General features: G+C 67.2%; 46 protein-coding genes and 3 pseudogenes. 27 read left to right on the top strand and 22 right to left on the bottom strand.

Translation table 11 applies throughout. The features are described 5' to 3' along the window. The first annotated feature begins 71 nt into the window (after positions 1-71). Positions 72-791, top strand: a complete 720-nt coding sequence (locus A9Z05_RS24300) for a response regulator transcription factor (protein ID WP_062885158.1) — start codon at positions 72-74, stop codon at positions 789-791. A gap of 133 nt (positions 792-924) precedes the next feature. On the opposite strand, the gene A9Z05_RS24295 is transcribed toward A9Z05_RS24300, so the two are convergent. From A9Z05_RS24295 to A9Z05_RS24280, 4 genes are all read right to left on the bottom strand, one after another. Continuing rightward, positions 925-1,617, bottom strand: coding sequence for a response regulator (locus tag A9Z05_RS24295; RefSeq protein ID WP_059721047.1), 693 nt, complete (start codon positions 1,615-1,617; stop codon positions 925-927). 233 nt (positions 1,618-1,850) lie between these two features. Then, entirely contained in the window at positions 1,851-5,666 is a 3,816-nt protein-coding gene (locus tag A9Z05_RS24290) for a YadA family autotransporter adhesin (RefSeq protein WP_069620353.1), read from the bottom strand. Between the two features lie 200 nt (positions 5,667-5,866). After that, positions 5,867-8,902 (bottom strand): hybrid sensor histidine kinase/response regulator, encoded by a 3,036-nt coding sequence (locus tag A9Z05_RS24285; RefSeq protein ID WP_256122083.1) that lies wholly within the window; start codon positions 8,900-8,902, stop codon positions 5,867-5,869. A gap of 94 nt (positions 8,903-8,996) precedes the next feature. Next, on the bottom strand, positions 8,997-9,791 hold the full coding sequence (locus A9Z05_RS24280; RefSeq protein ID WP_256122082.1) for a winged helix-turn-helix domain-containing protein: 795 nt from the start codon (positions 9,789-9,791) through the stop codon (positions 8,997-8,999). 411 nt (positions 9,792-10,202) lie between these two features. Here A9Z05_RS24280 and A9Z05_RS24275 point away from each other — a divergent pair, with 411 nt between their 5' ends. From A9Z05_RS24275 to A9Z05_RS24220, 12 genes are all read left to right on the top strand, one after another. After that, positions 10,203-11,651: an ATP-binding protein gene (locus tag A9Z05_RS24275; protein ID WP_069620350.1), complete on the top strand. Its 1,449-nt coding sequence runs from the start codon at positions 10,203-10,205 to the stop codon at positions 11,649-11,651. Next, positions 11,648-12,292 carry a response regulator transcription factor gene (locus A9Z05_RS24270; protein ID WP_069620349.1) on the top strand — a complete coding sequence of 215 codons (645 nt, stop codon included), beginning with the start codon at positions 11,648-11,650 and terminating at the stop codon, positions 12,290-12,292. The genes A9Z05_RS24275 and A9Z05_RS24270 overlap by 4 nt, the downstream gene beginning before the upstream one ends. Before the next feature lie 107 nt (positions 12,293-12,399). Then, positions 12,400-13,116, top strand: a complete 717-nt coding sequence (locus A9Z05_RS24265; protein ID WP_069620348.1) for an outer membrane protein — start codon at positions 12,400-12,402, stop codon at positions 13,114-13,116. A 29-nt stretch (positions 13,117-13,145) separates the two neighbouring features. Continuing rightward, positions 13,146-13,619: a hydroxyisourate hydrolase gene (locus A9Z05_RS24260; protein WP_069620357.1), complete on the top strand. Its 474-nt coding sequence runs from the start codon at positions 13,146-13,148 to the stop codon at positions 13,617-13,619. Positions 13,620-13,650: 31 nt separating this feature from the next. Then, positions 13,651-13,986: a hydroxyisourate hydrolase gene (gene uraH / locus A9Z05_RS24255; RefSeq protein ID WP_069620347.1), complete on the top strand. Its 336-nt coding sequence runs from the start codon at positions 13,651-13,653 to the stop codon at positions 13,984-13,986. 202 nt (positions 13,987-14,188) lie between these two features. After that, the gene (locus tag A9Z05_RS24250; protein ID WP_256122081.1) at positions 14,189-15,229 is read left to right on the top strand and encodes a serine protease; all 1,041 of its coding nucleotides are present in this window, start codon (positions 14,189-14,191) and stop codon (positions 15,227-15,229) included. 102 nt (positions 15,230-15,331) lie between these two features. Beyond that, the gene (locus tag A9Z05_RS24245; protein ID WP_069620346.1) at positions 15,332-15,679 is read left to right on the top strand and encodes a helix-turn-helix transcriptional regulator; all 348 of its coding nucleotides are present in this window, start codon (positions 15,332-15,334) and stop codon (positions 15,677-15,679) included. A gap of 23 nt (positions 15,680-15,702) precedes the next feature. Continuing rightward, the gene (locus A9Z05_RS24240; protein ID WP_069620345.1) at positions 15,703-16,194 is read left to right on the top strand and encodes an arsenate reductase ArsC; all 492 of its coding nucleotides are present in this window, start codon (positions 15,703-15,705) and stop codon (positions 16,192-16,194) included. Positions 16,195-16,258: 64 nt separating this feature from the next. Beyond that, on the top strand, positions 16,259-17,356 hold the full coding sequence (gene arsB / locus A9Z05_RS24235; RefSeq protein WP_069620344.1) for an ACR3 family arsenite efflux transporter: 1,098 nt from the start codon (positions 16,259-16,261) through the stop codon (positions 17,354-17,356). After that, on the top strand, positions 17,353-18,075 hold the full coding sequence (gene arsH, locus A9Z05_RS24230) for an arsenical resistance protein ArsH (protein WP_069620343.1): 723 nt from the start codon (positions 17,353-17,355) through the stop codon (positions 18,073-18,075). Before arsB ends, arsH begins: the two co-directional genes overlap by 4 nt. Before the next feature lie 111 nt (positions 18,076-18,186). Then, entirely contained in the window at positions 18,187-18,639 is a 453-nt protein-coding gene (arsN2, locus tag A9Z05_RS24225; protein ID WP_069620355.1) for an arsenic resistance N-acetyltransferase ArsN2, read from the top strand. A 150-nt stretch (positions 18,640-18,789) separates the two neighbouring features. Beyond that, positions 18,790-19,461: a MarC family protein gene (locus A9Z05_RS24220; RefSeq protein ID WP_069620342.1), complete on the top strand. Its 672-nt coding sequence runs from the start codon at positions 18,790-18,792 to the stop codon at positions 19,459-19,461. Between the two features lie 71 nt (positions 19,462-19,532). Here the strand turns inward: A9Z05_RS24220 and A9Z05_RS24215 are convergent, their stop codons facing one another. From A9Z05_RS24215 to A9Z05_RS37965, 3 genes and pseudogenes are all read right to left on the bottom strand, one after another. Continuing rightward, positions 19,533-20,021, bottom strand: a complete 489-nt coding sequence (locus A9Z05_RS24215; RefSeq protein ID WP_069620341.1) for a heme-binding protein — start codon at positions 20,019-20,021, stop codon at positions 19,533-19,535. A 204-nt stretch (positions 20,022-20,225) separates the two neighbouring features. Further along, positions 20,226-21,092, bottom strand: coding sequence for an ion transporter (locus A9Z05_RS24210; protein ID WP_069620340.1), 867 nt, complete (start codon positions 21,090-21,092; stop codon positions 20,226-20,228). 86 nt (positions 21,093-21,178) lie between these two features. Next, a pseudogene (locus A9Z05_RS37965) lies at positions 21,179-21,289 on the bottom strand (LysR family transcriptional regulator); the annotation flags it as partial. Here A9Z05_RS37965 and A9Z05_RS24205 point away from each other — a divergent pair. Beyond that, positions 21,288-21,998, top strand: a pseudogene (locus A9Z05_RS24205) (porin); the annotation flags it as partial. The pseudogenes A9Z05_RS37965 and A9Z05_RS24205 overlap by 2 nt on opposite strands. A gap of 150 nt (positions 21,999-22,148) precedes the next feature. On the opposite strand, the gene A9Z05_RS24200 reads toward A9Z05_RS24205, so the two are convergent. From A9Z05_RS24200 to A9Z05_RS24190, 3 genes are all read right to left on the bottom strand, one after another. Then, positions 22,149-22,958 (bottom strand): TlpA disulfide reductase family protein, encoded by an 810-nt coding sequence (locus A9Z05_RS24200; protein WP_069620339.1) that lies wholly within the window; start codon positions 22,956-22,958, stop codon positions 22,149-22,151. Positions 22,959-23,536: 578 nt separating this feature from the next. Next, positions 23,537-24,127: a DUF4410 domain-containing protein gene (locus tag A9Z05_RS24195; protein WP_069620338.1), complete on the bottom strand. Its 591-nt coding sequence runs from the start codon at positions 24,125-24,127 to the stop codon at positions 23,537-23,539. 222 nt (positions 24,128-24,349) lie between these two features. Continuing rightward, positions 24,350-25,351, bottom strand: a complete 1,002-nt coding sequence (locus tag A9Z05_RS24190) for a hypothetical protein (protein ID WP_069620337.1) — start codon at positions 25,349-25,351, stop codon at positions 24,350-24,352. A 191-nt stretch (positions 25,352-25,542) separates the two neighbouring features. Between A9Z05_RS24190 and A9Z05_RS24185 the strand changes: the two genes are divergently transcribed. After that, positions 25,543-26,268 (top strand): class I SAM-dependent methyltransferase, encoded by a 726-nt coding sequence (locus A9Z05_RS24185; protein ID WP_069620336.1) that lies wholly within the window; start codon positions 25,543-25,545, stop codon positions 26,266-26,268. A 180-nt stretch (positions 26,269-26,448) separates the two neighbouring features. On the opposite strand, the gene A9Z05_RS24180 is transcribed toward A9Z05_RS24185, so the two are convergent. Next, positions 26,449-27,486 carry an aldo/keto reductase gene (locus A9Z05_RS24180; protein WP_069620335.1) on the bottom strand — a complete coding sequence of 346 codons (1,038 nt, stop codon included), beginning with the start codon at positions 27,484-27,486 and terminating at the stop codon, positions 26,449-26,451. A gap of 127 nt (positions 27,487-27,613) precedes the next feature. On the opposite strand from A9Z05_RS24180, the gene A9Z05_RS24175 reads away from it, so the two are divergent. From A9Z05_RS24175 to A9Z05_RS24155, 5 genes are all read left to right on the top strand, one after another. Then, positions 27,614-28,495: a LysR family transcriptional regulator gene (locus A9Z05_RS24175; RefSeq protein WP_069620334.1), complete on the top strand. Its 882-nt coding sequence runs from the start codon at positions 27,614-27,616 to the stop codon at positions 28,493-28,495. A 178-nt stretch (positions 28,496-28,673) separates the two neighbouring features. Then, the gene (locus A9Z05_RS24170; RefSeq protein WP_050017894.1) at positions 28,674-28,973 is read left to right on the top strand and encodes a helix-turn-helix transcriptional regulator; all 300 of its coding nucleotides are present in this window, start codon (positions 28,674-28,676) and stop codon (positions 28,971-28,973) included. A gap of 20 nt (positions 28,974-28,993) precedes the next feature. Beyond that, positions 28,994-30,346, top strand: a complete 1,353-nt coding sequence (locus tag A9Z05_RS24165; RefSeq protein ID WP_069620333.1) for a pyridoxal-dependent decarboxylase — start codon at positions 28,994-28,996, stop codon at positions 30,344-30,346. 182 nt (positions 30,347-30,528) lie between these two features. Continuing rightward, positions 30,529-30,996 (top strand): cupin domain-containing protein, encoded by a 468-nt coding sequence (locus A9Z05_RS24160; RefSeq protein WP_069620332.1) that lies wholly within the window; start codon positions 30,529-30,531, stop codon positions 30,994-30,996. A gap of 113 nt (positions 30,997-31,109) precedes the next feature. Next, positions 31,110-31,937, top strand: coding sequence for an SDR family NAD(P)-dependent oxidoreductase (locus tag A9Z05_RS24155; RefSeq protein ID WP_069620331.1), 828 nt, complete (start codon positions 31,110-31,112; stop codon positions 31,935-31,937). A 59-nt stretch (positions 31,938-31,996) separates the two neighbouring features. Here the strand turns inward: A9Z05_RS24155 and surE are convergent, their stop codons facing one another. The 3 genes from surE to A9Z05_RS24140 all read right to left on the bottom strand — a co-directional run bounded on the left by surE (position 31,997) and on the right by A9Z05_RS24140 (position 34,002). Continuing rightward, complete coding sequence (gene surE, locus A9Z05_RS24150) at positions 31,997-32,776, bottom strand: 5'/3'-nucleotidase SurE (RefSeq protein WP_069620330.1); 780 nt, start codon at positions 32,774-32,776, stop codon at positions 31,997-31,999. A gap of 190 nt (positions 32,777-32,966) precedes the next feature. Further along, positions 32,967-33,275 (bottom strand): AzlD family protein, encoded by a 309-nt coding sequence (locus A9Z05_RS24145; RefSeq protein WP_069620329.1) that lies wholly within the window; start codon positions 33,273-33,275, stop codon positions 32,967-32,969. Beyond that, positions 33,268-34,002: an AzlC family ABC transporter permease gene (locus tag A9Z05_RS24140; protein WP_069620328.1), complete on the bottom strand. Its 735-nt coding sequence runs from the start codon at positions 34,000-34,002 to the stop codon at positions 33,268-33,270. The genes A9Z05_RS24145 and A9Z05_RS24140 overlap by 8 nt, the downstream gene beginning before the upstream one ends. A gap of 125 nt (positions 34,003-34,127) precedes the next feature. Here A9Z05_RS24140 and A9Z05_RS24135 point away from each other — a divergent pair, with 125 nt between their 5' ends. From A9Z05_RS24135 to A9Z05_RS24125, 3 genes are all read left to right on the top strand, one after another. Then, positions 34,128-34,586 carry an Lrp/AsnC family transcriptional regulator gene (locus A9Z05_RS24135; RefSeq protein WP_006486309.1) on the top strand — a complete coding sequence of 153 codons (459 nt, stop codon included), beginning with the start codon at positions 34,128-34,130 and terminating at the stop codon, positions 34,584-34,586. A gap of 225 nt (positions 34,587-34,811) precedes the next feature. Further along, complete coding sequence (locus tag A9Z05_RS24130; RefSeq protein ID WP_069620327.1) at positions 34,812-35,381, top strand: hypothetical protein; 570 nt, start codon at positions 34,812-34,814, stop codon at positions 35,379-35,381. A 144-nt stretch (positions 35,382-35,525) separates the two neighbouring features. Beyond that, complete coding sequence (locus A9Z05_RS24125) at positions 35,526-36,200, top strand: YebB family permuted papain-like enzyme (RefSeq protein ID WP_069620326.1); 675 nt, start codon at positions 35,526-35,528, stop codon at positions 36,198-36,200. Between the two features lie 66 nt (positions 36,201-36,266). Here the strand turns inward: A9Z05_RS24125 and A9Z05_RS24120 are convergent, their stop codons facing one another. The 5 genes from A9Z05_RS24120 to A9Z05_RS24100 all read right to left on the bottom strand — a co-directional run bounded on the left by A9Z05_RS24120 (position 36,267) and on the right by A9Z05_RS24100 (position 39,143). Next, a complete protein-coding gene (locus tag A9Z05_RS24120; RefSeq protein ID WP_069620325.1) occupies positions 36,267-36,554 on the bottom strand; it encodes a helix-turn-helix transcriptional regulator in 288 nt (95 codons plus the stop codon). Continuing rightward, positions 36,541-36,882: a type II toxin-antitoxin system RelE/ParE family toxin gene (locus A9Z05_RS24115; protein WP_069620324.1), complete on the bottom strand. Its 342-nt coding sequence runs from the start codon at positions 36,880-36,882 to the stop codon at positions 36,541-36,543. Before A9Z05_RS24115 ends, A9Z05_RS24120 begins: the two co-directional genes overlap by 14 nt. Before the next feature lie 213 nt (positions 36,883-37,095). Then, the gene (locus A9Z05_RS24110) at positions 37,096-37,728 is read right to left on the bottom strand and encodes a LysE family translocator (protein WP_069620323.1); all 633 of its coding nucleotides are present in this window, start codon (positions 37,726-37,728) and stop codon (positions 37,096-37,098) included. Positions 37,729-37,870: 142 nt separating this feature from the next. Then, a complete protein-coding gene (locus tag A9Z05_RS24105) occupies positions 37,871-38,698 on the bottom strand; it encodes a hypothetical protein (protein ID WP_069620354.1) in 828 nt (275 codons plus the stop codon). Positions 38,699-38,810: 112 nt separating this feature from the next. Next, positions 38,811-39,143 (bottom strand): DUF2322 family protein, encoded by a 333-nt coding sequence (locus A9Z05_RS24100; RefSeq protein ID WP_069620322.1) that lies wholly within the window; start codon positions 39,141-39,143, stop codon positions 38,811-38,813. A 584-nt stretch (positions 39,144-39,727) separates the two neighbouring features. Between A9Z05_RS24100 and A9Z05_RS24095 the strand changes: the two genes are divergently transcribed. From A9Z05_RS24095 to A9Z05_RS24085, 3 genes are all read left to right on the top strand, one after another. Then, positions 39,728-40,300: a YbhB/YbcL family Raf kinase inhibitor-like protein gene (locus A9Z05_RS24095; RefSeq protein ID WP_069620321.1), complete on the top strand. Its 573-nt coding sequence runs from the start codon at positions 39,728-39,730 to the stop codon at positions 40,298-40,300. A gap of 230 nt (positions 40,301-40,530) precedes the next feature. Beyond that, positions 40,531-40,857, top strand: coding sequence for a thioredoxin family protein (locus A9Z05_RS24090; protein ID WP_069620320.1), 327 nt, complete (start codon positions 40,531-40,533; stop codon positions 40,855-40,857). Between the two features lie 10 nt (positions 40,858-40,867). Then, entirely contained in the window at positions 40,868-41,287 is a 420-nt protein-coding gene (locus tag A9Z05_RS24085; RefSeq protein WP_069620319.1) for a secondary thiamine-phosphate synthase enzyme YjbQ, read from the top strand. A gap of 40 nt (positions 41,288-41,327) precedes the next feature. On the opposite strand, the gene atsR is transcribed toward A9Z05_RS24085, so the two are convergent. From atsR to A9Z05_RS24070, 3 genes are all read right to left on the bottom strand, one after another. Continuing rightward, positions 41,328-43,148 carry a hybrid sensor histidine kinase/response regulator AtsR gene (atsR, locus tag A9Z05_RS24080; protein ID WP_069620318.1) on the bottom strand — a complete coding sequence of 607 codons (1,821 nt, stop codon included), beginning with the start codon at positions 43,146-43,148 and terminating at the stop codon, positions 41,328-41,330. A gap of 1 nt (position 43,149) precedes the next feature. Beyond that, positions 43,150-43,653 (bottom strand): molybdopterin-dependent oxidoreductase, encoded by a 504-nt coding sequence (locus tag A9Z05_RS24075; RefSeq protein ID WP_069620317.1) that lies wholly within the window; start codon positions 43,651-43,653, stop codon positions 43,150-43,152. 75 nt (positions 43,654-43,728) lie between these two features. Beyond that, the gene (locus A9Z05_RS24070; RefSeq protein ID WP_069620316.1) at positions 43,729-44,595 is read right to left on the bottom strand and encodes a helix-turn-helix domain-containing protein; all 867 of its coding nucleotides are present in this window, start codon (positions 44,593-44,595) and stop codon (positions 43,729-43,731) included. 360 nt (positions 44,596-44,955) lie between these two features. On the opposite strand from A9Z05_RS24070, the pseudogene A9Z05_RS24065 reads away from it, so the two are divergent. Beyond that, a pseudogene (locus A9Z05_RS24065) lies at positions 44,956-45,203 on the top strand (sel1 repeat family protein); the annotation flags it as partial.

Below are 45,203 nucleotides of genomic sequence, written 5' to 3'. Positions count from 1 at the left end.
GCGATGCGCGCCGTCGCCGCCCGCCGGGCGGCGAACCGGCCGCGACGATTGCCGCGCAAATCTGGACGACTATGGGAAGCTATCTGATACGCGTGGTACTGGCCGACGACCACCCGGCGATGCTGGTCGGTGTCGAGCACGGCCTGTCGTCGGTGCCGACGATCCGGCTGACCGGCAAGGCCGTCAATTCGACCGAGCTGATCCGGCTCGTCGAGGCCGGCGTGTGTGACGTCGTGGTGTCCGACTATGCGATGCCGGGCAGCGCGCACGGCGACGGCATCACGCTGTTCTCCTATCTCCAGCGCAATCACCCGGCCGTGAAGCTGGTCGTGCTGACCATGCTCGACAACCCGGCCGTGATCGGCGCGCTCACGCGGCTCGGCATCGAGTGCATCGTCAGCAAGTCCGACACGATCGATCACCTGATTCCCGCGATTCATGCGGCCGCGACGGGCGGCACCTATTACTCGCCGTCGGTGGAGAAGGTCGTGCGGACGCTCACGTCGCATTCGAGCGCGCGGGCCGCCGACCAGAAGCGCGAGCTCAGCGACCGCGAACTCGAAGTCGTGCGGCTTTATGCGTCGGGCCTCACGGTCAACGAGATCGCCGACAAACTCAGCCGCAGCAAGAAGACGATCAGCACGCAGAAGGCGCGCGCGATGGAAAAGCTCGGGATCGACAAGGACATCGATCTGTTGCGCTATGCGATCGAGCACGGGATCGTCGCCGCATCGGCCAGCGAAGGGCGGGGCGGTGACGTGAAAGAGGAAGGCGGCGTCGATCCGGCCTGACGGCGCGCGACGAGGCCGGCCGCGCGGGATGGCGGCCATGACGGAAGGTGAGCGCGCCTGCCCGTACCGACGCATCGATGCCCCGGCACCATCAGGTTGCCGGGGCTTTTTGTTTCAGATCGCGGCAGCGGCGTTACGCGCTGGCTTCGTCGCCGCGCACCGGCGGCGCATAGCCGTAGTCGGTCACGAGCCCGCACGCGATCGCATAGCGCACCAGGTCGACGTCGCGCTCGATGCCGAGCTTCTGCATTGCCGAGCTTTTCTGCGTGCTGATCGTTTTCTTGCTGCGATTGAGTTTTTCCGCGATCTCGTTGACCGACAGCCCCGATGCGAAGAGGCGAATCACCTCGACCTCGCGCACCGACAGCGCGGGCGCCCTGCCGCCGACGCTGCCGGTGTTGCGCAGGATCCGGTCCATCGACGGCGACAGGTAGCGGCCGTTCGTATAGGCCGCGTGGATCGCCATCGTCAGGTGATTGGGCATGTCCGACTTGCTGACGATGCACGCGATGCCGATGTCGATCAGCGCGCGCAGCGCCACCGCGTTCTCCATCATCGTCATCACGACGATCTTCAGCCCCGGAAAGCGCTTGAGCAGGGTCGTGAACATCGCGAGGCCGTCGCCGTATTCGGTGCCGGGCATCGCGTAGTCGGACACCAGCACGTCGCACGGATGGGTCGACAGCGCGTCCATCAGCTCCGTCGAGTTGTGCGCCGTCGCGACCACCGCGACGGTGTTCGTGGCCGACAGTTCGTAGCGGGCGCCGATGACGACGGCCGGATGGTCGTCGGCGATCACGATGCGAATGGGGAAGGTTCTGTTCATATTGGTCTCACGTGTCGCGCCGCGCCCGGCGGCGCGCGTGTCTCGCTCGGTTGAAAGAAGGGAATCGGCGCATGCGGGCCGCCGCGGGGCGCGCCCTGAAAGGCCGCGCGTGAGGCGCACGCGCCGACGGCCGGTGGCGACTCCAGGCGGAATCGGCACCGGCCGTCGGCCGAACGGCGGGGGACGGGGCCCCCGCTTCGGGTCGATGCTCCGCGCGACGCGGAGCGATCGGGTCAGAACTCATAGCCGACTTGAGCACGGACACCCACGTCGCCGACCGACGTGATCGACGTCGCGCCGTTCACGAGCCAGTTGCCGCTGCGCGACCGGTAGGTGGCGCCGGCGGCGATCGCCGAGCCGCTCTTGAAGTTCGCGGCGCCGACCGCGACGACGGTCTTGCCCGGCTGCGACGGCGTCATGTTCGGCATCGCCATCGCGGCCGCGATACCGGCGTACGCGTTCTTCGCGACGTCGTTGATCGCGCGGTTCGTGTCGTTGAAACGTGCGTCGACCGATTCCATCGCGCGGTCGAGCTGGCCCTTCGTCGCCGCATCGCTGGCGTTGATGCCGTCCGCGATGTTGACGAGCCGGCGGTTGCCTTCCTCCGTGCCGTTGCCGAACGAAACGGTGTTGGCTTCCGTCGCCACCGAGCCCTGGCCGATCGCGACCGAGCCGCTGCCGGTGGCCGATGCGCCTTGACCCAGCGCCGTGCTGTCCTTGCCCGATGCAACCGCGCCCTGGCCGAGCGCCGTGCCGTTTTCGCCCGACGCGACCGCACCCTGGCCGATGGCCGAACCGTTGTTGCCCGACGCGACCGCGCCCTGGCCGATGGCCGAGCTGTTGCCGCCCGATGCCGTCGAACCCTGGCCGATGGCCGAACCGTTGCTGCCGGACGCGACCGCACCCTGGCCGACGGCCGAGCTGTTCTCGCCCGACGCAAGCGCCTTCTCGCCGATTGCCGAGCTGTTCTCGCCCGATGCCACTGCGCCCTCGCCGACGACGGTCGAGCCGTCGCCCGTGCCCGGGCCGCCCGTGCCGGGGTTCGTTTCGAGTTCGCCGAGACGGTCGGACAGATCGTCGAAGCGGTGCGACAGGTCGCCGAACTGGCCGCTCAGCTCGCCGTACTGCTTCGCGAACTGCTCCTGCAGGTCGAACAGCTGGCTGCCGTTGATCGCGTCCATGCTCGTCGCGCTGATTTCGCCCGCGGCGACGCGCTGCAGCTTCGTGCCGAACGTGCCGGCGAACGTCACCGTGTCGAAGTTCAGGCCCGAGTCGTACGTGACCGCGCCGACTTCCTTGCCCGTGTAGTCGATCAGGCCGGTGGCGCGGAGCTGCGACACCGTCACGACATCGTCGTCGTCCACGCCGTTCGCGACGCCGGACAGCACGCGCGCGCCGCCGGTGCCCGCGAAGTTCACCACCGAGCCGCCGGTGTTCGCGCCGACCGTGATGTCGCCCGTCATCGCGTCCTGCTGGACGAGGCCGAGCGTGCCGCTTTCAAGCTGCTCGGAGAGCTTCTTGAGGCCGCCTTCGTTGGTCGTGACGCGGCCGTCGAGGTTGGTCACGACGTCGCCGACGGAGTTGACGATCTTCGTGCCGCCGCTGCCGTCGCCGACGGTGAAGGACGGTGCGGAGATCGAGCCGTCCGGGTTTACCGTCGCGCCGCCGCCGATCGCCGAGGCGACGCTTTCCGACACGCCGTGCAGTTGCGAACCGTTGACGGCTTCGGTGCTCGTCGCCGACACGTCGCCTGTCGCGACGCCCTTGAGCGTGCGTGCAGTGCCGCCAGTCGCGCTGAAGTCCACGGCGTTGCCGTCGGTGTTCGCGCCGACCGTGATGTCGTCGCCGGGCTTCGCCTGCTGGACGAGACCGAGCGTGCCGCTGCCGATGTCGTCAGCGAGCTTCTTGATGTCGCCTTCGTTGGTCGTGACACGGCCGTCGAGATTGGTGACGACGTCGCCGACCGAGTTGACGATCTTCGTGCCGCCGCTGCCGTCGCCGACGGTGAAGGACGGTGCGGAGATCGAGCCATCCGGGTTCACAGTCGCGCCGCCGCCGATCGCCGAAGCGACGCTGTCCGATACGCCGTGCAGTTGCGAGCCGTTGACGGCTTCGGTGCTCGTCGCCGACACGTCGCCAGCCGCGACGCCCTTGAGCGTGCGTGCAGTGCCGCCGGTCGCGCTGAAGTCCACGGCGGTGCCGTCGGTATTCGCGCCGACGGTGATGTCATCGCCCGGGTTGGCCTGCTGCACGAGGCCGGTGGTCCCGCTTTCGAGCTTGCTCAGCTTGTCGTCGATGTCCCCGATCTGTTTGGTATGGCCGGCGACGGTGCTGACCGTCGACGACAAGCCGGTACTCAGGCCCGAGACGATGCTGTTGGTCGACGAGAGTCCGGTGCTCAGTCCCGCAACGGTGCTGTTGGTCGACGACAAGCCGGTGCTCAGGCTCGAGACCGTGACGTTGGTCGCGGCGATCGCGTTGTTCGTCTTCGTGAACTCGGCCGTCATCTGGCCGAGGTTCACGGCGTCCGTGGGTTGCGTACCGTCAGCCACGTTGGTGATCTGCCTACGCAGCGCCGACGAGCCGACCGATACGCTGTTGTCGCGGTCCGTGGTCGCGCCGGCGCCGAGCGCCACCGAATCGGTATGGGACGCCTTTGCGTTGACACCCAGTGCAACGCCGTGCGAGCCGCTTGCGTTCGCAGCATTGCCGATCGCGACGGCGGCGCCGCCTGCGCTGCTGGCCTGGAAGCCGAGGGCCGTGCTGTTGTTGCCGCTGGCGAGTGCGCTGTTGCCGACGGCCGTTGCGTAAGATCCCGAGGCGCTGGTGTTCGTGCCGATCGCAAGCGCGGCCGTGCCGGCTTGCGCGGCGACCGTGCTGTTGCTCGTGTCGATCTTGACGTACGTATCGTCGACCTTCGTCGACAATTCCTTCTTCATCTGGCCGACGTTCACGGCATCGTTGTCTTCCGTGCCCGCGGCGACGTTGACGATCTGGCGCGTGAATTTGTTGCCGTCGATATTGGGAACACCGGCACCTACGGATACGGTGTTGTCCCGATCCGCAACCGTGCCGAAGCCCAATGCGACGGCGTTGTTGGCGCCGGCGCTGGACGTGGTGCCGATCGCGACCGAGCCTGTCCCTGTCGACACCGCGGCACGGCCGGTGCCGGTGGCGCTGCCGATTGCAACGCTATAGTTCCCTGTCGCCGTCGAATTGCTGCCGAGCGCCATGCTGGCTAAGCCGGTCGACGAGGCCGATACGCCCAGCGCATTCGAATAATTGTTCGATGCGAAAGCGTTGGACCCGATGGCGGCCGAGTTCGAATTCGCCACACGCGCGTTCATTCCGAGCGCGACGGCATTGTTTGCCCCGCTGGCGACGGCCGCTGCCTGGCCGATAGCCGTCGACCCCGTGCCGCCCGACGTCGCAGTGGCGCCGATCGCCACTGCGCCGGTGTTCGTCGCGGACGCAGCGTGTCCGAGCGCCAGCGCATCTTCGACCGTTGCCGATGCCTGATATCCGATTGCGGTCGTGTACCGCCCGGCGGTTTGCGCGAAACTGCCGATGGCGATCTGCCGGTCGCTGGCGTCGTTGTTCTTGGCACTTGCGCCCAGTGCGATCGAGTGCAGGCCGTTGGCCGTCGTGGCCGAACCCACGGCGACCGAACTCGATCCGCCGGACGTCACGGTTTGTCCGATGGCGACTGCATTGCTGCCCGATGCGACGGCAGCGGTACCGGTGCTATTGACCTTCACATACGTCGTATCATCCGCCGCCATCGTCCCGATCAGGCCCATCGTCCCGACCGCGCCGTCGCTGGCCGCCTTGCACACGCCCGCCGCATCGACCGTTCCGCTCGACCCGTCTTCCGTCGTGCACGTTTCCGCCGCAGCCGCGCCACCGATCGCCGCACCACCGAGTGCGATCGCGATCACCGCTTGCCGTGCCGCGCGCGCCGAGCCCTTCGAATGCGACTTCGCCGTTTCGGCCGCTGCCGTCCACGTGTTGGTCACGGCATTCCAGACGCTGCGATAAGTCTTGTTCATGTCCCTACTCCTTTCAGTTTGTCAGTTCACAAACCGATGGTAGGGATCGGCCTCGTCCTAATCAGTCGTCCCTGGCTGATTCGAGATAGCGACCGTGTAGGCCCAGTCCTACGCGCGTGACGACGCACCGCGGGCCTGCGCCGCGGAACGAAAGGCGATGGAGGGAGGAGGCCGGCGCGCGAGGGCCGGCCGTGCGGGATTCAGGTAGCCGGCGCCTGCGTCGCGCGCCGCTGCAGTGCTTCGCGCGCGAGCGCGTCCGCGTCGGCGAGCCGCGCCTCGAACGACGTCAGGTCGCCGCCGTGCACGATGGCCTGCAGTTCGCCGATTGCATCGGCCACCGCATGTTCGTGAATCGTCGCGAACGCGCCGCGCAGCGAATGCAGTTCGTGACGCAGCGCGGCGATATCGTTGCGCGATGCCGCGTCGTGCATCGCCGCCACCGATTGCGCTCGACTCGCTTCGAGCAGCGCATGCACGTCCGGCGGCAGCGGACCTTGCGCGAGATCGACGAGCGTGCGTGCGGCGGGCGCCTGTGCGGCGGCCGTCTGCGCGTAACGCCGCACGGTGCGGTCGATCGTATCGAGCAGCACCGGCTTCACGAGCACCGCGACGATGCCCGCTTCCGCGCAGCGCGCATGCTCGGCCGCGCTCGCATGCGCGGTGACGGCGACGATCGGCAGCCCCGGATACTGCGCACGCAGCACGTGCGCGAGCGTATAGCCGTCCATCCCCGGCATGTTCAGATCGGTCATCACGAGGTCGTAGCGCGTATCCGCGCAGCGTCGCAGCGCCGCCGCGCCTTCGTCGGCGGCATCGGCCGCATAGCCGAGCGTGACGAGTTGTCCTTGCAGCAGCGTGCGGTTGACCGGATGATCGTCGACGACGAGCACGCGCGCGGTGACCGGCGGCAGCGCCGCATCGCCTGCTTGCGCGTCGTCGTGCTCGGCCGCCTGCGCCTCGGTGGCCGCGCGCAGCGGCAGCGTGACGACGAACGTGCTGCCCTTGCCGGGTTCGCTCTTCACGTCGACCGTGCCGTGCATCATCTGCGTGAGCTGCTTCGTCAGCGCGAGGCCGAGCCCGGTGCCGCCGTAGCGGCGCGTGATCGATGTGTCGGCCTGCGTAAACGGCCGGAACAGTGCCGCGCGCTGCGCGTCGGTCATGCCGATGCCCGTGTCGCTGACGCCGATCGTGACCGGCGATTCGGGGTTCGTGTCGTCGCGCAGGTAGACCTCGAGCGTGATTTCTCCGTGGTTCGTGAACTTGATCGCGTTGCCGACGAGGTTCGCGGCGATCTGCCGGATGCGCGTCGGGTCGCCGACGTAGCGCGACGCGAGCGCATCGTCGACGAACACGTCGAACTGCAACCCTTTCGCGGCCGCGAGCGGCTCGAACATCGCGCCGGTCTGCCGGATCGTCTCTGCGAGATCGAACGGGATCGCCTCGATCGTCATCTGGCCGGCTTCGATCTTCGACAGGTCGAGGATGTCGTTGATCAGATCGAGCAGCACCGACGACGCGCCCTCGACCGTATGCAGCCGCTCGCGCTGCGAATCGGCGAGCGGTTCGCGGCCGATCAGTTCGAGGTTGCCGAGGATCGCATTGAGCGGCGTGCGGATCTCGTGGCTCATCGTGGCGAGGAACGCCGATTTCGCGTCGTTCGCGGCGTCGGCGGCGCGCGCCGCTTCGTCGAGCCGGCGCTCGATGTTCTTCTGCGACGTGATGTCGGAGAAGTTGCACAGCACGACGTCCCTGTCGCGAAAGCGCGTGCGCACGAGATTGACGAGCAGGTCGACGGCCTCGCCGTCGGCGGTGGGCAGCGTCATGTGCAGATCGGGTTGCCGCGCGGCGGCGGCGGGCGAACGGTCGAAGCGGGCGAGCAGCCGCGCCGGCAACGACGGCTCGCCGGCCCGCCGCGCATCGTAGTCGCGCATCGTGTCGTTCTGCAGCAGCACCGCGCCGTCGGCGAGCGACAGCAGCGCGATGCCGGACGGCGCCGCTTCGACGATCGTCCGGTTCAGGTTCTCGCTGTCGATCACGCGGCGCGTGCGCGCGTCGTCGGGCTTCAGCACACGGCGGTCGAAGCGCACGAGCAGCCACCAGACGAGCGCGATCACGGCCAGCATGACCGCGACGTACCAGCCGGCACGCAGGCCGATCGTCGCGAGCAGCGAGCGCAGCGTAAATGCCTGCACGAGCGTCCAGTCGGTTTCGGGAATCGGCTGGCTGAGCGAAAACAGCCCGTCGCCGAACGCCGTGCGCGGGCCGCCGCGGCGCGCGGCCTCGCGTGTATGCGCGGCGAGGCGTTCGATCGCGGCGCGCGTGGCGTCGTCGTCGGCCGCGGTGCCCGCGCGCAGTAACGTTCGGCCGCGAGCATCGACGACGATCGCCGCGTCGGTCGTCTCGCCTGCGGACAAACGCGTGCGCAGCACGTCGACGGGCAGCGTCGACAGGAAAACGGCGCGCGGCGATTGCGCGTCGTAGACGGCGCCGGCGATCCGGAACACGTCGCGCCGCTGCACGGGGTCGTAGACGGGCGGATGCCATTCGTATTGCCCGGGCGGCGGCGTGCCGATGCCGGCGGCGACTTTCGCGACGAGCGTCGCTGCATTGGTCGCGGGCGACGCGGTGAGCGGATCGGGCGGCACCGGTTCGGGAATCACGACCGCGAAGCTGCGGTCGGGGCGATACGCGTAGCCGGCGATCGCGCGATCGGCGTCGTGCTTCGCGACGTACGCGCCGACGCGATAGCTCATGTCGCTCGCCATCGCCAGATCGTGCGCGTAGCTGTCGGCCGGGTGCGCGGACGACAGGTCGGCCAGCACGAGCGTCGGCGGGAAGGCCGGGCTGCCCTGGATGATCAACCGGCCGCGACCGGCCGCGAGGGCGGCGGCACGGGCGGGATCGGTGGCACGCGAGTTCCACACGGCTTCGTCGTGCGTGACGAGCGTGTCCATGCCCGTCGTGCGCATCTTGAATTCGATCTGGACCAGGAACTGGCGTACCGCGAAGGTCGTATAGCGCGCCTGGATCGCCTCGCGCGCCATCGTATACAGCATCAGGCCGCTCGCGAGCAGGATCGCGACGGTCACGGCGGCGCCGCCGGCATACAGCAGCGCGCGTTGGCGACGGCCGACGCGGGTCGGCGCGGCGGACGGGTGCGCGGCGGCGGAGCGGGAATGATCGGGTGCGGCGCGGTGGTCCATCGGGAGCGGGGCGGTCGGCCAGGGTGCCCCCATGATAATGGAGTCCGATCAGCGCGCAATGGGGCCTGTCAGGGTTGCCGGGTGCCGGCGGGCCGATCGGCGGGCGGCGATCGCGCCACGGGGCCGGCTATCGGCGCGGCGCCGCTTCGTCGTCGTCGGGCGGCGTGCCCGGCTCGCACGTGACGAGCCGATACCCGAACCCGTACATCGTCATCATCTTCACGCCGTGCCGGCCGTCGAGTTCGAGTCGGTCGCGCAGATACGCGACGTGCGTGTCGAGCCGCCGGCTGGAGGCTGCGACGAGCGACCCCCACACGAGCTGGCTCACGTGCGCGCGGTCGAGTGCGCGGCCCATGTTCAGGAAGAACGCGGTCGCGATCTGGAAATGCTTCTCGGTCAGCACGTGCTCGCGGCCGGCCACGTTCACGCTGCGCGTGGCCGTGTCGAATTCGAACGCACCGATGCGCCAGTGGCGATGATGGGTCGCGCGATGATGCGACCAGCGCAGCCACGTCGCGATGCTCGCGATCAGCGTGTCCGGCGGCACGGCGTACGGATGATGCTCGTTCGCGCCGGCGATGAAACACGCGGAGCGCGCGAGCTCCGCGTCGCGCTGGCTGATCGACACGATCGCGACGGTGCCGGCGAAACGCGCGCGCAGTGCATGGATCGCGTCCGTCGTGCGCCGGCAGGCCGTTTCGCATTGCACGACGAACAGGTCGAACGCGCGCGTGTCGCAGGCCGCGAGCAGGTCGGGCAGATATTCGAAGCGCGACGGCCGGTAGCCGGCGCGGCGCAGGATGTCGTCGATGCGCAGGCGGTCGTAGCCGTAGCCGGCGCGACGCAGCCGGTCGTCGAACGTGCCGCGGCTCGGATGGTCGATCGTCAGGATCGCGATGGCGGTGGAAGGGGCGTCGGTCACGATGCGGACGGGTGAAGCCGGTGCGGCGCGGGTGCGGCAGGCGTACGCGGTCGGATGAAAAGAGGCGGGATCATGGCCGGACAGGTTCCGGGCAGTTAGCGGCGTGACGCCGTCCAAAAAAAGTCCCGCCGGGGAGGCGGGAAAAGTATCGACTATGGAGCCTGTACTCCAGGAGGCAACGGAGAACAAGCAAGCCGATTCTGGTCGGTTCGGAGTCTGAAGAAAATCAGCCCAGTCTGAAATTGCAGGCGGTGCAATCGATGTTGCCGCGGTTTGGGACTGGGCTGACAGCCGGCATAACCGGATTCGGACCACGGGCTGCGTCGATTTGCCGACAATGACGACCACCGGCGCAGGGTGCGGCAATCGTCTCGTGCAGTGCCCGGCCCGTTTTCCGGCTTGCCATCGAACATGAAACCGTCTTTCCGAATCGCCGCGCTGGCCGCCTGGCTCGCGCTGAGCCTCGCCGGCACTGCGTTCCTCATCTCGCGCGCCGTGTCCGACGCGTACGGCCGCTTCTTCCAGGATTCGAGCATCACGATCCGCCTGCTCGCGCAGAAGGCCGCGCAGCACGAGGCGATCCTCGCGACGCTCGGCGCGTCGTCGCTGGCCGCGCCGCCCGCGCACATGCTCGACAACCTGCGCGAACGGATGCCGCAGCTCGACGGGCTTGCGTACTGGCGGCCCGGCGCGGGCTGGCAGACCGACGGCGGACCGGCCCCCGACGCGCTGCCGCAGCAACGGCCCGGCAAGCCGTTCAGGCTCGCATTCGACGGCCCGGCCGCGTACTGGCTCATAGCCGGGACCGGCTGGGCCGTGCGCGTCGATCCGCGCCGGATGCTGCAGCCGGGCGACTGGTCGACGGCGATTTCATCGGCGGCGCTGGAATTGCGCGACCGCCGCGTCGAGTTGCTGCAGCGCGTGAGCGGCGACGCGACGCCGTTGTGGACGATGCATCTCGAGAAACACCTGCCCGCGCAGCCGCAGGCGTTCGTACTGCGCACCACGCGCACGCTGACGGCCGTCGATTTGCCGTGGCTGCCGATCGGGCTGTGGAACGCGGTGGCGGCGCTGCTCGCGGCAGGCGCGCTCGGCGCATGGCGGCTGCGCGAGGCGCGGCGCCGCGAGGATGCGCGGGCGCGCCTCGATCGCTTCGGTCGGCTCGATACCTTCGGCGAAATGGCGGCCGGCCTCGCGCACGAGCTGAACCAGCCGCTGACCGCGATTGTCAGCCACACGCGTGCGGCCGAACGCATGCTCGATCGGCCGACCGAGCGCGACAGCGTGCGCCGTGCGCTGCAGACGAGCGTCGCGCAGGCGAAGCGCGCGGCGGCGATCCTGGAGCGCATGCGCGAAGCGGTGACGACCGCGCATGGCGGCGAGCGCCGCGCGCTCGATCCCGACGCGATCATGCAGACGCTGCTGTTCCTGTACCGCGACGAATGCGCGCGCGAGCACATCGCGCTCGGCTGGCACAACGCGGCGGCGCGCGAGCGGCCGTTCGCGGAGCCGATCGCGGTCGAGCAGATCCTGCACAACCTGATCCAGAACGCGCGCGACGCGCTGGCCGGCGCCGGCGTTGGCACGGGTGCATCGCGTGGCGAGATTCGCGTCAGCGGCGCGCGCGTCGGCAAGCACTACCGCTTCAGCGTGACCGACAACGGCCCGGGCGTGCCGGAAGAGACGCTGCCGCGCCTGTTCGAACCGTTCTTCACGACCCGTGCGCGCGGACTCGGCCTCGGGCTACCGCTGTGCGACACGCTCGCGCAGCGCCAGGACGGCACGCTCACGGTGCGCAACCTGCCATCGGGCGGCGTCGAAGCCGCGTTGCTGCTGCCGCTGGCCGCGGAGGCCGCATGAGCGATTCGCTTCAACCGTCTGCAATCCGCGACGCCTCCGTCGTCGCGATCGTCGACGACGACGAAGCCGTGCGCGACGGCCTCGCGTTGCTGCTGCGCACGGTCGGCGTGCCGACGCGCTGCTATCCGGACGCATCGGCCTTCCTCGCCGATGCCGACGACGCGGCGCTCGGCTGCGTGCTGCTCGACATCCGGATGCCGGGCATGAGCGGCCTCGATGCGCTCGACCAACTGCGCGCGCGGCGCGACCTGCCGGTGATCGTGATGACGGGTCACGGCAACGTCGACGCGTGCCGGCGCGCGTTCAAGCGCGGGGCGCTCGATTTCCTGCGCAAGCCGGTGGACGACGACGAGCTGATCGACACGGTGCAGCAGGCGCTGCGCCGGCAGGCCGCGCGGCGTGGCCAGGACGACGCCGATCAGACCCGCACGGCGCGCCTCGCGACGCTGAGCGCGCGAGAACGCGAGGTGCTGGAAGGGATCGTGCGCGGCGGCAGCAACAAGGAGATCGCCCGCGAACTCGGGCTGTCGCCGCGCACCGTCGAGACCTATCGCGCGAACGTGTTCGACAAGCTGCAGGCCGCGTCGCTGGTCGAACTCGTGCGCGATTACGCGGCGCTCGCGGGCGGCGCGCCTCCGTAGCGCTACGGAGGCGCAACCCGTAGCCGAACGGGTTCAACGATCGCGGCGCGATTCCTACGATGACGGCTTCTCCGACTCGTCATTCATCGTCAAGGATTCGATACACCATGATCAAGCGCTTTGCCCTGCCGTCCACGCTCGCCCTGCTGTTCTCGGGCGCCGCTTTCGCCGATACCGTCGCCGCGCCGGAGACGAAGAAGACCGCCGACGCGAGCGACGCCGGCTACTACGCGACGGGCCGCGTCATCGGCGCGTTCGACAACGCTGTGAACATGGAGCTGACGAGCCCGCGCGTCGCGAGCCGCGTCGGCGGCCCGGAGACGGGTTCGAACGTCACCGGCTCGCTCGGCCTCGGCTACCAGTTCGGCAATGGCTGGCGCGCGGAAGGCGAATACGTGTTCAAGCGCACCAACAACTTCACCAGCTACTGGGCGCCGTTCGACGCGAACGCGAACGAATTCCACGTGTCGGCGCAGCGCCTGATGCTGAACGGCTACAAGGACTTCGATCTCGGCCGCGGCTTCTCCGTGTACGGCACGCTGGGTATCGGTGTCGCGATCGTGTCGGCCGACGGCTGGCAGACCAACGATACGCGCCGCTTCGCGTCGAAGACGCAGACCAACCTCGCATACTCGGCCGGCGCGGGCGTGAGCTATGCGATCAACAAGCGTTTCTCGATCGATCTCGGGTATCGCTATGTCGACATGGGCAACGTCGAGACGGGCTTCAACACGTTCGCGAACCGCATCAACGCACGTGACGAACAGCTGAAGTCGAAGCTGTCGTCGAACGAAGTGTTCATTGGCCTGCGCGGCCGGTTCTGATGGAAGTCGCGCCCGCGGAGACGCATCGCATGAAGAACGTGATCGATACGGGGCGACGCAGGCTCGTGCTGGCGACGACCGCGCTGGCCGCCGTGCGCGCATGGGCAGCCGACGGGGCATCCGCGCCGGGCGTCGCGCCCGGTGTGCGGCGCGACGCATCGCCCGATCTGACCGTGCGCATCGTCGACATGCTGAACGGCGTCGCGGCCGAAGGCATGCGCGTCGAGCTGTCGCGCGTCGACGGCGCGCAAGACGTGCCGATGCGTCGTGCGACCGTCGATGCGCGTGGCGGTACCGGCACGCCGCTGCTGGCCGGCGACGCGTATCGCGCGGGCACGTACACGCTGACGCTGCATGTCGGCGAGTACTTTCGTGCACGTGACGTGCCGTCGCCGTTCCTGACGGTCGTGCCGGTCCGCTTTCGAGTCGCGCGCGACGACGAGCGGCTGCATGTCGCAGTGCAGTTCGGCCGCTGGAACTACACGTATTACCGCGGCACGTGATACGGCCGCACCTGCGCAAAAGGAGCACGACATGACGGGCATCAGCACGCATCTGCTGGACGTCGCCACCGGCAGGCCGATCACCGGCGTGCGGATCGAACTCTTCGACCTGGGCGAGCAGCCGCCGGTGCTCGTCGCGCGTGCGGTCAGCAACGCGGAAGGGCGTAACGACGCGCCGATGCTGGACGGCGATCTCGCGCGCCGCGGCGCGTTCGAACTGCGGTTTCATCTCGGCGAGTATTTCCGCGTGGCGGATGCGCTGACGGATGTCGTGCCCGTGCGTTTCACCGTGACCGATCCGGCGCGGCACCATCACGTGCCGGTGGCGTGTTCGCCGTGGTACGTGTCGGTGTATCGCGGCAGTTGAGCGTTCGACGGACGGTGCGAGGGCGCGATGCGTTGTACGCGCGGGGAGGGCGCCGTCCGTTCGGGCGACCCCGGCGCGACGGTAGGACCAGGCTGACCGTCGCATCGGACCGAAGGTGACGCAGTCCGATTTACCGGAACCGGGGCGACGGCGATACTCGGAGCCATTCGTTCAACTACGGGAGCACGGATTGCCGCGGCGGATGTCGGATGTCGCGCAATGCGTCGTCGACATCATGAGCATGCAGGACATCACCGGGCATTACGCGATTCCGCTCGCGCATCCGTTCTCGGATGTGCCGCCGCCGTACGGCCGCCGACGCCGGCCGTTCGTGGCGAGCCGGCGGGCGCGGCAACACGTGTTCGATATCTACGGCGCGCCGCGCGTGCCGGCACCCGCGGCGAACGGTGGCAACGTCGTCGGCGCTGCGCGGCCCGTCAAGGTCGTGCGCGCCGAGGATTTCGGTTCGGACAACCGTGCATGGGTGCGCCCGCATCCGCTGCGCCGTCGCTGGCGTCTGACGTTGATGACGTGTGCGCTGGTCGGCGCCGCGTGCATCGTCGCGACGCATCTGGTCGACGAACGCCAGCATGCGGCGGAGCATGACGCGGGTTATTCGACTGCGATCGCGGCAGCGCCGACGGCGGCCGTCGCGGCGACGGAAGTCGCGCGGGCCACGGGCCACGCGGCGGAAGTCGCGATCGTGCGGGCGGATCGTGCGGCGCCGACGGATGCGCAGATGAAGGCCGCCGCGACGGTGGTGGCGGAAACCGCGTCCGCGGAGGCACGCGCGTTGCACGTCGCGGGTAGCGGGTCGGCGGCTGAACCGGTCGCGGTGGCGATGGCTGTCGCGTCGAATGCTGTCGTCGCGGAAGCCGCGGTGCCGCGTGCCGATCGCGGATCGTCGGCGCGCAAGCCGGTTGCGGTGGCTGCGGCGCGGCCGGCGGCGAAATCCGCAGGGGCGCCGCGTGGCAAGGCGGCGCGTCAGGCTGGCGCGAACGCGCCTGCCGTCCAACATGCGGCGATTGCGGCACGCGGCGCGATGCCGCATGCGCAACCGGCTGCCCGAGCGACCGATACGTCGGCGGCCACGCCGGTATCGAGTTCGGCCCAGGCCGTCGGCATGACGGCCGCCGAGTTTACGCAATGGCTCGCCGCGACGCGCGACACGTCGCGGCCGGCAGCGGCCGGCACCGATCTGACGGTTGAATTGCCGAGTCACACGCGGTTGGTCGGGCGCTGACCGGCGCGCGTCGCGCGGCCGGTATCGACCGACGGAACGGCCCGGCGACGCCGTGTATCGGCGTCGCTTTCCTGATTTCCATATTTCGACTATTATAGAATTATGGAAATCAACGAAACCATTGCCGCCCTCGCGGCGCTCGCGCATGAATCCCGCCTCGCGGTCTTTCGCGCGCTCGTGCAGGCCGGGCCACAAGGTATGCCGGCCGGCCGGATCGCCACGCTGCTCGACGTGCCGCCGTCCTCGCTGTCCTTTCATCTGAAAGAACTCGCGCACGCGCAGCTCGTGACGAGCCGCCAGGACGGCCGCTTCGTGTTCTATTGCGCGAACTTCGACACGATGAACGGGCTGCTCGGCTATCTCACGGAGAATTGTTGCGGCGGCAATCCATGCTCGCCGGTGTCCGGCTGCTCGCCTTCCGGGAAGATCGATCGTCCCCGTCAATCCTGACGCGCGTTCGCGCGCCTTCGCCCATGACCACGAACGTCCTGATCCTCTGTACCCACAACTCGGCGCGCAGCGTGCTGGCCGAGGGCATGCTCAATCACTGGGCCGCGACGCTCGGCAAGGATGTGCGTGCATACAGTGCCGGCAGCGCGCCGAGCGGCCGTCTGAATCCATTCGCGCTGGAAGCGCTGACGAATGCCGGTGTCGACGTCGGCGGCTATCGCAGCAAAAGCTGGGACGAGTTCGTCGGCGACGGTGCGCCGGAAATGCGCGTCGTCATCACGGTGTGCGATAGCGCGGCGTCGGAGACGTGCCCGTACTGGCCCGGCACCCCGGTCAACGTGCATTGGGGCTACGTCGATCCGTCGAACGTGACGGGCGACGACGGCAAGCGTCTTGCCTTCGAACTGACGCGGCAGGCGATCGGCTACCGGATGCTGCAGTTGCTGGCGCTGCCGCTCGATCGCATGAGCAACACCGAACTCCAGGTGGCGCTGACCGCTATCTCGCAAAATTGATCGCTTGCGTTGCCATTCGAAGCATCGAGCGGCCAGCCGCCCCTTCAACACCGACGCCCACGCCATGAACAACGTCAACGTCGCCCCGCCGCGCAAGGTTCTCGCGAAGTCGTCCATCAACGTCTTCGAACGCTACCTGACTGTATGGGTGGCGCTGTGCATCGTCGCGGGCATTGTCTTCGGCCAGGCGCTGCCCGGCCTGTTTCAGGCGATTGGCCGGATGACGTACGCGCAGGTCAATCTGCCGGTCGGGTTGCTGATCTGGGTGATGATCGTGCCGATGCTGGTCAAGGTCGACTTCGGCGCGCTGCACGAGGTGCGCCGGCATGTGAAAGGCATCGGCGTCACGCTCGTCGTGAACTGGCTCGTCAAGCCGTTCTCGATGGCGTTCCTCGGCTGGCTGTTCATCCGCCACTTGTTTGCACCGCTGCTGCCGGCGGAGCAGCTCGACAGCTATGTCGCCGGGCTGATCCTGCTGGCTGCCGCGCCGTGCACGGCGATGGTGTTCGTCTGGAGCCGGCTGACAGGGGGCGATCCGCTCTTCACGTTGTCGCAGGTCGCGCTGAACGACGGCATCATGGTGATCGCGTTCGCGCCGCTGGTCGGCCTGCTGCTGGGGATGTCGGCGATCACGGTACCGTGGGCGACGCTGCTCACGTCGGTCGTGCTCTACATCGTCGTTCCGGTCATCTTCGCGCAAATCATGCGCAGGCGGCTGCTCGCGAACGGCCAGGCTGCGTTCGATGCCGCGATGACGAAGATCGGCCCGTGGTCGATCGCCGCGCTGCTGGCCACGCTCGTGTTGCTGTTCGCGTTCCAGGGCGAAGCGATCCTGAAGCAGCCGCTGGTGATCGCGCTGCTCGCGGTGCCGATCCTGATCCAGGTGTTCTTCAATTCGGCGCTTGCGTACTGGCTCAATCGCGCGGTCGGCGAAAGGCACGACATCGCATGCCCGTCGGCACTGATCGGCGCATCCAATTTTTTCGAACTGGCGGTCGCGGCCGCGATCAGCCTGTTCGGTTTTCATTCCGGCGCAGCGCTGGCCACCGTCGTCGGCGTGCTGATCGAGGTGCCGGTGATGTTGCTGGTCGTGCGCATCGTCAACCGGTCGAAGGGCTGGTACGAATGCCGGGTTCGAGATCACGAGAGAACCGCCCCATGACCGACTCCCTGAACGACCTGCCGCAACTCGACGCCACGCTGTTTCGCGTGCCGGACGTCGCGCAACTGCGGCCTGCGGCGCCATCCACGCATCCGCTGCGGTTCCTGCTGCTGTACGGCTCGCTGCGCGAGCGTTCGTTCAGCCGTCTGCTGGTCGAGGAAGCTGCGCGCCTGCTCACGGCGATGGGCGCCGAGGTGCGCATGTTCAATCCGGGCGGATTGCCGCTGCCCGACGACGCGCCGGAGAGCCACCCGAAAGTGGTCGAGCTGCGCGAGCTTGTGATGTGGTCGGAAGGCATGGTGTGGTGTTCGCCCGAACGTCACGGTGCAATGACCGGGATCATGAAAGCGCAGATCGACTGGATTCCGCTGTCAGTCGGCGCCGTGAGGCCGACGCAGGGCAAGACGCTCGCGGTGATGCAGGTGAGCGGCGGCTCGCAATCGTTCAACGCGGTGAACCAGATGCGTGTGCTCGGGCGCTGGATGCGCATGCTGACCATCCCCAACCAGTCGTCGGTGGCGAAGGCCTTCATGGAATTCGACGAAGCGGGGCGGATGAAGCCGTCCGCGTATTTCGATCGCGTCGTGGACGTGACGGAAGAACTTGTGAAGTTTACGCTGCTCACGCGCGATGTCGGTCCCTATCTGGTCGATCGGTATAGCGAGCGGAAGGAAAGCGCGGAAGAACTTTCGAAACGCGTCAATCAAGCGCGTGCCTAGCGTTCGCCATCGAATCGACGCCGGGGCGCTCGGCCAGATTCCGGTGCGCAGGGTTGGATTGGCGTAAGCGTGTCGGATCCAGGGATGTCGCAGCAAACCGGGAGTGCAACCATGGCACATATTCGTCAAGCGACCGAATCCGATCTGGCCTCGATCGAGGCGCTGCTTCGGGTCAGCTGTTTGCCGACCGAGGGCGTCGCCTTGTATCTGCCGCATTTCGTTGTTGCCGATGCGGCATCCGGCATCGTGGGATGTGGCGGAATCGAGTTCCACGGACGTCATGCGCTCGTGCGTTCGATCGCCGTCATCGAACACGCGCGTCGTGCCGGTGTGGGGCGCATGCTGGTGGCCCGTTTGCTCGAACAATGCCGCGCTCGCGCCGTCCGGTCGGTCGGGTTGCTGACCACGACGGCAGAAGACTACTTCGCCGGGCAGGGTTTCGTCCGTATTGCGCGCGAAGATATGCCGGAGCCGTTGGTGGCGTCCAGCCAGTTTCAGGGTGTCTGTCCGGGATCGGCCGTCGCGATGCTGATGGTCTGCGACGACAAAATCAGACTCGACTGATTCCCTTGCCGGTTCACATTCCCGACAATCAAGTTTCTGCGGCCCGGCATACCCCCGTGTGCCGGATCATGGAGATATCTCCTCTTTGCGGCCGGTCTTCTCGACTGGCCGCTTTTTTATTCCCGTTCGTTACCGGAGAGCACGATCGCGATGCAGCTCGACCGCCTGATCCCTGAAATCCTGTTCGGCTTCACGGGCCTGATCGGCATCATCAACCCGTTCGGCATGGCGTTCGTGTTTCTCGAACGCACGCAATCGCTGAGCGAAGCCGAGCGCGCGATCCTGTCGAAGCAGCTCGCGACGAACGTGTTCTTCACGCTGCTCGTGATCTTCTTCGTCGGCGCGCCGGTGCTGAACTTCTTCGGGATCTCGATGGAGGCGTTGCGGATGGGCGGCGGCTTCGCGGTGGCGGTGGCCGGCTGGTCGATGTTGAATGCACCGGACGTCCCGGCCGGCGGCGACGTCGCCATGCATGGCGACGATCTGCAGAAGCTGATGTCGCGCGCGTTCTTTCCGCTGACGGTGCCGCTGACGATCGGCCCCGGCTCGATCGCGGCCGGCATCGCGCTGCATGCCAATCGTGCGCATACGGCGAGCGATTACCTGGTGTCGGGTGTCGTGTCGGTGGCGGTCGCGGCGCTCGTCGCGTTCGCGATCTGGCAGATCTACAGCCGCGCGACGACGCTCGCACGCTATCTCGGCAGCGAAGGGACGAAGGTCGCGATGCGCGTGTCCGCGTTCCTGCTGCTGTGCGTGGGCGTGCAGATCATGCTGACGGGCTTGGCCGCGTTCGTGCAGATGCTGGGTGGGCAGGCGGGGTGAGAAGCGGGCGCTTTCACGGTTTGTGTCGGCGCCCGATAAAAAAGCCGCTCCATCAGAGAGCGGCCGGTTCGTTACATCAGCTTCGCTTGTACCCGCGCAATCCCCTGCAGCGCACACGCTTCGTCGAGATGCCCGCCCGGCGCACCACCGACACCCACGGCGCCGATCACTTCGTCGCCGGCCTTGATCGGCACGCCGCCGCCGAGCACCAGGAAACCGTCGATGGCCGTCATTTGCGCGGCGACCGGGTTCTTCTGCAGGTTCGTGGCCAACGTGGCGGTCGGCGTTTTCGTCGACAGCGCGGTGTAGGCCTTGCGCTTCGACGCATCCACCGTATGCAGCCCCGCGTTGTCGCCGCGCAGCACCGCGCGCTCGATGCCGCTTCGGTCGATCACGGTGACCGTCACGTCGTAGCCGCTGGCCGAGCAGGCCTGGATCGTTTGCTGCGCGATGTCGGCGGCGAGATTCAACGACAGGTTTTTTTCCTGGAGCACCTGCGCGGAAGCGGTGGTCGTCAGCGTGGCGGCGACGAGCGTCGCCAGGGTAGCGCGAATGATCATGTGAACTCCTCGATGAAATGACGGATGCGAGCGGGGCATTGGGTGGGCGGTTTCATGCGAACTTCCTTGAAAACCGCCGGCGCTTGCGACCGATGCGCAGGCCGTTACGGCCCGGAGCGATCGGTCGCGGTCGTCCGCTCGATGAGTTCAGTGTCGGCCAGTGGGAAGGGAAGCTGAATAGGACAGGGCTGATTCTTGCCGCGGCTATCGCGCGTCGCGGCCTTTGGCGGGCACGCGGCCGTGCGCGGGGGTATCCGCTGTACCTTGCACCGGGAACACGCCACCGCAATGCGGGCAGCACGGCCCGTCGCCGTCGGCGGGCCGCGTATTGGCCCGGCTGCGCTCCAGCGCCGATGCAACCAGCTCCGCGCCCATGATCCCGGTCGGAAACGCGATGATCCCGTAGCCGAGCAGGATCGCGCACGACGTGATCAGCCGGCCGAGCGGCGTGACGGGCGTCAGGTCGCCGTAGCCGGTCGTGCTCATCGTCACCGCCGCCCAGTAGACACCCACCGGAATGCTCGTGATCCCGTGCTCCGGCCCTTCGACGAGAAAGATCACGGTGCCGAGAATCACGACGAGCACGAACATCCCGCCGATGAACACGAAGATCTTGCGCCGCGCGCGCGTGAGCGCCCGGATCAGCATCTGCCCTTCCTCGAGATAGATCGACAGCCCGAGGATGCGGAACACGCGCAGCAGGCGCAGCAGCCGCACGTCGATCAGCGCGTGCAGGCCGGGGAAGAAGAATGCGAGATAGGTCGGCAGTACCGACACGAGGTCGACGATGCCGAAGAAGCTGCGCGCATACGCGGCCGGCTTCTTCGCGGAGCAAAGGCGCAGCAGGTATTCGGCGGAAAACAGCAGCGTGAACGCCCATTCGGCCGCATAAAGCGCGTGGCCGTATTGCTGGTGCAGCTCCTGCACGCTGTCGGCCATCACGACGAGCACGCTCGCGACGATCAGCGCGAGCACCGCGATGTCGAGCTTGCGCAGGAACGAAGGGCGGCCCGCGACACGGGTGACGGCATCGCGCGCCGTATCGAAGGAGGACTGGATCAGCGAAATCATGGGCCCGAGTGTACGGATCGCGTATCGCCGGGCCTATCGGACGAGTCTGATTTGAGCCGCGCCGGATTCCGGCGCCGCGCTTGCGGTCAGATCAGGAGCGTGAGCGTGTGAAACAGCGCGACATCCTCCTTGCGCGCGGAGCGCGCATGCTGGCGGATCACGTGCAGCAGGCAGTCGATGAAGCAACGCGCCGCGTCGAGCCCGGATTTTGCCGGTTTCTCGTTCGGCGGCACGTACAGCTTCAGCAACGACACCGGGTTCGCGAACAACCGGCAGTGGAGCGTCGGCGCGCAGTACGAGCAGGGCGGCCTGCTCGTCGGCGCGGCGTTCCTGAATGCGGGCAACCCGGGCGCGACGGCCGGCGGCGCGATCGCGGGCGCGGGGTCGGTCGGCGCGGATGCGAACTTCGCGTCGGCGAGATTGCGGATTTTCGGCGCGGGCATCAACTACACCGCAGGGTCCGCGACGGTGGGGTTCGCGTATACGAACAGCAACGTCACGCGGCCGAGCGCGAACGTCGGCTACCTGTTCGGCGACGAGACGATCGAACCGTTGACGGGGGCGCTCGCGGACGGCACGGTCGCGGCGATCAAGTACCAGAACTTCGAAGTGAACGGCAAGTATCAGTTCACGCCGGCGTTCTTCGTCGGTGCGCAGTATGTGTACACGACCGTGCGTTATGACACGACCATGGGCAGCGCGAAGCCGAAGATCCATTCGATCGGGCTGATGGCCGACTACACGCTGTCGAAGCGCACCGACGTCTATCTGATGGGCGCTTACCAGCGGATCGCGGGCGATGCGACCGGCTCATCGCTCGATCAGGCCTATATCCCCGGGGCGGCCGATCTGTCGTCGACGTCGAGGCAACTGATGGTGCATGCGGGAATTCGGCACAAGTTCTGAGGGCGTGACGCGGGAAGACCGGGCCGGCATCGCGCCGCGTGCGCGGCGCCGGCCATTGGACGGACATGAGGCATTCGGGCACCTGCCGGGTGGACGTGTCACGCGGTCGATACCGGACAGGTGGGGCGGCTTCCGGTCAGCCGTCGGCCATTACTGCCCGAAGCGTTGCGTGACGGTGTCCTTCAGCCGTGCGGCGGTCAGCTCGCCCATGTGCGATTCGACGAGTTCGCCTTTCGCGTTGAAGAACAACGTGGTCGGCAGCCCGCGCGAGCCATACGCGTGCATCGCATGCAGCGAAGGGTCGAGCAGCACGTGATCGAAGCGCAGGCTCTGCTGTTCGAGGAAAGCGCGAACGGCTTGCGCGCTTTCTCCCTGGTTGAGCATCAGTACCGTGATGCCCGGATGATCGCGCTGCGCCTGTTCGAGGATCGGCATCTCACGGCGGCACGGCGCGCACCACGTCGCCCACAGGTTCACGACGACCGGCTTGCCGACGAAGCCCGCCGGCAATACGGGCGTCGAATCGAGCGCCTGGAGCGGTATCGCGGCGAGCGGCGGCGCGCCGCGTTGCAACGTCGCCAGCGTGCCTTGCGCGATGCCCCACGCACCGAGGCCCGCGACGATGCCGGCCAGCACCGGCCGACGCAGCGCAGGCAGGCGGCGCAGACGCCAGCCCGCGAACACCAGCGCGGCCGCGATGCCGATGCGCGCGTCGAAGCCGCCGTCGCCGAGCGCGACGATCGCGCGCGGCGTCGCCACATAGTCCGGCCACCATTGCGCGACGTAACCGGCGCGCGCGGCCATCAGCCCGAGCAGCAGCGTGTCGAGGATCAGGCTCGACGCGGTCTTGTGATGCCCGTCCGGCGGGCGGCGCTGGATGACACGCGCGACGAGCCACGCCAGCAGCGCGGCGACGGCGACCGCGACGACGCGGATCGAGAAGGGACCGATGCTCAGCATGAAATAGGAAGAATGGACGTGATCGAGCGGGGCAGAAGACGGGATGGTCCGCCGCGACGATGAAGCCGTCGACGGTCGTGCGGCGTTTCGACCGATTGCCGCGTATGGGGGTTCCCGCCGAGAACGTAACGGCGTGTTGCGGATCGCGACAGACGCTCGGGCGGTCAGGACTGCGTGATGTGCACATCAACGTGCAGCGAATCAGACCGGTCTGATGGTCAGCGGGATACTGTTCATCAACAATACGCAGGCCGGTCTGGTGTGGTGTCCGCCGGTATCCCGCATAGGGATCTCTCCTTGACGGCCGCTCCGCTCGCGAGCGGCCGCTTTTTTTAGCGTCGTGCCAAGCGACGTTCGCGCGGGCGGGTGTCTCGTGGCGGTCGGTGGGCTGGACCGCATCCGATGCATATCGGCTGGTTCAACGGAATCGAAACGCTGCCAGATGCGAGCACGGGGCATTCACTCGCGCATTGCGCGACACCCGGTTTGGACCGGCCAGGCCGGTCGTTGGCGGCGGCACAGGGGCTGCCGCCATGGCCCGACGGGCCGCGCATCCACGATCCGTCGAGCGTCGGGTCTTACAGCTTCTTCGACGCTGCCGATGCCGCGTCGCCTTGCGTTGCCGCGGTCGCCGGATCGAGCGTCGCGATCGTCTTCTCGGTGAATTTCTCGTACAGCCAGTCCATGCGCATGCTGTCGATGCCCGCGATACCGCCGAGCGCATACGACGCCGACACCTTGAAGTGATCGAGCGGATGATTGTCGGCATCGGCGAACGTGACGGTGCCGTCGACGTAATCGCTGCCGGCCATGAAGCCGAACATGACGGCCGAGAAACTCGAGCGCACGCGAATGCCGGTGACTTCGACATTCAGGTGCATCGCATCGGTTGCATCCGCTTTGGCCAGCAGCTTGCGTGCGTCCAGTGCGCTTTCGATTTTCTCCTGCAGTTTCTTCGCGTCGAACTTCAGGTTGTCTTTCAATGCTTCCTGCGCGGCGCTGTCGAGCGTGACCTTCACGATCACGGGTTTCTTGCCGAACTGGGGCGTCGATGCGGTCACGGTGGCCCCTGCCGGATCGCGGGCGTCGCGCGTCACGCTGCTGGCGCAACCCGACAGTAGGCCGATCGTCACGAATGCCAGCGCGGCATGGCGGATAACAGATTTCATGATTGGTCTTTTGATTGAGATTATTGGAATGGGCCTTATGGCCGAACGGAAAGCTAGCATGGCGCGGTGCGATTCAAATCGTCGAATAGCAGGGGAAATCGATTCGGTATTGGGTCCACGCGGCGGGTTTGCACCGCGGAAGCGTCGAGATAACGTGCGGCGAGCGACGAGCGGCGTCGGAGATTGGCTACTGCTTTCGCGACGGCGTCTCGTCGCGGACGATTACTGGCCGTTGCCCGTTGCCGCTTCACCGAGTCGATACGCGGTAAAGAATTCGTACCACGGCGACCCTTGCGCGACCGGCACGCCGAGTGCCGTCGTGCGCTGTTTCAGCGCGCCGAATACATCGTTGACGAGTGCATTCAGCGCGCTGTCGCGGAATGGAACCGATTGCGTCCGCCCCGCGGCGAACGCGCCGTACGCGATCGCCAGCAGGCGTGCGCGATCGTCCGTGCCCGCGATCGTCGCGTCGATCGTTTCGACGAAGCGCGGCCGGTCCTCTTCGCGCGATGCCGACAGACACAGGAACACGACCGCCGACAGTTCGTGCAGGTCCTTCTCGCGCAGCAGCGTGGGCAGTCGTGCAACGATCCGGTCCACCGGTTCTTCACGCAGCGCATCGCCGAAGTCGAGCACGGCGGTCATCGGGTTCGTGTCTGTTGTCAGGCGATCGAGCGCAGGCGGGGCCGACGACGCGCCGTCTGGCCCCGCAGCGGGCGCGGACCGCAACGCATCGACCACGTGCCGAGTCCATTCCGGAAAGATCATCCGCACGTTGCCGAACTGCTCGCCGCCTTCCGCGGCCGGATTCCACCGATAGACGATCGTGCCGCCGCGGATGAACGGCGAATACAGGTGCTCGGGCGTTTGCGGCAGCGGCCGCCGGTTGATGGGCAGCCACGCGAGCGTGAGCCAGTCGTAGCGGCCCGTCGCGGGGACGGCCGCGCCCGAACTCGCGACGACCTGCCACGTGCCGCGATTCGCATAGCGGCGGCGTGCGTCGGGTACCGGGACGGTCCGGCCTTTCGCGGTGTCGAAATACGTCTTGCCCGTGACGCTCGCGCCGCTGTCGGCGGCCGGCGCGATCGTCGAGATGACCCACGACGCGCCGTCCGCCGACCGGTAGTCGGACGGCCTCAGCGTCGCCACATCGTGCACCATGCGCGTTTGTGCGGCGACGGCGCTTGGCGGGGCATCGGCGGGCGCGGCGAAGAGACTCGGCATGGCTTTCCTCGGAATCGGGGCGCGCATCGTCGAGCGGGGCGATGTGCGCGGCGCGGGTGGCGTCCTCGTAACTGTAGAACGTCGTGACCTGAAACGGAAACTGGCCGAACGGGGTAATCGATGCACGTTGTCGCCGCTTCGGCTTACCATGCGCATCCTGAGCTGACGACGCACACCGGGCGGGAGCACGCATGACCGACACGAAAGCCATTACCGAACACTGGACGCGGGTTGCCGACCAATGGATCGACTGGGCCGGCAAGCCGGGCCACGATGCGTTCTGGAAATATCGCGCGGGGCTCGCGGCCTACATCGGCCGTGGCACCGGCGCCGCGCTGGAGATCGGCTGTGGCGAAGGTCGCGTGAGCCGCGAGCTGAAGGCGCTCGGCTACGACGTGACCGCGAGCGACGCGGTGCCCGCGATGCTCGATGCGGCGCGTCACGCGGATTCCGCGCATCGCTATCAACTGGCCGATGCGGCGGCACTGCCGTTCGACGCGGCCAGCTTCGACCTCGTGATGGCCTACAACGTGCTGATGGATCTCGACGACATGCAGCGCGCGTTGAACGAGGCGCGCCGCGTGCTGAAGCCGCGCGGCACGCTGTTCATCTCGATCGTGCATCCGTTCCGCGACCGCGGCGGCTTTGCCGGGCCGCAGCCCGACGCGCCGTTCGTTTTGACGGGCAGCTATTTCGGGCGAGAGCATTTCGACGGCGTGGAAACGCGCGACGGGCTGTCGATGCACTTCGCGGGCTGGTCGCTGCCGCTGCAGGCCTATATGGAAGCGCTGGAAGCGGCCGGGTTCGCGATCGTGTCGCTGCGCGAGCCGCCGCCCGATCATGCCGATACGGATCTGCTCAAGCAGTGGGCGCGCGTGCCGCTGTTTCTGTGGATCAAGGCGCGGCCGCTGGAGTGAGTGCGGCCGGGGTTCGGTCCGGTGAATCGAATCGGGCGGACAAATTAGCGCGTAGGAATGGTGTCCGTCGGGCTACTGAAAATGAATGGCGGCCCACTCTTGTATCCGCCGGGCGACCGGATAGGCGGCCGTCTCGCAGTGGCGGCACGTGGGCCGGCCTGATGCCGATGCCGTCGCGGCTTACCCGCGCATCGGCGGATTGAGCCGCGCGAACGCCGCCTGGCGGCGATACGGAAAATACGGATACGGCGCTTCCACCGCACTTGCCGCATCGAGCTTCGCGATCTGCGCATCGGTCAGCGCCCACCCCACCGCGCCGAGGTTCTGCCGCAACTGTTCCTCGTTGCGCGCGCCGACGATCACCGACGACACGGTCGGCCGCTGCAGCAGCCAGTTCAGCGCGATCTGCGGCACCGTCTTGCCGGTTTCTTCCGCGATCGCGTCGAGCGCCTCGACCACGTCGTACAGGCGTTCGTCGTCGACCGGCGGCCCGTAGCTGGCCGTTTCGTGCAGGCGGCTGCCTTCGGGCAGCGGCGCATCGCGCCGGATCTTGCCGGTGAGCCGGCCCCAGCCGAGCGGGCTCCACACCAGCGCGCCGAGGCCCTGGTCGGCGCCGAGCGGCATCAGGTCCCATTCGTAGTCGCGGCCGACGAGCGAGTAGTACACCTGGTTCGCCACGTAGCGCGTCCAGCCGTGCCGGTCGGCCGCCGCGAGCGACTTCATGATCTGCCAGCCGGCGAAGTTCGACACGCCGATATAGCGCAGCTTGCCCGCGCGCACGAGATCGTCGAGCGTCGACATCACTTCCTCGACCGGCGTGCCGGCGTCGAACGCGTGCAGTTGCAGCAGGTCGATGTAGTCGGTGTCGAGGCGGCGCAGCGCGTCGTCGACGGCGCGCACGAGCCGTGCGCGCGACGTGCCCGCGTCGTTCGGGCCGTCGCCGGTCGGCAGGCCCGTCTTGGTCGAGATCAGCACCTGGTCGCGGCGCCCCTTGAGCGCGGCGCCGAGCACGCGCTCGGACGCGCCGTCGGAATACACGTCGGCCGTGTCGAACAGGTTGACGCCGGCTTCGAGGCAGATGTCGATCAGGCGGCGTGCTTCATCGACCCCGGTATTGCCCCAGGCACCGAACAGCGGGCCGGTGCCGCCGAACGTGCCGGCGCCGAAGCTCAGGACGGGGACCTTGAGGCCGGAGCGGCCGAGCGTACGGTATTCCATGTGCATGTCCTTTCGTCGTGTGAGCGCGGCGCGGCCGCGCGTCGATCGTCAGGCGACCAATGTACCGTTTGCGCCTTTCCCGGATAATCCAGAAGATAGCGAAAATATCCTTCGGAAGGAGCGAACAATGCTGCTCGACAACCTCGCGCTGTTCCTGCGCATCGTGGAGAAGGGCGGGCTGGCCGCGGCGGGCCGCGAGGTCGGCCTGTCGCCGGCCACGGTGTCCGAGCGGCTGACGGCGCTCGAGCGTCACTACGGCGCGGCGCTGCTCACGCGCACGACGCGCGCGATCAGCCTGACCGACGAGGGGCGCACGCTGGCGGAGGGTGCGCGACGCCTGCTGGCCGAGGCCGACGAGCTCGAAAGCCGTGTGCGGCTGGGCGTGCAGACGCTGTCGGGGCCCGTGCGGCTGAGTGCGCCGGCCGATCTCGGGCGCGAGCGCGTCGTGCCGGTCCTCGACGCGTTCCTGGCCGAACATCCGGGCGTGACGGTCGACCTGCATCTCGGCGACGGGTATGTCGACCTCGTCGGGCAGGGGCTCGATTTCGCGATCCGTCGCGGCACGCTGGCGGACAGCTCCTTGCGCAGCCGCTCGGTCGGCCGTGCGCGGCGCGTGGTGTGCGCGGCGCCCGCGTATCTCGCCGCACACGGCACGCCGACACACCCGGACGAACTCGCCGCACACGACTGCATCGTGATGCGCTTCGGCCAGGAGTTGTATGCCGAATGGCCGTTCAGCATCGATGGCGTATTGAAGCGCATCGTGGTGCGCGGCCGGCGCGTCGCCAACGACGGCGCGCTCGTGCGCGCGTGGTGTATCGCGGGGCACGGCGTCGCGCTGAAATCGCTGGTCGACGTCGAACGGGATCTGGCGTCGGGCGCGCTCGTCGAGGTGCTCGGCGCGTTCTCGCCGGGCGATGTGGATCTGCAGATCGTCTATCCGGGGCGTGCCGCGCAGCCGCGGCGCGTGCGCGCGTTGATCGACCGGCTGGCGGAGGCGCTCGCGTAACAGCACGTTGCCCGCGCGCGGCCTGCGAGACGTTGCGACGGCGATCTCGCCGTGAGCGCATCGAATGCGCGACGGTGCGACGGGCGCGCGGCATCGCGGGCTGAAACCGCTGTTCAAATTCGTTGCCCACATTTCGTCATTTAGCTAATATTCAAAACGTCAAGCGAAGCCGAACCCCATGGACGACGTTATCCGCATCAGCGCCTTGGCCAACGAAAGCCGTCTGGCCGTGCTGCGCTGGCTCAAGCAGCCGCGCAAGCATTTCCCGCCGCAGCCGCACGGCGACTTCGACGAACTCGGCGTGTGCTGCACGTATATCACCGAGAAGCTCGGCATCGCGCCGGCCACGACCACGCGCCACATGCGCATCCTCGCGGACGCCGGGCTCGTGCAGGCGACCCGCGTCGGCAAGTTCACGTACTACAAGCGGATCGACGGCGCGCTGCAGCAGCTCGGCCGCGATCTCTCCCAACTCTGACCCTGACCGAGGCACCCGACATGGATGAACTCGCCCTGCTGGCCGACGCCGACCGACGCGCGCACGCGTATCTGGCTGCAACGAACGAACGGCGCGCGTTTCCCGATGCGGCCGCACTGGCCGGCCTCGCCGCGTTCGACGAAGCGCTGCCCGATACGGGACGCCCGGCCGACGACGTGCTGCGCCTGCTCGACGAGCACGGCACACCCGCGACGGTCGCATCGAACGGTCCGAACTACTTCGGCTTCGTGATCGGCGCGACGCTGCCGGCCGCGGCGGCGGCCGAGCGGCTGATGCTCGCGTGGGACCAGTGCGCGTCGTCGTACGCGAATTCGCCGGTGGCCGCGACGCTCGAGCGCCAGGCCGCGCGCTGGGTCGTCGAGGCGCTCGGGCTGCCCGAAGGCAGCGCGGTCGGTTTCGGCACCAGCGCGACGGCCTGCACGCTCGTCGCGCTGGTGGCCGCGCGGCGCGCGCTGCTCGCGCGCAAGGGCTGGGATATCGACGAGGACGGCCTGATCGGCGCGCCCGAGGTGAAAGTCGTGATCTCCGCGCTCGCGCACATCACGGTGAAGAAGGCGCTGCGCGTGCTCGGCTTCGGAATGAAGCGCATCGTCGTCGCGCCGGTCGATGCGCACGGCCGGATCGACCCGGCGCAGTTGCCGCCGCTCGACGACATGACGATCTTCTGCGTGCAGGCGGGCGAAGTGAACACCGGCGAATTCGATCCGTTCGCGGCATTGATTCCGCCCGCGAAGGCGGCCGGCGCGTGGGTGCACGTGGACGGCGCGTTCGGCCTGTGGGCGCGGGCGTCGTCGAAGCGCGCGCTGACGGATGGCATCGACGGCGCGGACAGCTGGACGACCGACGGTCACAAATGGCTCAACACGCCGTACGACGGCGCGATGGTGATCTGCCGCGACGCGGCCGCGCTCGCCACCGCGATGAACAGCGACGCTGTGTACCTGAGCGGCGCGCAGGATGCGCAGAAGAACCTGAACCTCGAATTCTCGCGACGCGCGCGCGGCATTCCCGTGTGGGCCGCGCTGCGCTCGCTCGGCCGCGCCGGCGTCGCGACGATGGTCGAGCGGCATTGCGCGCAGGCGGCGCGGGTCGCGGACGGCCTGCGGGCGGCCGGCTACGACGTGCTGAACCGCGTCGTGCTGAACCAGGTGCTCGTACGCGCCGGCACCGACGAGGAAACGGCGGCGATCCTCGAAGCCGCGCAGGCGTCGGGCGACGTGTGGTTCGGCGCGACCGTGTGGCAGGGGCGGCCGGCGTTCCGGATCAGCGTGTCGTCGTGGCGCACCGAGGATGCGCACATCGATCGTCTCGTCGCATTGCTGACGAAGCTGCGCGGCGTGCACGTGAGTTGAGCGTCACGCATCGTTTGCCGCCTGAATGGATGCGTGTGCAACTTTATGGCATGCGATGAAGTGGAGCGCAGCGGCGGGGTTGGCGGCACGTCTGCAAGCGTGAAAATATCGGACAATAGCCATTCCGCGCGGGCCGCGCCGGCACCGCGTCCAACCGAAGCATTCACGCTTGCGAGTTCCCCATGTCGACTCCCTGTCCCCGGGAATTGCTGAAGGCCGCCGATATCGCGAAGATGGAACCCACGCGCGCGGTGCATTCGCTCAATCCCAATGCCGTACGTCTCAAGCGGCAGCTCAGCGACCTGACCGGCCTGACGCAATTCGGCGTTCACCTGCTCACGCTGATGCCCGGTCACGAATCGGCCGAGTATCACCGTCACCTGTACGAAGAAGAGTTCGTGTACGTGCTGTCCGGCACCGGCGCGGTGACGATCGGCGAGCACGCCAGTGAAATCGGGCCCGGCGATTTCATCGGCTTTCCGCGCGGCGGCGAAGCGCATACGGTGCAGAACACCGGCAAGGCGCCGCTCGAGCTGCTCGTCGGCGGCCAGCGGCTCGAGCACGACGTGTGCGAATACCCGCGAATCGGCAAGCGGCTTTATATCGCCGGCGAGCTCGAGGAGTATGTCGAGTTGCCGAAACGGCCGTGACGGTCGATTGCACGTATCACCGGAGCAGGCCGTTCGGCCAATGAGGATGAATTCGCTTCCCGCGACCCCGTCGCGCTTATGATGCGGGAACGCCACTGACAAGGTCCCACGCCATGGACGCGCCGCTGCCGCCGATGTCTGCCCCGATCGCCGAAACCGAAACCGCTCCAGAAACCGAAGCCGCCGGCGAGCCGCGCGCGTCGCGCGTGCACCGGCCGGTCGCGCTCGTCACCGGCTCGACGTCGGGGATCGGGGCGGCCGTCGCGCGTCGCCTGGCGGCCGACGGCTATGTGGTGATCCTGCATTCGCGCAGTTCGGCCGACACCGGCCGCGCGATGGCGCGCGAACTCGGCGGCGCGTACGTGCAGGCCGATCTCGCCGACGATGCCGAACGCGTGCGGCTGATCCGCGACGCGCTCGCGGTGCACGGCCGGCTCGACGTACTCGTCAACAATGCGGGCGTCAGCCGCGTGATTCCGCATGACGATCTCGCGGCGGCCACGCCCGACGTGTGGCGCGAGATGCACGAAATCAACGTGATCGCGCCGTTCCGGCTGGTGGCCGAAGCGGAGGCCGCGCTGCGCGAGTCGGCGTCGCGCGGGCGGGCCGGGTGCGTCGTGAACGTCAGCTCGCATGCAGGCGTGCGGCCGAAGGGCGCGTCGATTCCGTATGCGGCCGCGAAGGCTGCACTCAATCACACGACGCGGCTGCTCGCGCGCACGCTTGCTCCCGCGATTCGCGTCAATGCGGTCGCGCCGGGGCTCGTCGATACGCCGCTGACCGCCGACTGGACGGACGCGCAGCAGCTCTGGCGCGAACGCGCGCCGATGCGCCGCGCGGCGACGCCGGACGATATCGCGCAGACGGTCGCGATGCTCGTCGCGTCCGATTACGTGACGGGCGAGATCGTGATGCTCGACGGCGGGTTGAATCTGACGTGATGCGGTCACGCGGCGGCATCGCATGCGCAACCGGCGGCGCCATTCGAAGGCGCTTGCGATCAGCCGAGGTTTGACCGCAGCCGCGCGAGCGCCTGATCGTGCGTGCGCTCGAACTTGAGCGGCGTGACCGAGATATACCCTTCGCCGAGCGCGACCGTTTCCGAATCCGCATCGTCGTCGCGCGGTGCGCGCGCGAGCTTCAGCCAGTGATAGTCGATCTCGCGCGGATCGCGTCCCGACACGATCTCGACGCCCTGCAGCGTGCCGGCGCCCTGGTTCGTCACCTTCAGGCCGCGCACGTCGTCGGCCGGCCGCGGCGGGAAATTCACGTTGAGGCATGCGTCGCTGTCCCAGCCGGCGGCGACGAGCCGGCGGATCACGTCCGGCGCATGCGCGAGCGCCGTTCCCCACGGCACCGCGTGACGATCGATGAAGGCCTGGCTCAGCGCGAGGGCCGGCACGCCCACGAGCATGCTCGTCATCGCCGCGCCGACCGTGCCGGAAAACACCGTTTCGGTGCCGAGGTTCGCGCCGCGATTCACACCGGACAGCACGACGTCCGGCCGCGCGCCCTTCATCAGGTGGCTGACCGCGATCGCGACGCAATCGCCGGGCGTGCCGCGCACCGCGAAGCGCCGCTCGCCCTTGCGATGCACGCGCAGCGGTTCATGCAGGCTCAGCGAATGCGACGTGCCGCTCTGGTCCTCGGCTGGAGCTACGATCCACACTTCGCGCGCGAGTGGCGTGGCGACCTGTTCGAGTATGTCGAGGCCGGGCGCGTCGAATCCGTCGTCGTTGGTGAGCAGGACACGGTCGAACAGCGGGCGGGTTGCTTGCATCGGGACGATCCTCGTGAAGGGCGATGAGTGGGGAGTGCGGCGTGGCGCAAGCCACAAGGCTAGCACTCCGGCGCGAGGATCGTCGTGTCACGCCCGGGGTGCCGGCTGGCGCGGACGCGAAAACGGGTGCATCGCGCGCCCGTTTATCGTGTCGTCGAATGTGCGTGCCGGTGTGGCGAGCCGAACCCGCTCAGCCGAGCAGATAACGCAGCAGGCCGGCCGACACGACACCGACGATGACCGTCGGCAGGATCGACAGGCGCGTCGCCGCGACGAGCGTGATCGCGAGCGCGAGCAGGTCGGCCGGGCGCGTCGACACGAACGCCGGCGCGATCACCGAAATCAGTACGCAGCCGGGCACGTTTTCCATCACCGACGCCATCCGCGGGCTCAGCGTGCGGTTGCGCAGCAGCACGTAGCCGAGGATGCGCGACAGGTAGGTGGTCGACGCCATCAGCACGATCGTCGCGACGGTGCCGAAATCCGGAAGCTCAGGCATCGCGCGGCTCCCACAGCAGCGCGGCGATCAGCCCCGCGCCGGCGCCGGCCGCGACATACCACGCGCCGGGCAGCGCGAGATGGGTGGCTGCCGCGACGACGAGGCTCACGAACCACGGGCGGCTCGCACGCACCCCTTTCCACATCCCGCGCAGCAGCACCAGAAACACGGCCGTGAACGCCATGTCGAAGCCGTACTGTTCGACGTTGCCGATCGTCGGGCCGACCGCCGCGCCGAGCGTCGTCATCGAGATCCACGTCAGGTAGAGCCCGATGCAGATGCCCGCGTAATAGGACACGCTGATGTGCGTCGCCGAGCGCTCGCGCGCGTCGGCGAGCGACATCGCCCAGCTCTCGTCGCACATGAAGAACAGCGCGACGAACGCGCGGCGGCGCGGCAGGCGACGGATATACGGCTCGAACGCGGCGCCCATCAGGATGTGGCGCGAGTTCACGAGGAACGACATCGCGACGATCAGCGCGATGTGCGGCGGCGACGTCCACAGATGGATCGCCGCGAATTCGGAGCCGCCGCCGAAGTTCAGGCCCGTCATCATCGGCACCTCGAACAGGCTCAGCCCTTTCTGCGCGGCCTGCGCGCCCAGCACCAGCGCGAACGGCACGAAACCCAGCATGACGGGCAGCGCCGCGCGCAAACCGCGACCCATCTCGGCGACATAGGCGGGCCTGTCGCGAAGCCCGGACGACGTTGAAACGCTACTGCTCATTACTCCTCCTTCGGGGAAGGGATTGTCTGCTTTTTTGACTCGAATCGGGTTGCGTTGTCGCCAGATTTTTCTCAGAATTTGGCATTGAGCGTGGGATACCAGCATTTTTTGGAATCGGATGCCAAATGAAACTTGACGCTATCGACCGCCGGATCCTGAGCGCGCTGCAGCGCGACGGCCGCATGCAGAACGTGGAGCTCGCGCACGAGGTCGGGCTGTCGCCGTCGCCGTGTCTGCGGCGCGTGCGGTTGCTCGAGGAAGCCGGGGTGATCGAGAAATACGTGGCCGTGCTGAACCCGGCGAAGGTCGGCAAGGGGCTGACGATCTTCACGCGCGTATGGCTGAAGGGGCAGGACGCGGAATCGGTGAACCGTTTCGCCGAGGCCGTCCAGCAGATGCCGGAAGTCGTCGAATGCCACCTGATGGCCGGCGACTGCGATTTCCTGCTGCGCGTCGTCGCGGCCGACATCGACGATTACCGGCGCTTCCAGATGGAATACCTGACGCGTATCCCCGGTGTGCTGAGCGTGAAGACCGACATTCCGATGCAGAAGGTCAAGCTCACGTCGGCGCTACCGACCTGAAGCAGGGCGGTAGCGCGGCGGCGTGTCGGCGAGCGGTCATGCCGCGGTGACAATCGCCCGATAAACTGACAGAGCGAGTCGCATCGCATGCATTGCCGGCGCAGTCATGCGGTGTTCGATGCGCAAGCAACTAACGGTCAATGCCGACGCGATCGGCCGAACGGCGCTGCGTGGCGCGCCGGGTCGTGCGTCGCCGTGAATGCGTTTCTTCCTGTCGAGCCCTACATGCAGCCATTCAATACGCCATGGAATTCGCTGGAAATCGTCAAGCTCGTGCTCGGCGTGCTGACGCCGTTGTCGGTCGCCTGTCTCGGCTGGCTCGTCGCGCGCCGGCTGAAGCGGCTCGAACTCGTGCAGTGGACCAACCAGCGGCTGATCGAGAAGCGGCTCGCGCTGTACGACACGGTCGCGCCGCAGCTCAATGCGCTGCTGTGCTTCTACACGTGGATCGGCTACTGGAAGGACATCTCGCCGGACGACGTGATCCGCGCGAAGCGCGAGCTCGACCGCACGTTCCACATCTACCGCTACCTGTTCGACGACGACGTGTATGACGCGTATCACACGTTCATCCATGCGCTGTTCGAAATGCACACGGGGCCGGGCCGCGACGCGCGGATCCGCTCGCTGATCCAGGCGCCCGACGGCGACCGCAGCGTGCACGGTTCGTATGAGTGGAAGCCGGTGTGGTCCGAGCGTTTTGCGACCGCGAATGTCGTGCCGAAGGACGACGTGCTGCGGCATTACACGCAGTTGATGGAGCGGCTGCGCGTCGCGCTGGGGGCGACGCGCTGACGGCAGCCGTGCCCGCGCGCCGCTTCACGCCGGTATCGAAATCCGCCACCGGGCGGCGCGAATACCTCGCCTCGCACACGAAGCGGATGCGGAGCCCGGCCGCTACTGACATGCTCGCGCCATATCCACTTGCGCGAGGTCAGTATGGTTGTCGACACCGGCTGCCAGCCGCTCATGATCCGCTCGCCCGGCGCGGACTGGCGGCGTTTCTTCTCCGTCGGCGCTTCCCGTCGCAATGAACGGTCGTTGCCGGCCGAGCCCGAGATCGGCGACATCGTGTTCATCCGCGTGACCGTGCGGCCGTTTCTCGAAGTGGCGAACGCGACGCGTTCCTGGACGAATCACGTGGGTATTGTCGTCGGCGAGCGCGACGGGGAACCGCTCGTTGCCGAGAGCACGTTCCCGCTATCGCGCGTGACGACGATGTCGCGGTTTCTCGCGCGCTCCGATCGCGGCGCATGCGTGATCGCGCGGATGAAGCAGCCGCTCGATGCAGAGCAGCGGCGGCGGCTTGTCGACACGGCGATGCGCAGGATCGGCGTGGTGTACGACACGGGTTTCAACCTCGCGTCGCGCCGGCAGTTCTGCTCGCGTTTCGTGCGCGAGATCGTGCGCGATGCCACGCGGATCGTGCTCGGCGACGTCGAGACCTTCGACATGCTGCTGCGCCGGAATCCCGGTCATCCGCTCGGCTTCTGGAAGATCTGGTACTTCGGCCGGATTCCGTGGCGTCGCCGCACGGTGACGCCGGCGAGCTTGTTCGAGAGCGACAAGTTGCGTGTCGTCGCGGATACGCGCGAACGCGAGGCGGATGGTTGAACACGCGCGATCCGGGAGCGGCCGTACATTCGCCGATGCGCTGCGAGGCTTGATGTGGTGCGTGATTCAGGCGAACGAGATCATGAGCGTCTTGCCGCAAGCCGCCGCATATTTGCGCAGCGTATCGATGGACGGGGAATGCCGCCCCGTGGCGAGCGCGCGCTCGAGTCGAGTAATGGCGGGCGCTTTCGTGCCCATTCGTTCCGCCACATCGGCTTGCGACAAGCCAGCCTCTCGCCGCGCGGCCAGCATCGCGTCGAGCAGCGCGAATTCCTCGCGATTCAATCGCTCGTATTCCGTACGCACGGCGGGGTCGGCCAATGCCCGCTCGCGGAGTTCCTTATACGTTGCCATCCCGAACCTCCTTCAATCGACGACGCGCGATTTCCAGTTCCTTCAGCGGCGTCCTGGGCGTCTTCTTCACGTAGCAGTGGAGCATGACGATACGCCGCTCGACGATCGCGCAGTAAAACACTCGGGCAATACCTTCCACGCCTTTCAATCGCATTTCGTACAGGCCATTTCCCATCGATCGGGAGTGCGGCTCCCCGAGATTCGGGCCGTACCGTTCCATGCGGTCAGCGAGTGCAAAGTACCGGGCAAGCAGGGTAGTCGGCAACGACGCGACGCCCGCCGCTACACGCTCGTTGAAGAACTGGATCTCGTAACCATGAGTTGGCATGGTAACAAATATGTTATGAAAATGCGAGAGCGGTGGCCGTCCGCAAAGGCGGACAAGCGCGGTGGTCAGACGTGAGGGGAGTTCGCGACCGCCTGTCTTCGGTCGGAGAGATCGGTGACGATGTACGGACCCAAGCGCGCTCGGGAAAACCGGTTCAGGAAGGCCGTGTGATTCGGTGTCAGCGTGGACCGAGTACCACGAATCGCGACGGCGTTAGTTCCGCCCCGCCACCGCGAGCCGCGCCGCGAGCCCCACGAATACCGACCCGAGCAGATACTGCGGCACCTTCGACGGCCGGCGGCGCGCGCCGATCCGCGGGCTCAGCCGGCTCGCGGAAAGAATCACCACGCCGTTCACGACGATCCCGATCAGGTTGAGCACCGTCGCGAGCACGAGAATCTGCACGGCGATCGAGCCGTGCTCGGGCCGCACGAACTGCGGGAACAGCGCGAGCACGAACAACGCCATCTTCGGATTCAGCAGGTTCGTCGTCAGCCCTTGGCGAAAGATCGTCGCGGTCGAGCGCCGACGTTGCGACGCGACGGGCGACAGCGCGGTCGCATCCGAGCGGAAGGTCTTCCACGCGAGATACAGCAGATAGGCGGCGCCAGCGAAGCGCACGACGTCATACGCGAGCGGCACCGCGACGAACAGCTGCGACAGACCGAACGCGGCAGCGAGCGCGTGGCAGTAGGTGCCGGCCTGGATGCCCGCGAGCGTCGCGAAGCCGGCGCGCCGCCCCTGGCTCACGCTGCGGGATGCGATCAGCAACATGTCGGGGCCGGGCGTAACGGTCAGCGCGAGACACGCGCCGGAGAACAGCGCGAGCGTGGAGAGGGCGATCATGGCAGTCCCTTTTGCGGGTGCGGCGGAAAAGGGAAGTCAGTTTAGGAGGGCGCGCGAGGCCGGTCAATCGAGCGAACGGACGATGGCCGGACGGCACGGATCGCGCGACGCGTGCATCGCGCACGCGCGGCGTGCACGCCACTCACTGTTTGCGACAGGCCACCTGATAGTCGATCACGGTATTCGCGGAAGGCCGATCCGGCTCGCCGCCCACCGTCGTGACGCCGAGCACGCCGGCCGCGTTCCGGTAGCGCAGCGCGCAATACCCCATCCCGGTGCCCGAACACGCTTCGGCTTCGACGATGCCGTGCTTCGCGAGCGTCGTCGCGCCGTCCATCGCGTCCGGTTTATCGCGCGGACGCAGCGGTTGCCAGCCATGCGCGATCAGTATCTTGCGAGCCGCGTCGAGCGGCTTGCCGTACACGTTCGGCACGACCGCGCGGCCGTTGCAGTGTGTGCTTTCGGCGGCGACGGGAGTCAGCCGCAGTTCGCCGTTTTGTTCGTGCAGTTCGCCGACGGGCGGCGCCGGGCCGTCGCCGCCCCAGATCAGCAGCGCGCCGTTTTCCAGACGATCGGCCGAGCCGAGCTGCCAGCCGGCCTTGCGTGCGGTGTAGGCGAGCGCGACGAGCGTCGCGCCGTCGAATACGCCGATATTGCCGTTGCGCGCGAAGCAGATCGCGCTCGTGCCGGCGTTGAATCCGCTCGCGAACGTGACGACCGTGTAGCGCCCGAGCGGTGCCTCGGACGTCACGATCCAGTCGCGCTGCGCGACCTCGCGGCCGGCCGCCGTAGTCGTTTTCGCGCGATATCGCGCGCAGAACGGATCGAGCGAACCCTTCTCCGGCGCATGCGGCAGCACGCCGAGCGGCACGAGCGACGCGCCGGCGATCTCGGAGGCCGTCCGCGGCGGACCAGCGGAAGCGGTGCCACCGAGCGCGGTCAAGGCAACGGCCGCGATCGCGTTGGTCATGGCGAAGCGGTGAGCCGAGACCAGAGCAATGAAGCGCGCCACGCGGGCGGTCGCCGGAGAAGCGAATACGGACGCGACGATCGCGGTTTTCCGCATGCGCGCCGTCAACGGGTCAGCCCTTCGCGACGACGTCGATGCGCAGCGCTTCGCCGCCGGCGACGATCGCCAGCAGACGATCGACGTTTGGGTGCGCGCCCGGCCGATTGCGTGCGTCGGCCGTATGCTCGGCGAACACCGCGAGGCCGTGTTCGGCCGCCTTCGCGTCGAGCGTGCCGAATACCTGCTTCAGATAGTTGTACACCGCGAGCGAGCCCTGCTTGCCCGGCTGGTTCTCGATGGTCGCGACCACATCGCCGTTCGCGCCGGCGAGATCGATGCGCGCGATACCGTCGATGGCCGGCAGTTGCGCGAGGTTGTCCTTGAATACTGAGGTCGCTTGAATCACTGAAAACACTCCGTCGGTTCGATCATGGAAAGGTAGTCGCCTGTATGTTATCTGATTCGCCGCGATGCTCTTTTCGACGGAACCGAGTGTTTGCACAGGGGCGGACCATCGAATTCGTCGACTCTTCCCCGGAACACTGGCGCTGCTTGCAGGTTTGCCGCGACGCAGCACGAACATGTCGTGAAGTGACGGATGTCATTGAGGATGATGGCGCCTGCACCGGCGACATTGGAGCGCAACCCGCTAATGTCGTTCGTCCTCGGTGCTGGTTTTCGATCGTCGATGCGCACGTCGGTCGATTGCAGGCGAGCGGGAACGTCCCGCAAGGCGCGACGGTCGCGATCGCACTCTCGAGGCTTGCCCGTCGTCAATTGTTGCGATCAAGGCAACACGGTGAGCACGTTGGGGGCGCTACAAACGCCAGGAGCCGAAATCTACAATTTGTTGCAGCGCGGGTTGTACACGGCTTGTCCCCGGTCCAACCCGACGTATCGGTCGCAACGAAGCCGGCAACCCGTTCGCTTCGTTCGGCTGGATCGTTCTTGCCTGCCGCGGAAACGCTCTCCTTTTCAACGGAGCACACCATGAAATTCAGTTTCTTTTCACGATCGGCCATCTGCTCCGCGATGCTCTTGTCGATCGTGCCGACAATCGCCGTTGCGGGCGTGTTCTCCGTTAAAGTCGATGACCTGAACCATGGCCAGTTCGCGAATGAACAGGTCTACGGCGGATTTGGCTGCCACGGCGGCAACGTCTCGCCACGCATATCGTGGTCCCATCTTCCTCGCGGAACGAAAAGCGTCGTCGTGACCATTCACGACCCCGATGCCCCGACCGGCGGGTTGGGCTGGGCGCATTGGGGCGTCGTCAATATCCCGGCGTCGGAAGCGTCGATCGAAAAGGGCGCCTCCGGCAATCCAAAGCGGATGCCGGTGGGGGCCGTCGAAACGCTGACCGACTTCGGGGCGCCGAAATACGGCGGGCCTTGCCCGCCTCGTGGAGCGTCGCACCGATACATCGTTACGGCGTCGGCGCTTGCCGTTCCAAGTATCGACGTGAACGCCACGTCGAGCCCGGCCCTCGTTGCATATCAGATGCACGGAAAAGTGATTGCGCGGGCACGATACGTTGCGATGTATCACCGCGCGGCAGAGTGAGCGGCCTGGCGTGAAACGACACCGTCCGGCTCGCTTCGCGCGCGCTCGATGTCGGGGCTGCGATACCTTGCGTGTCATTTACGAAACGCGCGCACAGGCGTCGCCGGCACCGTGCCGGACCGAGCCGGCACCGCGCGGCCTTTTCCGCTACAGTAAGCAATCGAAGGCTGCACCCGCCCGCATCGCGCCGGCGCGCGCAGTCACGTTCCGCCAACGCACACGAGGGTCTGATGGACACCGAGCAACGCTACACCGCCAACGCGCCGACCCGCGCGGAAGTCGACGCACTGGGCGGCGCAACCGTCATCGAATTCGGCGCGAACTGGTGCGGGATCTGCGCAGGCGCGCAGCCCGCGATCACGGCGTCGTTCTCCGCGCATCCTGCCGTGCGGCACCTGAAGATCGAGGACGGCCCCGGCCGTCCGCTCGGTCGCTCGTTTGGGGTGAAGCTGTGGCCGACGCTGGTATTCCTGCGCGATGGGGTCGAAGTCGCGCGCGTGGTTCGCCCCGCCGACGCGAAACAGATCGAAGCCGACGGCTTCTCCGCGCTGGCCTGAGGTCACGACGATGCAACAGGCCATCACGCACGTCGGCGTCGATACACGCGGCGGCGGCCTCGTCGAAGTCACGCAGCAGGTGCGCGCGTTCGTCGACCAGCAGGCGATCCGCACCGGCCTGCTCACCGTGTTCTGCCGTCATACGTCGGCGTCGCTGCTGATCCAGGAGAACGCGGATCCGTCGGTGCAGCGCGATATCGAACGCTATTTCGCGACGCTCGCGCCCGAGGACGACACACGCTACGAGCACGACACCGAAGGTGCCGACGACATGCCCGCGCATCTGCGCACGGCGCTCACGCAGGTGCAACTGTCGATTCCGGTCGAGCACGGGCGCATGGTGCTCGGCACGTGGCAGGGGATCTATCTGTTCGAGCATCGTCGCGCGGCGCACCGGCGCGACATCGTGCTGCATCTGATCGGCGAGTAGCCAAAGCCGGCGAGCAGGCAAGCGGACGGATACGCGCGGCTCAAGCGAGCAGCTTCTCGACGAGCGCGCCGAGTTCGCGCAGGTGAACCGGCTTCGGCAGGAACGCGTCGAACGTCCGCTTGTTCTCGCGCAACGCGGCCGATTCATACGCGCTGACACCGAGAATCGCCGGATGCCGGCCGTCGTCGCCGGGCTCCGCCATCGCGCGAATGCGCCGCGCCACGTCGAATCCGCTCAGGTCCGGCAGTTCGAGATCGAGCACGACGAGATCGTAGCGGCCCGTACCGAAGCGCGCGACGCCTTCCTGCCCGGTGCCGCACAGATCGGCCTCGACGCCGAGCGCAGACAGCATCGCGCCGAGCGTCTCGCGCGCGTTGTCGTTGTCGTCGACCACCAGCGCGCGCCGGTCGCGGTGCGGCAGCACGGGCGGCAGCGCGGGCACGTCGCCGGCTGCGGTGCCGGCCGTATCGACGCCGGGCACTTCGACCGGCAGCGTCACGACGAACTCGCTGCCTTCGCCGACCGCGCTGCGCACGTCCACATGGCCGCGCAGCGTCGTCACGATTTCGCGCACGACCGCGAGCCCCATGCCGATCCCGTCCACGTGCAGCCCGACCGCGTCGTTCGCGCGATAGAACGGCTCGAAGATCTTCGACAGATGCTGCTTCGCGATGCCGGCGCCGGTATCGCGCACGGCGATCTTCACCTGCTGGCCGGCCGGCGCGTCGGCGAGCGTGATCGCCACCGTGATCGAGCCGCCGGCCGTGTACTTGACCGAGTTCTCGATCAGGTTCGACAGCACCTGCCGCAGCAGCTTGCGATCGGACCGGATCGCGAGGCCCGGTGGCTCGACGCGCTGCGTGACCGTGATCCGTTTCGTCGCGATCCGCTCGCGCAGCGGTTCGAGCGCCTCGGCAAGCAGCGGCGCGATGCCGACGGTATCGAGTTCGGCGACGCGCTTCGTCGAGCGCAGCTTGATGTAGTCGGTGAGGTCCTTGACGAGCGCTTCCAGCGACAGCGCGGAATTCTGCAGTCGCCGGATCGTCTTCAGGTTCGCGTCGGACTGCGGGCGTGCGAGCAGGATCTCGATCGATCCGCAGATCGCCTGCAGCGGCGTACGCAGTTCGTGGCTGACCATCCCGAGGAACGCGTTCTTCGCCTCGATCATCTCGAACGCGCGATCGGACGCCTTGCGTTCCGCGTCGAGCGCCGCGTTTTGCCGCTCGAGCAGGTCGTCGCGCGTGCGCATCGTATAGAACAGCAGCAGGAACAGCGCGCACAGCATCACGCCGAGCACGATGCCGAGGATCAGGATCGCGCGCTGCTTTTCCTTCAGCTGATGGAACGTGAAATCGCGCTGCGCCATTTCGATCGCGCGGAAGTAGTTCGCGAGGCCGTTGACCTTCGGCCAGTACGCATTGACTTCGTCGATCACCTGCCGCGCCTGCTTCGGCGAGTCGCGCAGCAGCGGCACCTCGCGCTTCAGGCGCGTCATGAATTCGCCGAGCGCGTCGATCTCGTTGCGCGCGCGCGGGATGCGCAGCCAGTATTGGGACACCTCCGACGGCCGCTGCAGGAACCCGAACGACACCGACAGGCTGTCGAGCTGCATCTGCACGTGATCGAAATCGTCGTCCTCGCGCGTCGCGTAGAGAATCAGCTGCCGGTCGAAGCGCGTGTAGACGTTGCGGTATTGCGCGGCGGTCCAGAACACGCCTTCGCGCGGCCCCTCGAGTACGCCCTCGTTGACCGAGGTGGCGAGGAGATCCCACAGCAGGAACGCCCACGCTGTGAATCCCATGATCCACAGCGAGCCGAGGATCAGGATGATCTTTCTATTTTTCCATCGCCGCCGCGTCATGTCACTTCACGGTCAGACCGATGATCTGCCACGCGAACTTCGCTTCGCCGAGCGGTGTCTTCAGCTCGTCGGGATACTGGTCGCGCGGATACATGATCCACAGCGGGCCGTAGTTGTCGTTGCCGAGCACCTTGCCGTTCATCGTCCGCGCGAGGATCACGCCGTATTTGGCGGCATCGGACACGGGAATCGTGAACGTGTATTCGTCGATGCAGCGGAATTCGATCTGCGTGCCGTGCGCGCCGACCGTCTTCAGCACGTCGGACAGGCGTGGGCCGGTGAAGGTCGCCTTCGGCGTCCAGCTCGTCGACGTGACGATCGTATGCTGCGGCAGCGCCATCAGCGCCTGCTCGGAAAAGACGTAGGTCATCTTCCCTTGCTGGTTGCTCTTGCTGATCTTGCCGTCGACGGTGAACGTGAACGACGACGCGGCCCATGTCGCGGCGGCCATCCCGAGCAGGCAGGCCGTCAGCAGGCTTTTGGTCCAGATGGTTGAAACGCGCATGTCTTTTCCTCGGTCTGGTGGTTCGTGCAGCGGGTTGTCGTTCCGGTCTCGTGCTCGGTGCTCGGTGCCCGGTTCTCAGTTCGCCGCCGTCGGCAGCGCGAGCTTCAGTTCGCGGGCGACTTCCGCAAACAGGATCGGCAGGCGCACCGGTTTTTCTTCGCAGCGCGCGTTGTAGTGCGACACGATGTGCGCGATCTCGTCCTCGCTCGCTTCGCCGGTCGAGATCTTGCCGGTCAGCAGGAAGATCGGCGCGCCGCTGTTCTCGCTTGCGCGGATGCCGCGCACGAGTTCGGCGGCGGTCTGATCGCCGAGCATCCAGTCGAGGATGTAGCCGTCGAAATCCTCGACTTCCAGCGCCTTGCGGAAGCTCGCGCCGTCGAAGTACGGAATCGCGTTCACGCCTTTCTCGATGAAATATTCACAGACCGTCTCGGCGACGTCGTGCGAATCGTCGACCACGGCGATCCGCGCCGCATACACGTTCGGTTGCGCCGAGCGCAGCTCGATCACGTCGACCGGATACGTACGGCCCTCGCGCGCGTGCTGGCGTTCGGTGACGATCCATTCACCCTGCCATTGCAGCGCGACGAAATCCGTTTCGATCTGGCTGGTGGCCTTCGTCGAGATCGCCGCGCGGCAGCGCAAGCGCTTCGATTCGATCACGAACGTCGCGTCGATCATCTCGGCCGCGGCCGGCTGCGTGCCCTTGTCGTCGAGCAGGATCGCGGGCGGCACGCCGAAGTGCGTCGCGATGTCCTGCAACTGCGACAGGTTCCACGGGATCAGGCCCTTCATCTTGCGCGTGACGACCGAGAAGCTCAGGCCGAGCACGTTCGCGATCGTCGTGTTGTGACTGCGCGGCGGAATGCCGTTCCGGTTCAGGAGATCGCGCACCTTGTTGGCGGTGATGAGATCGACGTTGGCCTGCTCGTTGGTGGACATCTCGATGGGGTCTCCAAGGGTTTGGGCGAGGAAGAGCATATCAAAGCTGACGCGTCACGCAAACTTTAAACGCGCGATGGACCTTGACATGTCTTTTTTCTCCATTATTATTGCTCACCACGTCACTATTGTTTGTTGCGTCATGTTTGGAGATCGATGCCGGCCACGGTCGGGCAGCGAAAAGCGGCGGCAATGAAACAGTGACGGAACGATTCGAAGAGAGCCTGAGAGAGCCTTGGATGCGTGTCGGCGTTGGCGGATGGAATTGTATCCGCTGCGCCGCACGCAAACCGGGTACGAGCTCGCGGGGTGGGATAGCTCGAAGCATTGCGGCGCCAATAAAACTTGAGGAAAGTACCCATGTATCGCCGTTTACTCGCACCGGGGCTGCTGTTGCTGCTGGCCGCGTGCGCGCAGGATCCGTCGATCACCGCCGGCACGGTACGGATTTGCGACGACACAGGTTGTTCCGATCGCCCTAAAGATCAGGTCTCCTATCAAAAAAGGGACGATACGCAAGACCGCGACGATCCACGCATCGCCGCGCTCAAGCAAACCGCGAAGACCCAGCCGAAGGCCGCCTACGACCTTGGCCTGCGCTATTTCCG

The organism is Burkholderia sp. A2, from assembly GCF_001729305.1.
Lineage (GTDB): Bacteria > Pseudomonadota > Gammaproteobacteria > Burkholderiales > Burkholderiaceae > Burkholderia > Burkholderia sola.
The sequence above is the reverse complement of the archived record's forward strand: the minus strand, read 5'-3'. Positions and strand labels throughout refer to the sequence as shown.

What these genes read in the sequence shown, in the direction of transcription:
- A9Z05_RS24300 (WP_062885158.1), top strand. Translation starts at nt 72, where the DNA reads ATGGGAAGCTATCTGATACGCGTGGTACTGGCCGACGACCACCCGGCG.
- A9Z05_RS24295 (WP_059721047.1), bottom strand. Translation starts at nt 1,617, where the DNA reads ATGAACAGAACCTTCCCCATTCGCATCGTGATCGCCGACGACCATCCG.
- A9Z05_RS24290 (WP_069620353.1), bottom strand. Translation starts at nt 5,666, where the DNA reads ATGAACAAGACTTATCGCAGCGTCTGGAATGCCGTGACCAACACGTGG.
- A9Z05_RS24285 (WP_256122083.1), bottom strand. Translation starts at nt 8,902, where the DNA reads ATGGGGGCACCCTGGCCGACCGCCCCGCTCCCGATGGACCACCGCGCC.
- A9Z05_RS24275 (WP_069620350.1), top strand. Translation starts at nt 10,203, where the DNA reads ATGAAACCGTCTTTCCGAATCGCCGCGCTGGCCGCCTGGCTCGCGCTG.
- A9Z05_RS24270 (WP_069620349.1), top strand. Translation starts at nt 11,648, where the DNA reads ATGAGCGATTCGCTTCAACCGTCTGCAATCCGCGACGCCTCCGTCGTC.
- A9Z05_RS24265 (WP_069620348.1), top strand. Translation starts at nt 12,400, where the DNA reads ATGATCAAGCGCTTTGCCCTGCCGTCCACGCTCGCCCTGCTGTTCTCG.
- A9Z05_RS24260 (WP_069620357.1), top strand. Translation starts at nt 13,146, where the DNA reads ATGAAGAACGTGATCGATACGGGGCGACGCAGGCTCGTGCTGGCGACG.
- uraH (WP_069620347.1), top strand. Translation starts at nt 13,651, where the DNA reads ATGACGGGCATCAGCACGCATCTGCTGGACGTCGCCACCGGCAGGCCG.
- A9Z05_RS24250 (WP_256122081.1), top strand. Translation starts at nt 14,189, where the DNA reads ATGTCGGATGTCGCGCAATGCGTCGTCGACATCATGAGCATGCAGGAC.
- A9Z05_RS24245 (WP_069620346.1), top strand. Translation starts at nt 15,332, where the DNA reads ATGGAAATCAACGAAACCATTGCCGCCCTCGCGGCGCTCGCGCATGAA.
- A9Z05_RS24240 (WP_069620345.1), top strand. Translation starts at nt 15,703, where the DNA reads ATGACCACGAACGTCCTGATCCTCTGTACCCACAACTCGGCGCGCAGC.
- arsB (WP_069620344.1), top strand. Translation starts at nt 16,259, where the DNA reads ATGAACAACGTCAACGTCGCCCCGCCGCGCAAGGTTCTCGCGAAGTCG.
- arsH (WP_069620343.1), top strand. Translation starts at nt 17,353, where the DNA reads ATGACCGACTCCCTGAACGACCTGCCGCAACTCGACGCCACGCTGTTT.
- arsN2 (WP_069620355.1), top strand. Translation starts at nt 18,187, where the DNA reads ATGGCACATATTCGTCAAGCGACCGAATCCGATCTGGCCTCGATCGAG.
- A9Z05_RS24220 (WP_069620342.1), top strand. Translation starts at nt 18,790, where the DNA reads ATGCAGCTCGACCGCCTGATCCCTGAAATCCTGTTCGGCTTCACGGGC.
- A9Z05_RS24215 (WP_069620341.1), bottom strand. Translation starts at nt 20,021, where the DNA reads ATGATCATTCGCGCTACCCTGGCGACGCTCGTCGCCGCCACGCTGACG.
- A9Z05_RS24210 (WP_069620340.1), bottom strand. Translation starts at nt 21,092, where the DNA reads ATGATTTCGCTGATCCAGTCCTCCTTCGATACGGCGCGCGATGCCGTC.
- A9Z05_RS24200 (WP_069620339.1), bottom strand. Translation starts at nt 22,958, where the DNA reads ATGCTGAGCATCGGTCCCTTCTCGATCCGCGTCGTCGCGGTCGCCGTC.
- A9Z05_RS24195 (WP_069620338.1), bottom strand. Translation starts at nt 24,127, where the DNA reads ATGAAATCTGTTATCCGCCATGCCGCGCTGGCATTCGTGACGATCGGC.
- A9Z05_RS24190 (WP_069620337.1), bottom strand. Translation starts at nt 25,351, where the DNA reads ATGCCGAGTCTCTTCGCCGCGCCCGCCGATGCCCCGCCAAGCGCCGTC.
- A9Z05_RS24185 (WP_069620336.1), top strand. Translation starts at nt 25,543, where the DNA reads ATGACCGACACGAAAGCCATTACCGAACACTGGACGCGGGTTGCCGAC.
- A9Z05_RS24180 (WP_069620335.1), bottom strand. Translation starts at nt 27,486, where the DNA reads ATGGAATACCGTACGCTCGGCCGCTCCGGCCTCAAGGTCCCCGTCCTG.
- A9Z05_RS24175 (WP_069620334.1), top strand. Translation starts at nt 27,614, where the DNA reads ATGCTGCTCGACAACCTCGCGCTGTTCCTGCGCATCGTGGAGAAGGGC.
- A9Z05_RS24170 (WP_050017894.1), top strand. Translation starts at nt 28,674, where the DNA reads ATGGACGACGTTATCCGCATCAGCGCCTTGGCCAACGAAAGCCGTCTG.
- A9Z05_RS24165 (WP_069620333.1), top strand. Translation starts at nt 28,994, where the DNA reads ATGGATGAACTCGCCCTGCTGGCCGACGCCGACCGACGCGCGCACGCG.
- A9Z05_RS24160 (WP_069620332.1), top strand. Translation starts at nt 30,529, where the DNA reads ATGTCGACTCCCTGTCCCCGGGAATTGCTGAAGGCCGCCGATATCGCG.
- A9Z05_RS24155 (WP_069620331.1), top strand. Translation starts at nt 31,110, where the DNA reads ATGGACGCGCCGCTGCCGCCGATGTCTGCCCCGATCGCCGAAACCGAA.
- surE (WP_069620330.1), bottom strand. Translation starts at nt 32,776, where the DNA reads ATGCAAGCAACCCGCCCGCTGTTCGACCGTGTCCTGCTCACCAACGAC.
- A9Z05_RS24145 (WP_069620329.1), bottom strand. Translation starts at nt 33,275, where the DNA reads ATGCCTGAGCTTCCGGATTTCGGCACCGTCGCGACGATCGTGCTGATG.
- A9Z05_RS24140 (WP_069620328.1), bottom strand. Translation starts at nt 34,002, where the DNA reads ATGAGCAGTAGCGTTTCAACGTCGTCCGGGCTTCGCGACAGGCCCGCC.
- A9Z05_RS24135 (WP_006486309.1), top strand. Translation starts at nt 34,128, where the DNA reads ATGAAACTTGACGCTATCGACCGCCGGATCCTGAGCGCGCTGCAGCGC.
- A9Z05_RS24130 (WP_069620327.1), top strand. Translation starts at nt 34,812, where the DNA reads ATGCAGCCATTCAATACGCCATGGAATTCGCTGGAAATCGTCAAGCTC.
- A9Z05_RS24125 (WP_069620326.1), top strand. Translation starts at nt 35,526, where the DNA reads ATGGTTGTCGACACCGGCTGCCAGCCGCTCATGATCCGCTCGCCCGGC.
- A9Z05_RS24120 (WP_069620325.1), bottom strand. Translation starts at nt 36,554, where the DNA reads ATGGCAACGTATAAGGAACTCCGCGAGCGGGCATTGGCCGACCCCGCC.
- A9Z05_RS24115 (WP_069620324.1), bottom strand. Translation starts at nt 36,882, where the DNA reads ATGCCAACTCATGGTTACGAGATCCAGTTCTTCAACGAGCGTGTAGCG.
- A9Z05_RS24110 (WP_069620323.1), bottom strand. Translation starts at nt 37,728, where the DNA reads ATGATCGCCCTCTCCACGCTCGCGCTGTTCTCCGGCGCGTGTCTCGCG.
- A9Z05_RS24105 (WP_069620354.1), bottom strand. Translation starts at nt 38,698, where the DNA reads ATGACCAACGCGATCGCGGCCGTTGCCTTGACCGCGCTCGGTGGCACC.
- A9Z05_RS24095 (WP_069620321.1), top strand. Translation starts at nt 39,728, where the DNA reads ATGAAATTCAGTTTCTTTTCACGATCGGCCATCTGCTCCGCGATGCTC.
- A9Z05_RS24090 (WP_069620320.1), top strand. Translation starts at nt 40,531, where the DNA reads ATGGACACCGAGCAACGCTACACCGCCAACGCGCCGACCCGCGCGGAA.
- A9Z05_RS24085 (WP_069620319.1), top strand. Translation starts at nt 40,868, where the DNA reads ATGCAACAGGCCATCACGCACGTCGGCGTCGATACACGCGGCGGCGGC.
- atsR (WP_069620318.1), bottom strand. Translation starts at nt 43,148, where the DNA reads ATGACGCGGCGGCGATGGAAAAATAGAAAGATCATCCTGATCCTCGGC.
- A9Z05_RS24075 (WP_069620317.1), bottom strand. Translation starts at nt 43,653, where the DNA reads ATGCGCGTTTCAACCATCTGGACCAAAAGCCTGCTGACGGCCTGCCTG.
- A9Z05_RS24070 (WP_069620316.1), bottom strand. Translation starts at nt 44,595, where the DNA reads ATGTCCACCAACGAGCAGGCCAACGTCGATCTCATCACCGCCAACAAG.